We start from the raw sequence: 55671 nt of genomic DNA, 5'->3' as shown, positions 1-55671 counted from the left end.
CTCGGCTGGACCGTCCAGGCATACGCGGGCGCCGGGCCCGGCGGCGCCCCGCTGTTCTCCTCCATCGCCTTCGACCTCGGCGTGCCCGACCTGTACGCGCCGCTGATGACCGGCCGGAGCGTCGACCTGCTCCCGCAGGACTTCGACACCGCCGACCTCGGCGCCCTGCTCGCCGCGGGCGCCCCGTACGCCTTCATCAAGCTCACCCCCGGTCATCTCGACCTGCTCCAGCAGCAGTTGACGGATGATCAGATCAGGGGGCTGGCCGGCCTCGTCATCGCGGCCGGGGACTCCTTCACCGCCCGGCTCGCCGAGCGCTGGACCACATCGGCGGGCCCCGACGGCACCCGTCTCGCCGCCGAGTACGGCCCCACCGAGATCACCGTCGGCAACTCCGCGTACTTCCTGGACGGGCCCGTCACCACCGAACTCGTCCCCATCGGCCGCGCCGTCCCGCACACCACCATGTACGTCCTCGACGAGCACCTGCGCCCGCTGCCCGTCGGCGTGCCCGGCGAGGTGTGGATCGGTGGCATCGGTGTCGCCCGCGGCTACGCGGGCCGCCCCGACCTGACCGCCGAACGCTTCGTGCCCGACCCCTACGGCCCGGCCGGCACCCGGCTCTACCGCACCGGAGACATCGCCCGCGTACTGCCCGACGGCAATCTCGACTTCGTCGCCCGCGCCGACCACCAGGTCAAACTCCGCGGCTACCGCATCGAGCCCGGCGAGATCGAGTCCGCGCTCACCGCGGACCCGGCCGTCGCCGAAGCCGTCGTCCTGGTCCGCGAGGACAGCCCCGGCGCCAAGGAACTCGTCGCCTACGTCGTCCCCGCCGAAGGCGCGGGACCCGACGACCTCACTCCGGCCGCGCTGCGCGCCCGCGTCGGCGAGACCCTCCCCTCGTACATGGTGCCCGCCGCCTACCTCGCTCTCGACGCCCTGCCGCTGACCGCCAACGGCAAGCTCGACCGCCGCGCGCTGCCCGCCCCGGGCCGCGCCGCCACCGCCGTCGGCGACTACGTCGAGGCCCGCGACGCCACCGAGGGCGCCATCGCCGGGATCTGGGCCACCGTCCTGGGCCGCGACACCGTCGGCGTCCACGACAACTTCTTCGAACTCGGCGGCGACTCCATCCGTGCCGTCACCCTCGTCGGCGCGCTGCGCGAGGCCGGCTGGGAGACCAGCGTCCGCGACATCTTCGCCCACCGCACCGTGGCCCGGCTGCGCGCCGCCCTCGGCGACGCCGACGGCGCCGGACCGGGCGGCACCGTCGCCCGGTTCGCCCTCATCGGCGAGGCGGACCGGGCCGCGCTGCCCGCCGACGTCACCGACGCCTACCCCGTCTCGCTCACCCAGGCCGGGATGCTCGTCGAGATGTACGGCGAGAGCACCGAGAACCGCTACCACAACATCACCTCCTTCCGGATCCGTGACGAACTCCCCTTCGACCCGGAGGCGTTCCAGCGGGCCGCCGACCTGATCGTCGAACGCCACGAGGTCATGCGGACCTCCTTCGCCCTGGACGGCTACTCCCGGCCGCTCCAGCTCGTCCACGCCGCCGGACGGATGCCCTGCGTCTTCGACGACCTGCGCCACCTGCCGGCCGCCCGCCGCGAACTGGCCCTCTGGGAGTTCGCCGACCGCGACCGCGAAGAGCTCTTCGACCTCACCAGCGCCCCGCTCATGCGGATGGCCGTCCACCTCCTCGACGACGAGAGCTGGTGGCTGTCCATCACCGAGTGCCACCCCGTCATCGAGGGCTGGAGCTACCACTCCCAGCTGATGGAGATGCTCCGCGCCTACCGCGCGCTGCGCTCCGGCGCCGAGCCCGAGCCCGCACCGCCGGTTCCCGCCGTCCGCTACGCCGACTTCGTCGCCGGTGAACTGCGCTCCCTGGACGACCCGGCCGACCGCGAGCACTGGCGCCACGTCGTCGACACCTACGAGCGGTTCAGCGTCCCCGCCGGATGGCAGGGCGACGACGAGGGCGACGAGCGCTACCGCGTCGACATCCCGCTCGGCGACGTCGAACCGGGCCTGCGCGCGCTGGCCACCGCCGCCGAGGTCCCCTACAAGAGCGTCCTGCACGCCGCGCACAGCAAGGTCCTCTCGCTGCTCACCGGCGCCGAGCGGTTCCGCGGCGGCATGGTCGCCGACGCGCGCCCCGAGGAGGCGGGCGCCGAACGCGTCTCCGGCATGTACCTCAACTCGGTGCCCTTCCCGTACGAGCGCACCGCCGCGACCTGGGGCGAACTCGCCCAGCAGGTCTTCGCCCGCGAGGTCGAGCTGTGGCCGCACCGCCGCTACCCGATGCCCGCCATGCGCAGACCCGGCGGCGAAACCCACCTCATCGACGTCCTCTTCCACTACCTGGACTTCCACCAGGTCGACACCGAGCTCATCGACATCATGGCCAGCCGCGACGACAGCCCCAACGAGTTCCGGCTCGTCGTCGGCACCCCCGTGCGCGGCCACCTGTCCATCGCCTCCCGCACCCGCACCCTCTCCCGGGGCCGGGCCAAGCGCCTCGCCGCGCTCTACACCGCCGTCTTCGCCGACATGGCGCGCACCGGCGCCGACGGCGACGCCCGGGGCGCCTACCCCGACGCGTACGAGCGCGGCGCCCTCGCCGCACCCGCCCTGCCGCACTCCGACACCCCCGCCGACGTGCTCGGCGCGTTCGAGGCCCAGGCCGCCCGCACCCCGGCGGCCCCTGCCCTCTCCTTCGCGTCAGCCACCAGCTCCTCCGCCACCAACTCCTCCGCCACCCTCTCCTACGCCGCGCTCGACGCCCGCGCCGAGGCGGTCGCCCACCGGCTGCGCGCCCTCGGCGCCGGGCCCGAGACCCGGGTCGCCGTGCTCCTGGACCGGGGCCCCGACCTGGTGGCCGCGCTCCTGGGCGTCTGGAAGGCGGGCGCCGCGCAGGTGCCCGTGGACCCCTGCACCCCCGACGCCCGGATCGCCGGCACCGAGTTCACGCTCGCGGTCACCGAACGCCGCCACGCCGCCCGCCTGGACGACGTCCCGCTCGTGGTCGCCGAGGACCTCACCGACGTCCCCGTGCCCGCCCGGCCCGCCACCGCCCACGACCCGGACCGGCTCGCGTACGTCCTGCACACCTCCGGTTCCACCGGCACCCCCAAGGGCGTCGAGATCAGCCACCGCTCCCTCTCCCACTACCTGCACTGGGCGGTCGAGCAGTACGCGGCGGCGGGCACCGGCGGCGCGCCGTGGTTCACCTCCGTCGGCTTCGACCTCGGGATACCCGCGCTGTACGCGCCCCTGATGACCGGGCAGACCGTGCGGCTGCTCCCGCAGTCGTACGGGCCGGGGGAGTTCGGCGCCGAACTCCTCAAGGGCGCGCCCTACTCCTTCGTCGGGCTCACCCCCGGCCATCTGACGCTCCTGGAAGCCCAGTTGACCGACACCGAACTCGGCTCCCTGGCCGCGCTCGCCGTCTGCGCGGGCGACGCCTACCCGGCCGCCCAGGCCGACCGCGTCGCCGCCCGCATCGGGTCCGGCTCGATGGTCCTCGCCGCCGAGTACGGCCCCACCGAGGCCACCGTCGCCGCCACCGCCCTGTGCGTCCTGCCCCGGAACCGGAACCGGCACGGCGGCGCACCGCGCCCCGTCGCCGCAGCGGCCGGTGTCCAAGCCGGGCTCCAGCACGCCGACACCCTGCACGCCCCCGAACGGCCCCGCGACCCGCGCACCCTCGTGGCCCTCGGCTCCCCGCTCCCGGGCGTCACCCTGCGGCTCCTGGACGGCGCGCTGCGGCCGGTCCCCGACGGCATCGCCGGTGAGGTGTACCTCGGCGGCGACGGGCTCGCCCGCGGCTACGCCGGACGCCCCGGCCCGACCGCCGCCGCGTTCCTGCCCGACCCCTACGGACTGCCGGGCGCCCGCCTCTACCGGACCGGGGACCTGGCCCGCCGGCTCCCCGGCGGTGCCCTGGAGTTCCTCGGCCGCGCCGACGACCAGGTCAAGATCCGGGGACACCGCGTCGAACCCGGCGAGGCCGAGGCCGCGCTGGCCGCCGACCCCTCCGTGCGCGAGGCCCTCGTCGCGGCCGTCGACGCCGCCGACGGCGGCAAGCGCCTCGCGGCCTGGGTGGTGCCCGCCGAGGGGCACACCGTCTCCGTGCCCGCCCTGCGCGACCGCCTGCGCGCGGTGCTGCCCGCCGCCGTCATCCCGGCGACCGTCACGGCCCTGCCCGCGCTCCCGCTCGGCGAGAACGGCAAACGCGACCGGTTCGCCCTCGTGGCCCGCGCCGCCACCGCCGCCGACGCCCCCTACGTGGAGCCGCGCACCGACACCGAGCGACGGCTCGCCGCCGTCTGGGCCGAGGTGCTCGGCCTCGAACAGGTCGGTGTGCACGACGACTTCAGGGACCTCGGCGGCGACTCCCTGCTCGTACCGCCCCTGCTGCTCGCCGCCCGCAGGGCCGGGCTCCCCCTCGACCTCGCGACCGCGCTGCGCCACCACACGGTGGAGCGACTGGCCGCCGCACTCGACGTCCGCACGGCCCACGACCCGGCCCAGGAAGGCTGACCCCATGCGTCATCTGATCTCCATCGACGACCTCACCGACGCGGAGCTGCGGCGGATCGTGGACCGCGGCGCCGAGTTCTCCGCCGGTCTCGCCCGGCGGCCCGCACCGCTGGACGGCCAGGTGGTCGGCGTCTACTTCGCCAAGACCTCCACCCGCACCCGTACCGCCTTCTCCTCCGGATCGCTGCGGCTGGGCGGCTCGCTCATCGCCTACGGACCCGGCGACCTCCAGCTCAACACCGGCGAGACCACCGAGGACACCGGCCGGGTGCTGTCCGGGATGCTCGACGTACTCGTCGCCCGGACCGCCGGGCCCGAGGCCGAACTGCGCGGCTGGGCACAGCAGGGGACCATGTCCGTGGTCAACGCCATGACCGCCGAGGAACACCCCACCCAGGCGCTCACCGACCTCACCACCCTGGTACGCCACTTCGGCCACGTCGATGGCCTGCGCATCCTGTACGCGGGCGAGGGCAACAACACGGCGGCGGCGCTCGCGCTCGCCCTCACCCGCTTCCCCGGCGTCCACTTCGAGGTCCGCACCCCGCCCGGCTACGGCCTCGCCGAGCCGATCGCCCACCGGGCCCGCGCCCAGGCCGCCCGCACCGGCGCCACCCTGGTCGAGCGGCACGACATGGACGAACTGACCGGCGGCTACGACGTGATCTACACGACCCGCTGGCAGACCACCGGCACCAGCAAGCCCGACCCCGACTGGCGTAACGTCTTCGCCCCGTTCCGGATCACCCCCGCCCTGTGGGACGCCAGCCCGGACGCCGTGTTCATGCACGACCTGCCCGCCCACCGGGGCGAGGAGGTCGTGGCCGAGGTGCTGGACGGACCGCACAGCATCGCCTTCGCCCAGGCCACCAACAAGATGCACAGCGCGATGGCGGTACTGGAGTTCGTCCGCACCGCCGTGGCGGCCGAGGAGCCCGCGGTGACCCCGGACCGCACCCTGGTGGCCGCGCGATGAGACCCGCGACCGATACCGCGACCGACTCCGTGCCCGATACCGCGACCGACTCCGTGCCCGACACCACGACCGATACCGTGCCCGACTCCGTGACCGACCCGGCGGCCCTGCCGTGGCTGCTGGCCGCGCAAGGGGAGGCCACCGACACCGACGCCGTACCGGAGGAGGACGACCGGACGACCGAGCGGCCCACCCCGGACGGGGAGACCACCGCGCCGCCGCCCGTGCCGCTGCGGCGCAACCGTGACTACCGCCTGCTCTGGGGCGGCGCCGGCCTCTCGCTGCTCGCCGGGCGCGCCACCGCCGTCGCGTACCCGCTCGCCGTCCTGTGGGCGACCAGGTCGCCCAGCGACGCCGGGCTCGTGGGGACCGCGCTGCTGCTTCCGCAGCTCGTGGTGCAGCTGCCCGGCGGCGCCCTCGTCGACCGCTGGGACCGGCGGCGCGTCATGCTGGGGGCCGGACTCGGCCAGGCGGTGGTGGCCGGTGTGATCGCCGCGCTCCTGCTGAGCGGGCACATCTGGCTGTGGGCGCTGCTGGCCGCCGCGTTCGTCGAGGGCACCCTCGGTGTGCTGTTCCAGCTGGCCGAGCGGGCCGCCGTGCCCGCCGTGGTGCCGTCCGAGCAGATCGGCGCCGCGATGACCGGCAACGAGGCCCGTACCCGGGGGGCCGCCATCGCGGGGCAGCCGCTGGGCAGCGGACTGGTCACACTCGGCTCCGCGCTGCCGTTCGTGGCGGCGGCGGCCGGTCAACTCGCCGCCGTGGCCTGCCTGTTCGGGGTACGGGGGAAGCTTCAGCAGGACCGGAAGGACGCGCCCCGGACGGCGCTCGCCGCCGAGGTCCGCGCCGGCCTCGTCTGGATGTGGCGCCAGCACTTCCTGCGGGCCGTGATGGCCGCCGTCGCCGTCTCCAACATCCTCTTCCAGGGCCTGAACCTGGCGGTGATGTCGGGCATCCAGTCGGCGGGCGGCACCGAGTTCCAGGTGGGCGTCGTGCTCTCGCTGAGCGGGGCGGGCGGCCTGGTCGGGGCGCTCAGCGGTGGCCGGTGGACCGAACGCCTGTCGATGCGCGCCCTGGTGATCGGCGGGCTGGCGGTATGGGCGCTGCTGATGGTGCCCGTCGCCGTGCTCCGCGACCCCTACGCGCTGGGCGCGATCTTCGCGCTGAGCGGCTACGTGGGCGGTGTGTTCAACGTGGCGGGCGGCGTCTATCTCGTCCGGATCGCACCGGACAGCATGCGGGGCCGGGCCAACTCCCTGGCCATGCTGGTCGGTGGCGGTGCGATGGCCGCCGGCCCGGTCGCGGCCGGCTTCGCCCTGGAGGGCCTCGGCCCGACCCGGACGGTCCTCGGGCTCAGCCTCGCGATGGCCCTGACGGCCCTCGCCGCGCTGATCTCCCCGGCCCTGCGCCGGGGCCCGTTCGCGACGGCCGACTGACCGGGCGCCCAGGGCGTCCGGCGGACGGAGGAGGGGGTCACCGCAGCCGCGGTGACCCCCTCCGGTGCGTGCGCCGGGAGCATCAGCCCCCGGGTGAGTCACGCCGGTCGCGCGACGCCGTCGCGAGCACCACGGCGACGGCCACCGCGACCGCGCCGACGAGCCAGGCGGCGGTGGTGAGCGTGAGCCGGTCGGGTTCGAGCAGCGGCTGGCCCCGCTCCGCCTGCCACAGCAGCAGGGCGGTGAGCCCGGCATGGCCGGCACCGCCGACGACGATCAGGGCCGTACGCGTACCCTCGCCGCGCAGCAGCGGCAGCCGTCCCGCGAGCAGCCCGAGGCCCAGCGCGGCGAGCGGCAGCAGCTGCAGCGCGTGCAGACCCACGAAGTGGGCCACCCGCAGGTCCCCGCCACCGGTCGCCCAGTCGGTCAGCGGCAGACCGGCACCGCCGTCCAGCACCCCGACGCTGTGCGCGCCGAGCGTGGACGGATGCTTCCCGGCGTCCAGGGCCCGCTGCTGCGCGGCCGTGGGGGTGGTCATCAGATAGCCGATCGACATGCCCGCCAGGGAGACGAACAGTCCGATCGGGATGGCCCAGGCCAGCGGCCGGTCCACCTTGCGCTGCCACAGGAGGAAGACCCCGAGCAGCAGCGTCATGGTCCAGCCGATGTACGCCGCGCCGCCCATCGCCTTGACCAGTACGTCATTGAACGTGGACGACACGTTGAAGTGGCTGCGTTCGCCCCGTACGGCCTGGAACGTGATGATCGATATCTCCGGGACGATGAACAGCGCCACGGTGACGGTGCCGAGTCTGCGCAAGGTGCGCTGCCAGCGCTCCGTCCGGCCGATCATCCACGCGAGGGTGATCGTGTACAGGCCGAAGGAGACCGCGAACTTCAGGGGTTTGAGCCACACCCCCTCACCCAGCACGGTGCGTCCGTCGAGGAACAGGCCGCCCGCGGCTATGACCGCGAGCAGTGCCATGGCCCCCGCGCACCAGGTGAGGGGGCCGTGTAATCGGGGGATGCCCCCGTTGTCGCTGGTGTCCTTCCGTTCGACCCTGGCGCTTGTGATCGTGACCACAGTGACTCCTTCACTGGTGGGGGCAGTGACCGGTACCGGCCGCCTGTATGGCCGAAAAACGATGTAGGGATTCGTACATCCGTTTCCGGAGGAACGTAATCCGTTGTCATATCGTCCCGGCATCGCAGCGGCTTCGAGGCCTCTCGTACCCCCTTTGACCAGGCAATACGCCCTGCAAGCGGCGTTATAGGACGCACATAGTCCGGGCCGCGAGAGTCGTTCCATCACCGAAGTCCCCCGCACCGCCACTGACGAAGGAGATCCACCGATGCCGCAGAACACCATGGACCGCCGGGGCGTCCTCAGGGCCGCCGCCGGTATCGCCGGGGCGGCGGCCGCGGTGACGGTGGCCGGCGCCCTGCCGGCGGCCGCCCACGGCCGGTCCCGCAGCGAGTTCCCCGAGATCCCGGGCATGGTCGGCGACCGTCGCGCCAACGAGTTCTGGTACGAGTACGACGAGCGCTTCTACTTCAACCCGAAGCCCGAACTCGTCGAGGCCGTCGACGTCATCGTCAAGCCGTTCGGCGGCTTCACCAAGGTCGACTCGGCCTGGGCCGCCACCCGCGCCGACGGACGCTACCCGCGCAGCTTCCTGGAGCTCATCCAGCCCAACCGCGACGCCTTCGTACTGCTCTCCGACGCCCAGCGCGACGTCTACCGCGAGTTCTACGGGAACGACCCGGCGGGACTGGTCCGCGCCTTCCAGGACTTCGGCCAGGGCGTCCTGTTCGACCCGCGCCGCTCGGAGGGCAACAAGGTCCACATGATGAACTTCACGCCGCCGGACTTCACCCACGCCTACCACCGCTGGCACCCCTTCCTGGCCGGCTTCCGGCTCCTGGGCATCGACGTGAAGTGGTGGACGCACATCAACCGGCTCGCGGGCGTCTCCTGGGAGCTCCAGTCCATCGGCCAGCCGGCCATCGACGCGAACGACAACAAGCGCCTGGCCCCGCGGACCGTGGACGGTGTCACCCGCAAGTGGCTGTACCGCAGCGCGAACCAGCTCGACACGGCCTTCGACACCTACCCGTACCCGGTCGACCTGGGCAAGTTCTAGAGCCTGCCCGACCCCGACCCACCGGACAGGCCACAGGACCGCAGCTCACCCGCGTACGACTCAGGAGGCACAGCCCATCATGCGAGCCACGACCGGAACTTCACCCCGCATCGGCGTCTGGATGATCGGCGCACGAGGCTCGGTCGCCACGGCCGCGACCGTCGGCGCCACCGCGATCGCCGCGGGCAGCGCCTCCTGTGACGGATGCGTGACGGACCTTCCCCCGTTCCGTGACGCATCGCTCCCGGCCCTCGCCGACCTCGTGTTCGGCGGGCACGACATCGTGTCCGTCCCACTGACGGCGAGGGCCGGGCAACTCGCCCTGGCGGGCGTCCTGCCCGCCAACATCCTGGACGGCGTGCGCGGCGCCCTGGAAGCCACCGACCGCGAGATCCGCGACGGCTCGCAGCGGCCCGGCGAGCCCCAGGCCGCGGCCGCCGCGCGCTTCGCGGCGGACATCGTCTCCTTCCGCGAACGGCACGCCCTGGAACAGGTCGTCGTCGTCAACGTCTCCTCCACCGAGCCGCTGCCCGACCCCGACCCGGCCTTCCTCGACCTCACGGAGCTCGACGAGGTCCTGGCCACCAGCACCGACCTGCTGCCACCCAGCTCCCTCTACGCGTACGCCGCCTTCCGCGCCGGCTGCGCCTACGTCAACTTCACCCCGTCCGCGGGCGCTTCGCTGCCCGCCCTGGAGCAGCTCGCCCGCGCCTGCGGCGTCCCGCACGCCGGGCGCGACGGCAAGACCGGTGAGACCCTCGTCAAGAGCGCGCTCGCCCCGATGTTCACCCAGCGCGCCCTGCGCCTGCGCTCCTGGTCCGGCACCAACCTGCTCGGCGGCGGCGACGGCGCCACCCTCCAGGACCCCGAGGCCGCCCGCAGCAAGACCGAGTCCAAGCAGCGCAGCCTGGAGGAGACCGTCGGCCACCCCGTCCAGGGCCAGGTCCACATCGACAACGTCCCCGAGATGGGGGAGTGGAAGACCGCCTGGGACCACATCTCCTTCGAGGGTTTCCTCGGCGTCCGGATGTCCATGCAGTTCACCTGGCAGGGCTGCGACTCCGCCCTCGCCGCCCCGCTCGTCCTCGACCTCGTACGGCTGGCCGCCCACGGCCGGCGCCGCGGCGAATCCGGGGCGCTCACCGCGCTCGGCTTCTTCTTCAAGGACCCGGCCGGCTCCCGCGAGCACAACCTCACCCTCCAGTACGAGGCCCTGACCGCCTGGGCGAACGCCCCGGTCCCGGCCGCGATCGGCACCCCGCGATGAACACCACCCTGCGCACCTACGCGGAACTGGTCCGGGCCCCGGCCGCGATCACGGTCCCCGGCGACGTCGTCGCCGGGGCACTCGCGGCGGGCCGCCCCGGCGTCCGCCGCACCGCCGGCCTCGCCGCGTCCTCCGTCGCCCTGTACTGGGCGGGCATGGCCCTCAACGACTGGGCGGACCGCGCCGAGGACGCCACCGAACGCCCCGAACGCCCCATCCCGTCCGGCCGCCTCACCCCGCGCGCCGCCCTCGCCACCGCCATCGGCCTCACCGGCGCGGGCCTCGGCCTCGCCGCCGTCGCCGGCGGCCGGCGCACCCTGCTGCGCCGCACCCTGCCGCTGGCCGCCGCCGTCTGGGCGTACGACCTCGGCCTCAAGTCGACCCCGCTCGGCCCGGCCGCCATGGCCGCCGCCCGCGCCCTGGACGTCCTGCACGGCACCGGCCCCCAACGCGCGGCCGCCGCCCTCCCGGCCGCCACCGCGGTCGCCGCGCACACCTTCGCGGTGACCCGCCTCAGCCGCCACGAGGTCGACGGCGCGCCCACGAGCGAGCCGAAGCTGTCCCTGGCGACGACGACCGCGATCGCCGGAGCGGGCGCGGCCCACCTGCTGGCCACCGCCGGCCCGCGCGCCGCAACCGCCGACGCCGCCCAACGGCCCACCCCCGCCCGGCTGTTCTCCGCCGCGGCGGACGGCGCCCACCTCGGCGCTCCCGCCGCGTCCTCCGTCGCCGCACTGCTCGCGGCCGCCGGGACAGCGGACGCCCCCGCCGCCCGCAAGTCCGCCCGCGCCCTGGTCACCGGAGCGGCCCTCGCCACCTACGCGGGTACCTGCGCCCGCGCCCAGACCGCCGTCGTCCGCGACCCCTGCGCCCCGCGCGTCCGCGCCGCCGTCGGCGCGGGCATCCACGCCCTGCTGCCCCTCCAGGCCACCCTGGTGGCCCGCGCCGGAGCACCCCTGCTCGCCCTGCCGCTCGTCGCCGCCCTGCCCCTGGTGGGCCGGCTCGCCCGGAAGGTGTCCTCGACATGAGCCCCCGCCCGGACACCCCGGCCCCCGCACTGCGTTTCGCGTACGGCACGAACGGCTTCGCCGACCACCGGCTGCCCGACGCGCTGCGCGTCCTGGCCGACCTCGGCTACCAGGGCGTCTCCCTCACCCTGGACCACCAGCACCTCGACCCGTACGCCCACGACCTGCCCCGGCGGATCGCCGAGACCCGGCGCGCCCTGGCCGACACCGGCCTCGCCGTCGTCGTCGAGACCGGCGCCCGCTACCTCCTCGACCCCTGGCGCAAGCACCGCCCCACCCTGCTCTCCGCCGAGCCCGAGGGCCGTGAGCTGCGCCTCGGGCTGCTGCGCCGTGCCATCGGCATCGGCGCCGAACTCGGCGCCGGGGCCGTCCACTTCTGGAGCGGCACCCCGGACCCCGGCACCACCCCGGAACAAGGCTGGCAGCGGCTGGTGGACGGCTGCGCCGAGACCGTCGCGCACGCCGACGCCACCGGGATCGACCTCGCCTTCGAACCCGAGCCCGGCATGCTCGTCGCCGACCTCGCCGGCTACCGCAGGCTCCACCGCGAACTCGGCCTCCCCGACCGCTTCCGCCTCACCCTCGACATCGGCCACTGCCGGTGCCTCGAACCCCACAGCGTCCCCCGCTGTGTCGAACTGGCGTCCGACCGCCTCGCCCATGTCCAGATCGAGGACATGCGGCGCGGCGTCCACGAACACCTGCCGTTCGGCGAGGGCGAGATCGACTTCCCGCCGGTACTGCGCGCCCTCGGCGCGGCCGGGTACCGGGGACTGGTCTCCGTGGAACTGCCCCGGCACAGCCACGCCGCAACCGCGACGGCCCGTCACAGCATCGAATTCCTGCGTAGCGCAACCCTGTCGAAGGAGGCCGAACCCGTATGACAGCACCGACCATCACGGCGGCACCGACCACCGTGCACCACACCCTCACCCTGCGCGCCCTCACCGAGGGACTGGGCTCCGCACTCGGCCACGAGCACCGCGCCCGCCTCGCCCAGGACCTGGCGGCCGTCGCCGAACAGGGCCCGGCCGCCCTCGACAGCCGCTTCCCCGCCGCCGGCCGCGTCTACGGCCGGGGCAGGCTGCCCGGCTGGGCGGGCTGGAGCGTCGAGGACGGCGTACGCACCCGGCTCCTCGCCCAACTCAAGGCCGAAGGAGCGGAGTTGGCGCAGGAGGTCACGGAGCGCTACCGCACCGGCGACGCGGCGGAGCGGCGCGGCGTCCTGTGCGCCCTGCCCTTCCTGCCGCTGGGACCGCACGCCGTCCACCTCACCGACGACGCGCTGCGCACCAACGACAACCGGCTCATCGCCGCCGCGCTCGGCCCCTACGCACGGGTCCACCTCGACCAGTACCGCTGGCGCCAGGCCGTCCTCAAGTGCCTCTTCACCGGAATCCCGCTGGCCAAGGTGGCCGGACTGCACGAACGCCGGGACGCCGAACTGGCCCGGATGGCCGTCGGTTTCGCGACCGAGCGCCGTGCGGCCGGCCGCACCGTACCCGCCGACCTGTGGCTGGTCGCCACCCACGACAGCTGAGCACCACCCCCGGCCCGCGACGGAGCCGGGCCACACACCCCGACGGAGATCGGCCATGCGTATATTCGACCCGCACATCCACATGACGTCCCGGACCACCGACGACTACCGGGCCATGTACGACGCAGGTGTACGCGCCCTGGTGGAACCGGCCTTCTGGCTCGGCCAGCCACGTACCCACCCGGCCAGCTTCGCCGACTACTTCGACGCCCTGCTCGGCTGGGAGCCCTACCGCGCCGCCCAGTTCGGCATCCGGCACCACTGCACCATCGGGCTCAACCCGAAGGAGGCCAACGACCCGCGCTGCACCCCGGTGCTCGACCTGCTGCCGCGCTACCTCGCCAAGGACTCCGTCGTAGCGGTCGGGGAGATCGGCTACGACACCATGACCGACGCGGAGGAGCACGCGTTCGCCGCGCAGCTCGGCCTCGCCGTCGAGTTCGGGCTGCCCGCACTGGTCCACACCCCGCACCGCGACAAGGCCGGCGGCACCGCCCGCTCCCTGGCCGTCATCGAGGAGTCCGGCATCGAACCCGGCCACGTCGTCCTCGACCACCTCAACGAGGTCACCGTCACCGAGGTCGTCGACACCGGCTGCTGGATGGGGTTCTCCATCTACCCGGACACCAAGATGACCCCGCGGCGGATGGTCGACATCCTCAAAAAGTACGGAACGGAGCACATGCTGGTGAACTCGGCGGCGGACTGGGGACACAGCGATCCCCTGCTCACCAGGATCACCGCGGAAGCCATGCTCGAAGCCGGTTTCGACGAGGATGATGTCGACCGTGTCATGTGGCGCAACCCGGTCACGTTCTACGGGCAGTCGGGCAGGCTTGACCTGGACGGTTACAACGATGTGCAGGCCGCGGGGCTGTACGCCGGAAATTCGATCGCCCGCGGCGGCAGTTGAGGTCGATACATCATGCGTCTGCACCACTCGGACTCCACCACCATCCACCTCGCCTACTGCACCAACGTGCATCCGGCGGAGACCCTCGACGGGATCACGGCCCAGCTCACCGACCACGCGGAACAGGTACGCCAGCACCTCGGCACCGACCTCGTCGGCCTCGGCCTCTGGCTCCCCGCCGACGTGGCCCACCACCTCGCCGGCCACCCCGCCGACACCGCCGCGCTGCGCCGGGCCCTGACCACTCGGGGCCTGGAGACCGTCACCCTCAACGGCTTCCCCTACCGGGGCTTCCACACCCCCGTCGTCAAACGCGGCGTGTACTTCCCCGACTGGTCCGAGCCGTCCCGCCTGACCTACACCCTCAACCTCGCCAAGGTGCTCGCCGGGCTGCTCCCCGAGGACGCCGCCCGCGGCTCCATATCCACCCTGCCGCTGGCCTGGCGCACCCCCTGGACCGGCGTGCAGCGCTCCACCGCCGCCCGGCACCTCGACGACCTGGCCGCCGGACTCAAGCAGATCGAGGCCGAGACCGGCCGCACCATCCGCGTCGGCCTGGAACCCGAACCCGGCTGCGTCGCCGAGACCACCGCCCAGGCGTCCCGGGCCATCGCCGGTGCCGACCACGACTGGATCGGCCTGTGCCTGGACGCCTGCCACCTCGCCGTCCAGCACGAGGACCCGTCGAGCGCCGTCGCCGCCCTCGTCGCCGAAGGCGTGCCCATCGTCAAGCTCCAGGCGTCCTCCGCCCTCGTCGCCGACACACCCGCCGACGCAGAGTCCCGCGAGGCGCTGCGCCCCTTCGCCGAACCCCGTTTCCTGCACCAGGTCCGCGAACAGCGCCCCGACGGCACCCTGCACGGCTCCGACGACCTCGCCCCCGCCCTCGCGGGCGCCCTGCCCGGCGACGCGCCCTGGCGCATCCACTACCACGTACCCCTGCACGACCAGCCCGAGCCGCCGCTGCGCAACACCAGCGACTCCCTCCAGGAGACCCTGCGGGCGACGTTCGGCGGGGAGCACGCCCTCACCGACCACGTCGAGGTCGAGACATACACCTGGGACGTCCTGCCCGCCGGGCTCCGGCCCACCGGGGCGGCCGGCATCGCCGCCGGGATCGCCACCGAACTCGAATGGACCCACGGCGAGTTGATCCGCCTCGGCCTCACCGAGCACGGAGGAGTCACCCCATGACCGGCCGCCAGGTCGCGGTCCTGTGCACCGTCGGCCTCACCCCCCGCCTCCTCGGCGAGATGCCGCACGTCGCGGCCATCGGCCAGGAGGGCTTCACCGCCCGGCTCGACACCGTCTTCCCCGCGGTCACCGCCACCGTCCAGGCCACCCTCACCACCGGCCTGCTGCCCCGCGACCACGGGGCCGTCGCCAACGGCTGGTACCACCGCGACCACGGCGAGGTCATGATGTGGCGCCAGCACAACGCCCTGGTCCAGGGCGAGAAGGTGTGGCAGGCCGCCCGGAAGCAGGACCCGGACCACAGCACCGCCTACCTGTGCTGGTGGTGGGCCATGGGCGCGGACGTCGACACCGTACTGACGCCGCGACCCGTCTACCACTACGACGGCCGCAAGTCCCCCGACTGCTACACCAAACCCGCCGGGCTGCGCGATGAACTCACCGCCCGCCAGGGCGAGTTCCCCCTCTTCAACTACTGGGGGCCGACCGCCTCCATCGCCTCCACCCGGTGGATCGCCGACGCCGCCCGCCATGTCGTCGACACCCGCCGCCCCGACCTGTCGTTCATCTACGTGCCCCATCTCGACTACGACCTCCAGCGCTACGGCCCCGACAGCCCCCAGGCGGTGCGCGCCGCCCGCGAGGCCGACGCCGCGCTCGCCCCGCTCCTCGGCGACCTGCGCGACCGGGGGACCACCGTCGTCGCCCTCAGCGAGTACGGCATCAGCCCCGTCTCCAGGCCCGTCGACATCAACCGCGCCCTGCGCCGCGAGGGACTCCTCTCCGTCTACAGCCAGCGCGGCATGGAGTACCTGGACCCCTGCACCTCCCGCGCGTTCGCCGTGGCCGACCACCAGGCCGCCCATGTGTACGTCGCCGACCCCGCCGACATCCCGCGCGTCCGCGACGTCCTGAAGCACACCGAGGGCGTCGACGAGATCTGGGACCGCACCGAGCAGGCCACGTACGGCATCGACCACCCCGACGCGGGCGAGCTGGTCGCCGTCGCCGAACCGGACGCCTGGTTCACGTACTACTACTGGCTCGACGACACCCGCGCCCCCGACTTCGCGCGCGGCGTCGAGATCCACCGCAAACCGGGCTACGACCCGGCCGAACTCTTCTTCGACCCCGCCGACAAGGCGGTGAAGGCGAAGGCAGCACTCACCCTGTTGCGCAAGAAGGCCGGGATGCGCGCACCGCTCACCGTGGTGCCGCTCGACCCGGCCCATGTCAAGGGCAGCCACGGACGGCTGCCCCAGGACCACCGGGACGGGCCGCTGCTGCTGTGCTCCGACCCGGGGCAGGAACGGGACCGCTACCACGCCACCGAGGTGAAGGATCTGCTCCTGCGCCTCAATGGACTGGCCTGAGACCGGCCGTATCGAAAGGATCGAGAGGAGGCCAGATGACACCTCGGCGGAATACCGCGATCAGCGAGGTGCGCATACCCCGACCGGCGCTCGAAGCGGTTCGCCGGATGCAGGAGTCGGGCGAGATCCACGTGTGGTGGTGGCCGCTCGGCGCACGGACCGACCCGGCGGACTACGCCGTTCTCGACGAGGTGGAGCGGGGCCGGGCCCAGCGCTTCCACGCCGAGGCGGACGCCGCCGCGTTCACCGCCACCCGGGCCGGTGCCCGGCGGGCCGTGGCAGGGCTGCTCGGCGTCGAACCGGGAGAGGTCGGCTTCGGCCGGCGGATCTGCCCCGGCTGCGGCGACCGGGAGCACGGGCCGCCGGCCGTCACCGACCCGCCGGTCCCGCTCGCGGTCAGCCTGTCCCGCACGGCGGGGGCCGGCGCCCTCGCGGTACGGGCGGGCACCTGGGTGGGCGTCGACGTGGAGGCGCTGCGGCCGGTCGAACCGGCCGGCCTGGCCGAGGTGGTCCTCACCGCCGCGGAGAGCGCGTACGTCCTCGGCCTGCCCCCGGGCCCGGCCAGGGACGCCGCCTTCCACCGGGCCTGGACCCGCAAGGAGGCGGTGGTCAAGGCCGTCGGCCTCGGCCTGCTGGGCATGCCGCTCAACATGCTGGACGTCGCTCCGGCACAGGACGGCCCGGTGCGGGTGGTGCACCGCTACCGCGGTGAGGAAACGCGGTGGCAGGTGACGGACGTCGACATCGGCGACCGCTGGGCGGCCTCCGTGGCCCGCCCGGAGACCAGCCCCCTGGGCCCGGTCCACACCCACGCCCCGGCGTGAGGGCCGGCTGCGCGCCGCAGGATCCCCATCCTGCGGCGCGCAGCCATGCCCGGACCTCGCCACCGCGCACTCCACGCGCCCCCGCACCGGAGCACGACACACGTGCACCGGAATCGCCGGCCGCCGCCCGGCCCGACCACGAATGCCTGGTCAACTGCCCCAAACAGCACCGAAGTAGATCGAATATAGAAGTACGGACCACGCTCGACCCGATGCCATATACGCTCGAAAATCATCCCCTTGAGACCCGGAACCGCACTACGGAGAGGACAGGTCGCAACATGGTGACCGAGACGAGCCGCCCTTCCCTCGACAACGGCTACAACACGGTCAACCGGGGGCACGCCCTTCGTCTGGCCGACGTGACCAAGGTGTACGGCAAGAACGGCCGCGGCGTGCGTGCCCTGGACGGGGTCTCCGTGGGGATCGAGCGAGGCTCCTTCACCGCTGTGATGGGCCCGTCGGGTTCCGGCAAGTCGACGTTCCTGCACTGCGCGGCCGGCCTCGACAAGCCGACCACCGGTCAGTCCTACATCGGTGACACCCAGCTCAACGACATGAACGAGACCCAGCTGACGAAGCTGCGCCGCCAGCGCATCGGCTTCGTCTTCCAGGCGTTCAACCTCATCCCGTCCCTGTCGGTCCGCCAGAACGTCGAGCTGCCCCTGCGCCTCGCGGGCGAGAGCCTCGACAACGGCTGGCTCGACGAGATCCTCGGCCGCGTCGGCCTGGGCGGCCGGGCCGCCCACCGGCCCGCCGAGCTCTCCGGCGGCCAGCAGCAGCGCGTCGCCATCGCCCGCGCCCTCATCACCCGGCCCGACGTCATCTTCGGCGACGAGCCGACCGGCGCCCTCGACACCGTGACCGCCAAGGAGATCCTCTCCCTGCTGCGCGACTGCGTGAACGAGACCGGCCAGACCGTCGTCATGGTCACCCACGACCCGGTCGCCGCCTCGTACGCCGACACCGTCCTCTTCCTGGCCGACGGCAAGATCGCCGGAAAGATGGACTCCCCGACCGCCGACCGCGTCGCCGAGCGCATGACACACCTGGGAGCGTGGGCCTGATGCTGCGCTACGCACTGCAGACGCTCAAGGCCAGGAAGGGCGGCTTCATCGGCGCCTTCCTCGCCCTGTTCTGCGCCGCCGCCCTGGTCACCGCCTGCGGCATCCTGCTGGAGACCGGGCTGCGCGGCACCATCGCCACCGAGCGCTACGCCGCCGCCCCGGTCATCGTCGGCGCCGACCAGAACGTCCACCAGACGACCATCAAGAAGAAGAAGGGCAAGGTCAAGGAGAAGCACAAGGCGAAGCCGCTGGCCGAGCGGGTCTGGCTGCCCGAGGGCACCACCGCGAAGCTCGCCGCCTTACCCGGTGTCCGCAAGGCGGTCCCCGAGACGAACTTCCCGGCGTACGCGGTCGGCCCCCAGGGCCAGATCGTGCCGGGCATCGACGGCAAGCCGTCCTACGGCCACGCCTGGTCCTCCGCCGCGCTGACCCCGTTCGAGCTGACCGACGGAAAGGCACCCGCGGGCGCCGACGAGGTCGTCCTCGACCGGGAACTCGCGGCCCGTACCGGCCTGAAGACCGGCAGCAGCGTCGTCGTCCAGTCGACCGGCGCCCCGACGACGTACAAGGTCAGCGGCATCGCCGCGGCCCAGGGCGGCGACCTGCACCAGCAGACCTCGCTGTTCTTCTCCGACGAGACCGCCCGCGAGCTCTCCGGTCGGGCCGGCCAGGTGGCGACCATCGGCCTGCTGCCCAAGCCCGGCGTCTCGGCGGGCGAACTCGCCGACCAGGCCGAGAAGGCCCTCGACGGCGACGGCCGCAAGTACGCCATCGCCACCGGTGGCGAGCGCGGCCCCATCGAGTTCCTCGACGCGGGCAAGGCCCGGGTCAAGCTCGTCTCCATGGGCGGCGCCATGGGCGGCACGTCGCTGCTCGTCGCGATCCTCGTCGTCGTCGGCACCTTCGCGCTCTCCATCCAGCAGCGCTACCGCGAACTCGCCCTGCTGCGCGCCATCGCCGCGACCCCCAAGCAGGTCCGCCAGCTGATCGGCCGCGAGGCCCTGATCATCGGCGGCCTCGCGGGCGGCCTCGGCTCCGTCGTGGGCCTGCCCATCGCGTACTGGCTGCACAGCAAGTTCATCGACTTCAAGGCCATCCCCGACACCCTCGAACTCACCTTCAGCTTCGTGCCGTTCACCGCCGCCATCGGCGCCGCCCTGCTCGGGGCGTGGGTCGCGGCCCGCATCTCCGCCCGCCGCACCGCCCGCATCCGCCCCGCCGAGGCCCTGTCCGAGGCGTCCATGGAACAGCGCCACTTCGCGTGGGGACGGCTCGGCGTGGGGGTGCTCGTCCTGGCCCTCGGTATCGGTGTGGTCGTCCTGCTGGGCTTCCTGCGCACCGAGCCGGCCTCGCAGCCCGTCACGTTCCTGTCCGTCGTGGTCCTGGCCGTCGCGGTCTCGCTGCTCGGCCCGGTCATCGCCCGCATCGCCGTCGCGATCCTCGGCATCCCGCTGAAGTTCTCGCGCGTCGGCGGCCACCTCGCGACCGCCAACGCCCGCGCCAACGCCAAGCGGATGGCCGCGGCCGTCACCCCGCTGGTCCTGCTCATCGGCATGGCCTGCACCGTCCTGTTCGTGCAGACCACCATGGGCGACGCCGCCTCGGCCCAGGCCAAGGCGGGCAACAAGGCCGACTGGGTGGTCGCCTCGAACGGCCCCGGCGTCCCCGCCGAGGCGACGGACGCGCTGCGCGCCGTACCGGGCGTCACCCAGGTCACCGAGATCGTCCGGACCCAGGTCCGCATCGGCCTCGACAAGTACCCGGCGCAGGGCATCTCCGCGCAGGGCCTCACCACGAACTGGGACCCCGACGTCTCGCAGGGCAGCCTCAAGGGCTTCGGGGACAAGAGCGTCGCGATGAGCGACGTCTCCGCCGACCACCTCGGCAAGAAGCCCGGCGACACCCTCAAGGTGACGCTCGGCGACTCCACCGTGGTACAGCTGAAGGTCGCCGCCGTCTACGAACGGGGCCTCGGCTTCGGCGACCTGACCATGTCGCACGACCTGGTCGCCCAGCACGTCGACAACCCGCTCGCCTCCTCCGTCCTCGTCAAGACGGCCGGCGACGGCAAGGCGGGCCGTGAGCAGCTGACCGGTGCCCTCAAGCACTTCCCGGGCATCGGCATCCTCGACCGCACCCAGGTCGACGACGTCCAGGCCGAGGTCCAGCAGTCCAACGCCGAGGTCAACTACCTCGCGATGGGCCTGATCATCGCGTTCACCGCGATCGCCGTGGTCAACACCCTGGCCATGTCGGTCTCGGACCGCACCCGCGAGTTCGCCCTGCTGCGGCTCGTCGGCACGACCCGCCGCCAGGTGATGTCGATGCTCAGGATCGAGTCCGCGCTGATCGTCCTGGTCGCCGCGGTGCTCGGCACGGCCATCTCGCTCGCGGTGCTCACCGCCTTCAGCGTCGGGATGACGGGCGCCGCCCAGCCGTCCATCGACCTGCCGATGTTCCTCGGGGTCCTCGGCTTCGCCGCGGTGCTCACCGCGCTGGCGACGCTGGTCCCCGGCCGCGTCGCGCTCGGCGGCCGCCCGGCGGACGTCATCAGCGCCCGCCAGTAGGGCCGACGCGTCGCGCCAACACGCCAGGGGTGTACGGGAGTTCAGCTCCTGTACACCCCTGGCGTGTTGCTGTGGAAGGGACACGGCCGAGGGGCCGGCCCCGTGCGGGGGCCGGCCCCTCGGCCTGCCTGGCGGATACGGACGTCGCGTGCCCGGCCCCGCTCAGCCGAGGACCGCGCCGTTGCCCGCCCGGTCCACCCGGCTGCGCCGGTGGTCCAGGTGCGCGTACACCCGGTGCAGCCAGCGGTCCGCACCGTCGTAGGCCGGAGTGAACGAGGTACGGCCGTGCACCGCGAGGCGGTTGTCGACGACGGCCAGGTCGCCGACGCGCAGCGACAGCGCCGACATCGTCTCCATGAACGCGTCCCGCAGCTCGGCCATGGCGTGCCGGGCCTCGTCGTCCAGCGGATGCGTGGCGGAGAAGTCCACCAGCACATTGGGGTCCTCCGGGTCGCCGTTCAGCACCGCGTGGGCGGGCGTCACGCTGCCCAGGGCGCCGAAGGACGGCGGCGGCTCGGTCAGGAACCGCGGCTCGGAGAGTACCGCCCGCGTCTTCTCGGAGAGCATCGGAAGCGCGCGGCGGATGGAGGACGTGCACAGCTTCGCATCGCCCGTCGGGTCCTCCCGCACACACAGCAGGCCCACGAAATCCGGGCGGTTGTCATGGAATGCGTTCTCGATGTGGAGTTCGAGGAGAACGGAACCCGCATTGCTCTGCGAGGACTCGCTCCCTGGAACGGGAACGACATTCTGCACGAGCGCGCCGGTCTTCTCGTTGCGGAATGCTATGACCTCTCCGAGGTGCAGCATCGCGGTGGTGATGACGGAAGCGGCGACCGTGGGAAGACGCTCCACCGACCCCTTCACGGCCGGCGTCGGACGCAGCGGGTCGTCCGCCACCACCGGCAGGTTGCGCAGCAGCAGGACCCCGTCGGGGCCCGCGTCGTGACGGAACGCGCGCAGCGCCTGGAGCAGCCTGCGAGGGAGCTGTACGGAGGTCTCACGCGCGGCGTCCAGCCAGCGGAGATCGTCGATCCTGCCGTCCGCGAACCCCTTCGGGGTCAGTTGCTCGGCGACGGCGGCGAGTGCGTTCTGCTCGGCCTCCGTCAGCTCCACGACGGTGCCTGCCGCCGCTGCCGAAAGCGGCAGGGAAAGCGTATGGGTCTCGGACATGTGGACATCCTCGGTTCGGTCGGAAAATACCGCCCCAGTCTCCGAGGAAGTGCTATCGCGACCCTACGGGGAATTCGGTCCCTGGCGCACCCGGGAACCCGTCCGGACGCATATAGACGGCCCGTAGCCGCCGGGCGGACGATCGCACCGTGGCATTTCTGTCCGCACGGCCGGCCGGTCGGAGGAATCGGAGGCCACGGGAAAACGCGAGAGGTCGACAAGGACCGTGAAGGAACAAGGAATGGGGGCAGTCCATGGCGTTCGTACCCGGAACACCGAAGAGCACCGGGACCCAGCAGCCTTCCCGGGCAGCGCCCGGGACACCGGATCTCGGCGGTGCGGCCCACGTCTGGTGGTGGCGGCCGCCGCAGCGGGTCGCCCCCGACGATCTGGCGCTGCTGGGCACCGACGAATTCCACCGCGCGCTCACCCTGCTGGCCGAGCGGGACGTGGCCGCCTTCGTGCACACCAGGGCCGGGGCGCGCCGCGCCCTGTCCGAACTACTGCTCGTGGCACCGCGGTCCATCGAGCTGGGCCGGCGCCGGTGCCCCGGCTGCGGGGACCTCGGGCACGGCCCGCCGATGATCGAACACCCCGAGGTGCCCTGGGCGATCAGCATGTCCCGTACTGCGGGGTGCGGTGTCTTCGCGCTCGGTGAGGGCCACGCCATCGGCGTCGACGTCGAGGCCGTACGGCCCATGCGCCAGCCCTCGTTGTACGACTCGGTGCTGACCGACAACGAACGCGCCCATCTGCTGTCGCTGCCGCCCGGACCGGCCCGCGACGCGGTGTTCCACCGCGTCTGGACGCGCAAGGAGGCCGTCGTGAAGGCGGTCGGGCTGGGACTGGTGGGCACCGCGCTGAATCAGCTGGAGACCTGGCCGGCCCGTCACGGACCGGTCCGCGTACTGCACACGCACTCCGGCCGCACCACCGTCTGGTCGGTCCAGGACCTGCGGCTCGACGACCGGGTGGCCGCCGCCATCGCCCGTCCGCCCGGTGGTGCCCCGCCCGGTCCCGTTCACATCCACTCCGTACTCGGCCCGCCCGGGGAAACCGACGCGCCCGACACCGAAGGAAGCCGACCGTCATGACGACGCAGCCCCTGGAGACCGCCCCGATGGCCCCGGCCGCTCCGGCCCCCCGGGCCGCCTACGCCGATGAACTCACCGACCGCGGCCCGCACGCCGCCGGCCCCGGGGAGCTCGACGACACCGGACTGACCGGATACTTCGCCGAGCTCGCCGCCGCCGTCGAGCGGGCGGACCCCGGTCCCGCCGCACGCGGCGGCTGGGAGGAGCGCGAACGCGTCCGGGTCTCCGTCTGGGTGCGTACCGCCTACGAACACCCCCTGTCCGCCGCCGTGTTCGGCCACCCCGGCGGCCCGGTCGCCCATGAGGTGCGGGCCACCCAGGCCGCCGAGCTCGGCTTCCGCATCGACGTCGGCCGGGGCCGCGCCGTACCGGCCAAGCCCTCCGCCGAGGTCCGGGCCGTCGCCGCGGTCGCCGCGATGTGGGCGGTCACCGCGACCGCCTTCGCCACCGCCGTCCGGCCGCCCCGCGAACGCGTCGTCGCCGACGCGTGGACCGTGGTCCGCGAGACCATCGCCCCCGCGCTCGTCCCCGAGATCCCGACGTACTCCTGGACCCGCGGGACGTGGTGACACCACGGACGACGGCGACTTCCCGGCCACCGCGGTCACCCGACCGCGGTGGCGCTGTCGTGCGCGGCGGGCGAACGCGGGCCGGGGGAGACCGGGCCGAAGGCCGCCGGGTCCGCCGGGTCCAGCGACGCCGCGTACAGGAGGACCAGCTCATGGCACCGGTACAGCGGCAGCCCCTGCGGATCGAGCCCCGAGAGGTCGAGCAGCGCGGTGTCCACCAGCGACTCCAGCACCCGCTCGGCCTCGTCCTCCGACACCGCGAGCCGCACCGAGGCGTCCCGGGCCGAGAACGGCTCCGTACCGGCACCGGACAGCGCCCTGAGCGCCTGCGGGGCCCCGGCGGCCATCCGCCGCACCGACGGCAGCAGCGCCGCCCGCACATCCAGATCGCCGAAGGACAGCTCGGCGAGCCGCTCCGCCGGATCGGCGAGCCGGTCCGCGAACCGGCGGGCCGGCCACGACGGCCGCGCCGCGAGCCGGGCTCCCACCACGGCCAGCGCCAACGGCAGCCCCCCGCAGTACGCGACCAGGTCGTCGGCGGAGTCCGGGTCGTCCCTCAGCCGTTCCGCACCGGCCGCCGCCGCGAGCACCGCCAGGGACTCGTCGTCGTCCAGCGGCGCGAGCGCCACGGTGTCCGCCCCGGCCACCCGGGCCAGCCGGGCCCGGCTCGTGATCAGTACGGCCGCCTGCGGGCTCGCGGGCAGCAGCGGCGCCACCTGGAGGTCGCCGACCGCGTCGTCGAGGACGACGAGGAGCCGCTTGCCGGAGGTCCGGGCCCGGTAGAGCCGGACCAGCTCGTCGCGGTCGAAGGCGCGCGGGGAGTCCCCGTCGAGACCGGGCTCGCCCAGCGCCCGCAGCAGCCGCACCAGCACCTCGCCGGCCTCCTTGGGCGTGCCGTCCTGATGGCACAGCTCGACGAAGAGCTGGCCGTCGGGGAAATGACCGGCGCTCTCCTCGGCGGCCCGCACGGCGAGCGCCGTCTTGCCCACCCCGGCCATCCCGGTCACCAGCAGGCGCCGGGGCCGGTTCGTCCCGGCCGCCAACCGCGCGGTCAGCAGGGACAGTTCCGCGGACCGGCCGACGAAGCCGTCCTCGGCGGCCGGAAGCATGGTGGGTACATCGGACCGCCCCCGCGCTGCCCCTGCACCTCGCAACCCCAACTCCCCGCCCAGCACCGCCTGGTACGTCGCCCCGAGCACCTCGCCCGGGTCCACCCCCAGCTGATCGACGAGCACCTTGCGCCCCTCGTAGTACGTCTGGAGGGCATCGGCCTGCCGCCCGCACCGGTACAGCGCGGTCATCAGCTGCGCACGCAGCCGCTCCCGTACCGGGTGCTCGGCGACCAGGCCCGTCAGCTCGGCCGTCACCTGCTCGTGCATGCCCAGCGCCAGATCCGCCTCGATACGGTTCTCCAGCGCCAGCATCCGAGCCTCCTCCAGCTGCGGCAGCTCCGCCTCCAGAAGGAACTCGGTCACGTTCGACAGGGCCGGACCACGCCACCACCCGAGCGCCTCGGTCAGCAGCGCCTGGGCGTCGGCGTGACGCCGCTCCCGCAGCGCCTCGCGGCCGAGCCGGTCGAGCCGCTCGAACTCGACGACGTCGATCCGGGCCCCGGGCGCCCGCAGCACGTACCCGGGCTGCCGCCGCACGATCTCGACCTCGTCGCCGAGCAGCTTGCGCAGCCGCGACATGTACGTGTAGATCTGCGCGCTCGCCGTGACGGGTGGGTCCCACCCCCACAGCAGCGCGCCGAGTCTGGAGTCCGAGACGACCCGCCCTTGTGCGAGCAGCATCGCGGCAAGGACCGTGTGCACCTTGGAACCGGACAACGCGATCCAGTCCCCGTCACGCCGGGCCTCCACCGGCCCGAGAATCCGGAAGTCCATGCGGCAAACCCCTTTCAGGTCTGAGCCTCCTGCATGGAACCCGAAGGTAGGCGGCACCCTTATCCATGGGTTATCGCCGTCGGCCGGACACCGATACCGCCCGCCGGAGCCGGGTTTCATCGCGATGTCATCGGTCCCTGCCACTGTCTGTGCCGACCCGGGCCGAACCGCGTACCGCACCGGAACGCGGACACGTCGGCCAACCACATGCGGAGGACGGAATGCGAACACGAAGGATCGCGGCCGCGGCGGCCGGTCTGCTGATGACGGCGGGGCTCTCGGTGGCACAGGGGACCACGGCTCAGGCAGCGGCTCCGTGCGACGGCACCTACACGATCGTGGTCGGGGGCACGGGCAGCTCCTGGAACAACGACGGCTTCTACGGCAACATCCAGCAGCACGTCGGGTACCCCACCACGATCCCCAACGGCGCGAGCGCCCGCGCGGGCGTCAACGAGCTGAACCGGCTGGTCCGCGACCAGCGCGCGGCCTGCCCCGGCCAGCACGTCAAGATGGGCGGGTACTCGCTGGGCGCCGCGGTGGTGCACATCTGGGTCACCGAGAACTGGCAGACCTTCGACAACGTCAACGCCATCCTCATCGCGGACCCCAAGCGCCAGGGCAACCCCGGTGCCAACGGCGGATCCGTGCCGTTCGGCGGAATCGTCGGCGCACCGCTCGCCGGTGCCGACAAGTTCTTCGGCAACATTCCCGTCAAGACCATCTGCCACTGGGACTACGTCTGCGACGAGTCCGCCGGCATCTGGACGTACCCGGCCAACCACGTCAACAACTACCCCGAAGACTTCAACATGGACCACCACAACGACAGCGCCAACGAGCAGTGGTACAACGGCGCCTGGTACCCCGCGTAACCACGGACGCCCTTCACCATCTGCCGGCGGCCGGGAAGACCGGCCGCCGGCAGATGGTGATCTCCGGGTGATCTCCCATCGGAGCCCCGGGCCTATCACGGCGTGATAAGTCCGAGCCCGGTCTCGTCCCCACGCAGGATCATCCGGTACGTCAGCCGCAGCACCCGGCCGGGACGGACCCCCAACTCATCGGCCAGACGCAGGCGGACGCGATCGAACACGGTCAACGCGTCGGCCTGCCGGCCGTCGAGGCAGAGCGCACGCATCAGCATCGCCGCCACCGACTCGTTCAGGGGATGCTCCGCGGCGAAGGCGGACAGCTCGGCGATCGCCTCGGAGTGCCGGCCCAGCCGCAGCTGCCCCTGCGACTTGTGCTGCGCGACGGCGATCCTGCGCTCGGTGAGCCGCAGCCGCTCCAACTCGGCGAACGGGCCGGGCAGACCGGCCAGCGGCTCCCCGCGAAACAGCTCCAGCGCCCGGGAACACAGCCGGACCGCCTCGGCCGCCTCGCCCGCCCGGTCGGCCGCCGCGGCCTCGGCGACCAGCGCCTCCATGCGCGCCACGTCCACCTCGACCCGGCCGGCGGCCAGCCGGTAACCGCACCGGCCGTGCTCGATCACCGGGTCCGGGCCGTCCCCGAGGCGCAGCGTCTTGCGCAAGCGGTAGATGTACACCGGCACCACATTCGTGACCGGCGGCTCCATTCCCCACACCCCGTCGAGCAGTTCCTGCTGACTGACCGCCCGCCGCGCGCAGAGCGCCAGCGCCGCCAGTACGGCCTGCTGGCGCAGATGCCCCGGATCCAGGGCCCGCCCGCCCCGCCGCACCTCCAGCGGCCCGAGCACGGAGATCTCCACCCTCGGTCCGCCCACCGTCCGCGCCATTGGGACCACCGCCTGCGGGCGGGGACCGCAACCGGGCACGACCAGGCCGCAGTCGAAGGCATGGACGATGGCGGCGGCCCGGTCGCGCAGCCCGAGCTTCACGAGGATCCGCGCCACATGCCCGGCCACGGCGTCCTCGGAGACGGCGAGCGCGGCGGCGATCTCGTCGTCCCGCAGCCCGCAGCCGACCGCGTGGAGCACCCTTCGCTCCTGACGCCCGAGCAGTGCGGCGGCCGGCCGGCGGCGGGTCGTGACGGTCGTCGGCATCGCTGCTCCCCGGGCTCCGGACTGGCCGTTCCGGCGATCGCCGTCGAAAAGCCGATCGCCGTGGAAAAGCTAGTGGCGGGAGTGCCGGACGAGGCATCCGGAACGATCCGGAGTGACAGGCGCAAGCCGTCAGGGGCCGCGCGCCGGGCGGGACTTCACGGAACGGCCCCGGCCCGCGGCGTTCAAGGGCCCTGGATCACCGGTCGAGCCGCTGGAACCGCCGTACCGCCAGGGGCAGGAAGACCGCCGTCAGCAGCACCGGCCACACCACGGCCATCAGCAGCGCGTGCTGCTCGATCCAGGAGCCGCCACCGCCGACCGGTGTGCCGAACAGTGCCCGGGTGGCCGCGGACGTGGAGGAGACGGGGTTCCAGGCCGCGACCGGGCCCAGCCAGCCGGGCATGAGCTGCGGGGCGACGAAGATGCTGGAGATCATCGTCAGTGGGTACGCCACCGCGAACAGCCCGCCCGCGGCCTCGGGGTTGGGCACGAGCAGCCCGAGCCACACCCCGATCCAGATCAGCGCGAACCTGAGCCACAGCAGCAGTCCGAACGCGGCCAGGAAGCCCCAGCCCCCGTCCGGCCGCCAGCCCATGGCCGCCGCGGTGAGCATCATGATCCCCAGCTCGGCGCAGGCGACCAGGAGGTCGGTGACGCCCCGTCCGGCCACCACCGCCCAGGAGGTCATCGGCATGGAGCGGAAGCGGTCGATGACGCCCTTGGTGGAGTCGTGCACGATGATGGTCGCGGTGTTGATGAAGCCGAACGCCATCGTCATCGTGAACATGCCGGGCATCAGGAAGTCCTTGTAGTCCCCGCCGCCGGGCACGGTCATCGCACTGCCGAAGACGTACCCGTAGAGGAGGACGGAGAGGATCGGGAAGCCGAGCTGCCAGGCGATGTTGACGGGCTGGCGCCGGTAGTGGGTCAGGCCGCGGCGGACGATGTTGCCGCAGTCGGCGAACAGCCAGTACAGCCGTCCGCGGCCGGGTGTCCCGGTCAGGTCGAGAGCGCTCACGCCGCCGCCTCCTTCTGCTTCTCGGCCCGGTGTCCGGTCAGGCGCAGGAACACGTCGTCGAGGCTCGGCCTGCGCAGTCCGATGTCCTCCACCCGTACGCCCTCGTCCTGGAGGGCCCGTGCCACCTCGGTCAGGGCGGTCACCCGGTCGGTGACCGGGGCGTACACCCGCAACCCGACCTCGTCGGTGCCGGGTTCGCCCTCGCAGACGCGGGCGACCGTCTTCACCACCCGGGGAATCTCGGCCCGCTCGGCCACCACGACCTCGACACGGTCGCCGCCGACCAGGTCCTTCAGCCCGTCGGGGGTGTCGTCGGCGATGGCCCGGCCCTCGTCGATGACCGTGATGCGGGAGGCCAGTCTGTCGGCCTCCTCCAGGTACTGCGTGGTCAGCAGCACGGTCGTGCCGCTCGCCACCAGGGCCCGGACGGACTCCCACACCTCGCCCCGGCTGCGGGGATCGAGACCGGTCGTCGGCTCGTCCAGGAAGAGCACGGACGGAGCGAGGACCATCGAGGCGGCGAGGTCGAGGCGGCGCCGCATGCCGCCGCTGTACTTGGCGACGCCCAGGCCGGCGGCGTCGGTGAGGTCGAACTGCGCCAGCAGTTCCATGGCCCGCGACCGGGCCCGCCGGCCGCCCAGGTGGAACAGCCGGCCGAACATCTCCAGGTTCTGCCGGCCGGTGAGCACCTCGTCCACGGCCGCGTACTGCCCGGTGAGCCCGATCCGTCCGCGCACCGCGTGCGCCTGCCGGGCGACGTCCAGGCCGGCCACCTCCGCCCGGCCGCCGTCCAGCCGCAGCAGCGTGGCCAGGATGCGCACGGCGGTGGTCTTGCCCGCGCCGTTCGGCCCGAGCAGGCCGTGCACGGTGCCTGCACGGACCGTCAGGTCGAAGCCGTCCAGGGCGCGTTTCTCCCCGTACCGCTTTTCGAGCCCCTCGGCCCGTACCGCGTAACCGCCGCTTCCGTCACTCATGGATGCCCCTCCCGCTCTCCAATTGAGTACACCGTACCCGATTACGCGTACATCGTACTCGGTTTTTCGCGCGGATCTAAACTGCTGCCATGACGAGCAGTACGCAGACCAGTGGCAGCGGCGACATCAACCGGACCCTCGAACTGCTGTGGGACACCGGTCGACGGCCCAGCCGGGGCCCCAAGCCGGGCCTGACCCTGGACCGGATCGTGGCGGCCGCCGTCGACGTCGCCGACCGCGAGGGGCTCGGTGCGGTCTCGATGCGCAGGATCGCCGCGGAGCTCGGCACCGGCGCGATGTCGCTGTACCGCTACGTCCCCGGCAAGGGGGAGTTGCTCGACCTGATGCTGGACCGCGTCCAGCGCGTGTCCGAGGATCCGGCCGACTTCGGCGACGGCGGCTGGCGCTCGACCCTCCAGGTCCTGGGCCACGCCACTCTCGCCCTCTACCGCCGCCACCCCTGGCTGCTGGAGGTCAACCAGTCCCGCCCCGTCCTCGGTCCGAACGCGCTCGACGGCATGGAGAAGGTGCTCGGCCGGATCAGGTCGATGGGTCTGTCCGACCCCGAACTGGTCTCGGTGATCATCCTGATCGACGGGTACGTGGTCGGGGCCGCCCGCACGCAGGTGTACGAGGAGGAGGCCGAGCGCACGTCCGGTCTGACGGACGCGAAGTTCTGGGAGGCCCAGCGGCCCGTCCTGGAAAAGGCCATGGCCGGCGGGCGCTATCCCGTCATGGCCTCCTTGTCCGAGGACTCCTTCGGCACCGGCTTCGACCACTTCGAGTTCGGCCTCCAGCGCATCCTGGACGGGCTGGAGGTGCTGGTGGCGGGGCGCGCCGAGCGCCTCGCAGACAGCTCCGTCACCGGATCGGCGGCGCCGGAACAGCCCTCGTAGCTCCCGTGGTTCTCATGGCTCCCGCGGCTCCTGTGGCTTGAGCGGCTTGAGCGGCGCGGCACGCGCGACGAGCGCTCACCGGCCCGACGGGCGGTGGGGTGTCGTGGTGCCGTCGAGTTTGGTGACGACCGTCTCGTCCGGGGTGAGGACCCGTCCGTCCTGTGCGCGGACCTCCAGCGGGAGCAGGGGGAGGCCCTGGCGGCGATCGGTCAGTTCCGAGTGGGGCTCGCCGGGTTCGAAGAACCGCGCCTCGCCCCACTGACGCAGTGCGACGATGACGGGGAAGAGCTCCCGGCCCTTGTCCGTCAGCTCGTACTCGTGGTGGGCGCCGCCGCCGGGTGCCGGTACCGAGTCCAGGATCCCGCCCGCGACCAGGGTGCGCAGCCGGGCGCTCAGGATGTTCTTGGCCACCCCGAGGCTTCGCTGGAACTCGCCGAAGCGCCGGCTCCCGTCGAAGGCGTCGCGCACGATCAGCAGCGACCACCAGTCGCCGATCGCGTCGACCGACCGCGCGACCGGGCAGTCGCTGTCGTCGAACCGGGTCCGTTTCACCATGTCGTCCTCCTTCGCGGCCGACCGGCCACCCCCTGACAGTTGCAACATGCTACCAGTCACCCCTACGGTCACGGGTAGCAACTTGCAACCGAACTGCTGGGAGGGCCACCATGAACCAGGCGACATCCGCCGCCGTACTGCCCCGCGGCGCCACCGTGCTGTTCGCGGTCGCCTGCGGAACCGCGGTCGCCAACGTCTACTTCGCCCAGCCGCTCCTGGTGGCCCTCGGCAACGAGTTCGCGATCTCCCCGGCGGCGCTCGGCGCCATCGTCACCCTCACGCAGACCGGCTACGGCCTCGGCCTCTTCCTCATCGTTCCGCTCGGCGACCTGCTCGCCCCCCGACGCCTGATCACGACGCAGCTGCTCCTCCTGGCCGCCGCGCTCCTCTTCGTCGCGACCGCGACCACCGCCACGACGCTCCTCGTCGGGATGGCCGCCCTGGGGCTGCTCGCCGTCGTCACACAGTCCCTCGTCGCCTGCGCCGCCTCCTTCGCCGAGCCCGCCCGCCGCGGACGTGTCGTCGGCATCGTCACCAGCGGCGTCGTCACCGGCATCCTGCTCGCCCGTACCGTCTCCGGGCTGCTCGGCGACCTCGCGGGCTGGCGCTCGGTCTACCTCGCCTCGGCAGCGCTGACCTGTGCGTCGGCCCTCGCACTCCACCGCGTCATTCCCCCGCGCGGCACACCGGCGCCCACGCTGGGATACGGGCGCCTGCTCACCTCCACCGTCCGCCTGTTCACGCGCGAACCCCTGCCGCGCCTGCGCGCACTGTTCGCGCTCCTCGTCTTCGCCGCCTTCAGCACCCTCTGGAGCAGCGTCACCCTGGTCCTCAGCGATCCCCCCATGTCCCTGTCGTCGGCCGCGATCGGCGCGTTCGGGCTGCTCGGCGCCGCCGGAGCCCTCGCCGCCAACGTCGCGGGCCGCCTCAACGACCGCGGCCACGCGAACCGGACCACCGGCATCGGCCTGGCCCTGCTGACCCTCTCGTGGCTGCCCCTGGCGCTCACCCGGCAGTCGCTGTGGGCCCTGGCGGCCGGAGTGATCCTGCTCGACCTCGCCGTACAGGCCGTACACGTCACCAACCAGAGCCTGATCCACGCGCTGCACCCCGACGCGGGAAGCCGGCTCATCGGCGGGTACATGGTCTTCTACTCGATCGGAAGCGCCGTCGGAGCCCTCGCCGCGACAAGTCTGTACGCCGCGGCGGGCTGGAGCGCGGTGTGCGTGCTCGGCGCCGGATTCAGCGGCCTCGCCCTCGTCCTCTGGGCATTCACCAGGAACGGCGCCACCCGGCCGGTGGAGAGGCGGGAACGATGCACCGCCTGAAGCGACACGGCTCGCATGCTCGAATATGAGTACGACGACTCAGGCCCCGACCGCCACCCGGTCCCGACGATGAGGGCCAACACCGCCGAGACCGGGAGACCTTTCATGCTCAGCCGCGCCGCCGACGTCCTGGTGCCCGCGTTCGGCCGCCTGACGGTGACCACCGACCCCGGCGCCGAACTCGCGCCCGGCAGCATCATCGCCGCCAACCACACGTCCTTGGCGGACCCCGCGATCGTGGCCGCCGCCCTGCACCGCCTCGGGGCCGAGCCGGTCATCATGGCAGCCGCGGGGCTGTGGCGCGTCCCGCTGCTCGGCCGTGCGCTGGCCCGCGAAGGACACATCCCGGTCATCCGCGGAGACCGGCGCGCCGCGGCCGCGCTGGACGCCGCGGCACAGGCCCTGGAACAGGGGCGGCTGGTCCTCATCTACGCCGAAGGGGGCCTGCCCCGCCGCAGGGACGCCGGGGAAGCGGCACCCGGCGCCTTCCGCAGCGGCCTGGCCCGGCTCGCCGAACGCACCGGCGCCCCCGTCGTACCCGTGGGCCAGGCCGGAGCCCGCCGGATCACCTCGGGCAGCACCGCCAAGCAGCTCGCCGGCCTGGTCACCGCCCCGCTGCGCCGGCCGGACCTTCATGTGCACGTGGGCGCGCCCCTGGAGTTGACCGGCGACCGCGCCACCCGGACGGCACGGGCCCGGACCGCGGTGACCACCGCGTGGCGCACGGCCGTTGCCCACCTGCGCTGACCCGCCGCTCTCGCCCCACGCGCCGGCCACGCCCGGACGGGGCCTCAGACGCCGGCCTCCGGCGAGGACTCGGCGAAGGCGAAGGCGCCGGCGGCTGCGGCGAGGGCGGCGGTCCGGGCCGCCCGGCCCGGCATTCGCGGGTCGGACGGAGTGCGGAGCAGCACCAGCTGGTGGTAGAGCGGCGCGGTGGCGGCGATGAGCAGTTGCCGGGCGTCGGTGCGCGGCGGGAGTTCGCCGCGCCGGACGGCCCGGCCGACGACGATCTCGCAGCGGGCGTACCGGTCCTCCCACAGCCGCTGCTGGGCCTCGGCGGCCTTCTCGGAGCGGAACGAGGCGGCGATCAGGGCCGCCATGACCGGTGGCTGTGCGCTCATGCCCGCCTGGATCTCCTCGTTCAGCGCTGTCAGGTCGCCTTCCAGCGAGCCGGTGTCCGGCGGCTGCCAGTCGTCGTCGCTCGCGGCGTCGAGCACGTCGGCGAGCAGTCCGCCGACGTCCCCCCAGCGCCGGTAGACGGTGGTGCGGTGCACCCCGGCGCGGGCGGCGACGGCGTCCGTGGTGAGCCCGTCGTAGCCGTGTTCGGCCAGCTCCGCGAGGGCTGCGTCGAGTACCTGGGCGCGGATACGGGCGGTGCGGCCCCCGGGTCGGCGTCGCGGCGCCGATGGTGGCCGGGTGCCGTCCGCGTCCGCTCCCGCGTCCGGTTCCGGTGTCGTTTCCGGTGCCGGTTTTGGGGCTGTGGGAGGCGTCATGGGCGAATCCGATTGCTCGGGGGGACGAAGATATGGCAACATCTTAAAGCATCAACCGTCGCACTAGTGGAGTGATCGATGCTCTTCCTCAGCATTCGCCCTGCCGTACGGCCCCTCCCGGCCGCCTCGTTCCCGAATGCTCTGGAGACCTCGTATGCCCACTCAGATCACCACGCTCGCCGTCAGTAAGTCCTTCAACGGCAGGCCCGTCCTTGATGCCGTGACCTGCTCGCTCGCCGCCGGCGAGCGCACCGGGATCATCGGCGAGAACGGATCCGGCAAGTCCACCCTGCTGCGCCTGCTCGCCGGACGCGAACAGCCCGACGAGGGTGCGGTCGTGGTCCAGGCCACCGGTGGCGTCGGCTATCTCGCCCAGGACGAGCGGACGGACCCGCGGGCCACCGTCCAGCACATCATCGACCGCGCCCTGAGCGACCTGCGCGCCGTCGAGCGGCGCATGCGGCACCTTGAGACCGGGATGGCCGACGGCGACGCGTCGGGCCTGGCCGAGTACGGCGAACTGATGACGGTCTTCGAACTGCGCGGCGGCTACGACGCCGAAGCCCGGGTGGAACGTGCCCTGCACGGCCTCGGCCTGGGGCTGGTGGGCCGTGACCGCGTCGTGGGCAGCCTGTCCGGCGGAGAGCGGGTCAGGCTGCGGCTGGCGGCCCTGCTGGCCGCCGCGCCGGAGGTGCTGCTGCTGGACGAGCCGACCAACCACCTCGACGACGGCGCCCTGACCTGGCTGGAGGAACACCTCCGCGCCCGCCGGGGCACCACGGTGGCGGTCTCCCACGACCGGGTCTTCCTCGAACGTGTCGCGACCAGCCTGCTGGAGGTGGACGCCGACCGGCACCGCGTCGTCCGGTACGGCAACGGCTACCCCGGCTACCTCGCCGAGAAGGCCGCCGCCCGCCGGCGCTGGGCCCAGGCGTACGACCAGTGGCGGGCCGACACCGACAAGCTCCGCGAGGCCGCCGCGACCACCGCCCGCCAGGTGGCTCCGGGCCGTCCGATGAAGGACGGCAACAAGATGGCCTACGACCGGGCGGGCGGCCGGGTCCAGCAGTCCCTGGCCGGCCGGGTGCGCAACGCCGAGGAACGGCTGCGCCGCCTGCTCGCCGACCCGGTACCGCCGCCACCGGAGCCGCTGCACTTCACCCCGGTACTGCGGACCCGCCGCCTGGAGGGAACCGTCCTCGACGCCGCCGACGTCGCCGTCACGGACCGGCTCGACCGTACGAGCCTCACCGTCGCGGCGGGCGAACGCCTGCTGATCACAGGGCCGAACGGAGCGGGCAAGAGCACGCTGCTCCGCGTCCTGGCCGGGGACATCGCTCCCCACGGCGGGAGCGTCACCCGGCGCGGCAGGATCGGCCACCTCCCCCAGGAGCCGCAGCCCGGGAAACCGGACGAGACGGTGCTGGCCGCCTTCGCCCGCGGCCGGGCCGGGGACCCCGCCGAGCACGCCGAACAGCTAATGTCCCTGGGCCTGTTCGGCCGCGACCAGCTCACGGTGACCGTCGGCCGGCTGTCCACCGGGCAGGCGCAGCGGCTCGCGCTGGCGCGACTGCTCAGCGAGCCGTCCGAGGTCCTGCTGCTCGACGAACCCACCAACCACCTGTCGCCCGCTCTCGTCGAGGAGCTGGAGACCGCCCTGGCCGACTACGACGGAGCCCTCGTCGTCGTCAGCCACGATCGCCGGCTGCGCCGGCGCTGGCGGGGCGCCCGACTGGCCATGCGGGCGACCGAGACGTCCGCCGTCGCCGGACACACCCGGAGCTGAGGATCCCGGCCGCCACCGACCGCCTTGCCGTGGGTGCCGCGCCGGTCGGGTGAACGACCGGCGAGTGGTGCGCCCCGTCGACGGCGGCAGGGCGAACATCGAGTCAATCGCCGTACCCGATGAATCGCCGTATCCGAAGGGAAAGGGCTCTTCCCATGCGCCGTGCACTGATCGTCGTGGATGTGCAGAAGGACTTCTGCGAGGGCGGCAGCGTTCCGGTGAAGGGCGGTGCGGACCGGGCCGCCGCCATCGCCGAACTGCTCGGGCGCTCGGACGGGCAGTACGCCTTCGTCGTCGCCACCCGTGACCACCACATCGACCCCGGCACCCACTTCTCCGAGAACCCCGACTTCCAGGAATCCTTTCCCGTGCATTGCGTCGTCGGCAGTGAAGGAGGCGAGTTCCACCCGGACTTCGCGCCCGCCGTGGACTCCGGGCACGTCGACGAGGTCGTCTTCAAGGGCGCGCACTCCGCCTCGAAGAGCGGCTTCGAGGGCTTCACCCAGGACGGTACGACGCTGTCCGACTGGCTGAAGGCCCGCGATGTCACCGATCTCGACATCGTGGGGATCGCCACCGATCACTGCGTGAAGGCCACCGCGCTGGACGGAGCACGAGCGGGCTTCACGGTGCGAGTCCTGCTCGACTACACCGCGGGCGTCGCCCCCGACACCACGCGCACCGCACTCGACGAGCTGCGCCGGGCAGGCGTCGCGCTGAGCGGCGAGCCCGTCGTCCTTGCCTGATCGGGCCCGCCCCAGGGCGGGCGAGGGGGGTATTCGCGTGATCTTGGAACATGCCCACCCCATAGAATTCGGACAACATCCCACGCGAAGTGGGCTTCGCGTGGGAGATGTCCGTCCGAGGGGGCTACGAGGTGACCGCTGCCAGAGCGAGCGCGACGGGGACGCGCCCCGACGACCCGGCACTCGCGCTCTACCAGGAACTGCGGCTCCGTGGCGCGGCCAGCTTCGACGAGGCCGTCGCCGAACTGGACCTCGGCCCGAGCGAGCGTGAACGCTGCCGCCGCGATCTTCTGAACCTGGGCCTGATCGTGCCCACGGGCACCGAGCACGACAACGGCCTTGCGCTCGCCTCCGGCAGCGCACCCGAAGCGGAGTCCGACACCGTGGCCGTGGTCAGCCCCGAAATGGCACTGATCAAGCTCCTGGAGAGCGAACGCGGCCGCCTCGCCGAGGACCTGCGCCACGCCGAGGAGGTCAACGGCCGGCTGGAGTCGCTGGCCACCCGCTTCCTGCGCGCCGAGGTCCTCGCACCGTCCGCCGAGGTCGAGGTCGAAGTCATCACCGACTACCGGCGCATCCAGCAGGTCCTGGAAGACATCACCGAGACCGTGGAGCACGACCTCTGCGCGCTGCAGACCCAGCTCAGCCACAGCCGCGAGATCCCCGAGCGGACCCTGTCCCGCGACCGCCGCCAGATAGCCCGCGGGACGCGGGTGCGCTACATCGTCTCCAGCACGAGCTCCGGTACTCCGCAGGGCATGGAGCACCTCACGGCGAAGGTGGCCGCGGGAGCCGAGGTACGGGTGGCCGCGGACCTCCCGATGAACATGATCATCGCCGACGGGCGGTTCGCCCTGGTACCGATGGACCCCGACCATCACGACGCGGGCGCGATCCTGGCCCGGGGCCCGTCCCTCGTCCGCTCGTACCGCGCCTGGTTCGAACAGTGCTGGCGCAGCGCGGTCCCCTTCGAGCAGCGGCGCGGTGACCAGCAGGACGCCGCCAGCCTCACCGACCAGCAGCGCGCCATCCTGCGGATGCTCGCCACCGGGATGAAGGACGAGCAGATCGCCCGCAACCTCGGCGTCTCGCTGCGCACCGTCAGCCGTATGCTCTCCGAACTCATGCAGGAGCTGGGGGCTTCGAGCCGCTTCGAGGCCGGGGTACGGGCGATGCGGCTCGGCTGGGTCGACTGAACGCCCGCGAACGGCCCGTGACTCCGTGTCGAGGTGTCAGAATCCGAAGACCGGCTCCCTGGGCGCCACCACCGGCGTCCCGTGCGGCGGCGGCTCAAGTGCTTCGATACCGACCGGACGGCCGACAGGGACCCGGAGTACCGCGGCGAGCCGGTCCGCACCCTCCGGCATGACCGGCCGGGCCCAGGAAGTGAGCGCGGACGCCACACTCAACTGGGCCGAGATCAGGGCGAGATGCCGCTCAGCACGGCCAGGTCTGTGACGTTCGTACGAACCGGCCTCGGCGAAACCGGTGACCGACCGGACGACCTCGTCGAGCAGCGCCACCGCCCGGCGGGGATCGAACCCCTCGACACCGTACGCCTGCCGCAGATCGGCGACCGCGGCCGTCAGCCGCCGCAGCTCCGTGTGCCAGCCGGGCCCACCCGGCGCGACATCCGGCGCACGGCCACCGCACTCGGCCCGGACATCCGCGAACAGGGTGCTCAGCCAGGCGTTCCACGTACCGTCGAGCACCTGCCGCGTACGCTCCAGCCGCTCCGGACGGAACCCGGACCGGCGCTCCGCGCCGGAAATCTCCAGGACATGCCGCCTGACCGTGTCCGAACCGAACTCATTGAGCAGGTCCAGCGCCCACAGACCCGTTCCACCGTCCGGCGCCAGCCGGTAGGACTCTCTGGTCACATACGTCTGGTCGGGCTCGACCCCCCGCTCCATCAGCAACGCGGGCAGCAGCACGGCATCGTAGAAGGCATGCCCGAGACCGTGGAAGCGGACCGCACGGCCGGGCAACGGCTCATCACCGGCACCGTGCCCGCACAGCTGCAACGCGACCGCCTCGAACTCCGCGTCGACCACCTGGTCCTCGAAACCCTCCACCCGCACCGGCACACCCCAACGCCCCGGATGCGAGACGGCCACGTCCGGCAGCCCCTCCTCGGCCAGCCCCTCGCACAGCGCGGCGACCCGGGACGGCAGCCCGCCCCTGCCCCAGTGGGCGGCGAGGTCCGCACGGAACGGCTCCAGGAGCAGGTACAGCCGGCGCACCCGCCGCAGGCCGGCGCCCGCCCCGCACCGCGAACACCGTGGATCCCTCAGGTCACCCCCCTCGCCGGGGCGCCCACAGGCACGGCACGCGCCCGCATGAGTGGGAGTGCCGCAGTGCGGGCACCCGCCGGCGACCTGAACGCCGTGGAGCCAGCGCCCGCACGGCTCGCAATACGGCAGGGGACGCACCCGCGGCACGACTATCCCCTCGGCGTGCAGCCGGCCGACGACGTTCTGCACCCAGTGGCTGCAACCCCCCGGATGCCGCGGCCGGGCGATGTGGTCGAACTCGACACGGGCCCGCACCAGATCGGCCTCTATGGCCACCCCGTGCCCGTAGGCCACATCGGTCGGCGTCCTGCCCGTGGACAGCGCCCGCAGCTCCACGGAACCGGCATGGTCCGCGATGCCGGTGGTGAACAGCACGCTCTCGCCGTCGGCACGCAGGAACCGGGCCAGGACGTCCGCCGCGACGTAGGGACCCGCCAGATGCCCGAGATGCAGTTCGCCCCGGGGAACGATCGGAGTCGCGGTGATCCACAAAGAGGCGGCCCCGGCCACACCGCCGCACCGCCGCACCTCTGTCCCGCAGCCCGGCGAGGCAACGCCGGGGGAGCTCGTTTCCTGGCCGCGCAAGAAGCCGTTCCGCATGGATATCCGTCCTGGAGATCAGTCAGTACACACACCGGCACCGGTGGTCCCACCCGTGCCGCGAGAACCCGTCCTCCACCAGCCTGGCAAAACAAACACGGCTCGGGCGGGGCCCGGACGTGCGTGTTCACGCCGTGACGTGGATACGCCACGGGGTCCGGGGGGCGACGTCGCGAAGACGCCGACCCGGCCCCCGGCCCGCCTCGGCGCAGGGGCTACGGTCGTGGGCGTGACCGAACACGATGCCTTCAGTGCCACCCGCGAGGCCTACGACGCCGCTGCCCCCCTGTACACGCAACTGTTCCGCGACGTGTTGCGTGACAGCCCCTTGGACCGCGCGTTCCTGAGTGTCTTCGCCGAGGCCGTGGGCGCGGGTGGGGACGGGGACGGAGGCGGTCAGGTCGCGGATCTGGGGTGCGGACCTGGTCATGTCACCGCTCACCTGGATGAACTGGGGCTGGCGGTGTTCGGCGTCGACGCCTCTCCCGCGATGATCGAGACGGCTCGGCAGGCCTACCCGGGCCTGCGGTTCGACGTGGGCTCGATGGCCGCGCTGGACATCGCCGACGGCGCGCTGCGAGGCGTGCTTTCACGTTGGTCCATCATCCACACTCCGCCGCGCGAACTCCCCGCCATCCTGGGGGAGTTCCACCGTGTGCTGGCACCCGGCGGCCACATCCTGGTCGGCTTCTGGGCCACCGACGACCCGTCACACCCGGCGCAGGTCTTCGACCACGCGGTCGCTCCCGCCTATCGGTGGTCGCCGGATCACCTCGCCGCGCTGCTGCGCACGGCCGGTCTGGCCGAGGTGGCCCGGATGGTTCGCGAGCCCCAGCCCACCGACCGGCGGCAGTTCAAGGAGATCCACCTGCTCGCCCGCAAGCCCGAAGCAGGGCCGGCCCGGCCGACCGCATGACCGGCACCGGGAAGCAGCAGGCGACAGGTGCTCGCGCGGGGGGTCCTGTTTGACCTTGACACGGTGGCAGGGTCTTCACTGCTGGCCGAGGAGGTGGTCTCGATGACGTTCACGGGACAGGACACGGACGGGACACGAATGCTCCGGGGGCTGGCGGACAGCAGTTCGTCCGTGCGGCTGCGGGCCGCCCTGGCGGTCGGTACGGCGCCCGACCCGCGTTATGTCGACACGCTCGTCGAGCGATGCGCGATCGAGCCCGAGTTCTTCGTCCGCGACATGCTGACCTGGGCGCTCACCCGCCACCCGGTGTCCCTGACGCTCCCCGGGCTGGTCCGCGAACTCCGCTCGGAGCGTGCCCAGGCACGGAGCCAGGCGCTGCACACACTGTCCAAGATCGGGGACCGGCAGGCGTGGCCGGCGATCACCCGGACGCTCCTGTCCGACCCCGACGACGAGGTGGCGCGGAGCGCCTGGCGGGCCGCGGTCGTACTCGTACCGGAAGGCGAGGAGCCCGCCCTGGCCGTGGTGCTGGCGACGCAGCTCGGGCGCGGTGGGCGTCAGACGCAGCTGAGTCTCAGCCGGGCGATGGTCGCGCTGGGCGAAGTGGTCCTGCCGGCTCTGCACGCCGCGACAGCGGCCCCTGATCCGCGGGCAGACGCACACCCGCAGGCGGATGCGGACGCACACGCACGCCCGCAGGAACTCGTGCACGCGCACGCGCTTGCCACGCAACGGCTGCTGCGCGACCCGGACGCCGGGTTCGAGTTCGCGATCGAGGAGGCGAAGCGCGTCGTGGCCCTCGGCGGGTCCGGGCAGGAGGGACGATAGGGCGTGCTGATCGGTGAGGTGGCGCGACGGTCCGGGGTCAGTGCCCGCATGCTCCGGCACTACGAGTCGCTCGGCCTGGTGCGGCCCTCGGGCCGTACGGGCTCCGGATACCGGGAGTACTCCGGGGAGGACATCCGGCGGATCTTCCACATCGAGAGCCTGCGGTCACTGGGGCTGTCCCTGCGCGAGATCGGGCGCGCGCTCGACGATCCCGGCTTCACGCCCACGGCGCTCGTCGGCGACCTCATCCGCCGGACGCGCGAACGCATCGCGGCCGAGACGGAGTTGCTCACGCGGCTGCGCCGGATCGATGACGCGGACCCCGCCGACTGGGAGCACGCCCTCCAGGTCGTCTCGCTCCTCCAGGCGCTGGGGTCCAAGAGCGCCGACGCGCGTCAGCGCGCGGCCCTCTCCTCGGTCGACGAGGTTCCGGTGCCGGTGGAGGCCCTGGTCGACGCGGCACTGAGCGAGACGGAGCCGAACGTCGCCGGAGCCATTCGATGGGCGCTGGCACGATCGGGCGACGATGGTTCGGCACTGCTGGCGCGGGGCCTCGGCTCGCCGGTGGCGGCGGTGCGGGAACGCGCCGTTCAGTCCCTCGCCGAGATGCCCGGGGACGAGGCCGCCGCCCACCTGCAGGACGCCCTCGCGAACCCCGACGCCGTGGTCCGCGGGTACGCGGCTCTGGCGCTGGGGACACGTGGAGCGGCCGATGCGGTACCGACGCTCATCGACATGATCGTGGCGGGCAGGAACGACACCGATGCGGCCGACGTACTGAGCGTGCTGGCGGACGACACCGCGACGGCGGACCGGATCGCGACCGGGCTCGTCGACCGGCTCGCCGGGGCAACGACCGGAGCGCCCGCACGCGGACGGCTGACCCAGGCACTGGCGGGCATCCCGGGGGCGACGGCCTCACGGGCCCTCGCGGAGCTGTCGCACGACGAGGACCGTGCCGTCGCGCTGACCGCGACGTACCTTCTGCGGCTGCGCGAGGGGTGAGCCCGCGGGTCCGTCCTCATCCGCGGGGCGAGCAGTGCCGCGACGGAGCTCCTCAGGTCTCGTACGGCGGCGAAGGCCGGCTCCACACCGCGTCCGACCGGCTGATGATCCGCCGGAGTTCGCGGGCGCTGCGGGGAGGAACGGCCCGCAGCACGGTGTCCAGGAGAGCCCGCGCTTCGAGAGGGTTGCCGCAGCAGTACCAGTGCGCGTCGCCCCACTCGTAGTCGTGCCACAGCGCGCGCTCGGGACGGTGGACGTAGTCCTTCCACAGGCGCACGGCCGCGGTGACGTCCCCTGGCCGCAGATAGTTGCGGGTCCGCTCCAGGCGGGCGATGTCGGCGAGTGCGTGCGAGGACAGGCCGTCGATGCCGCCGATGACCGGCCTCGCGTCCGGTGTCCGGCGACGGTGGACGCCGCCCCGGACACGCCCCGGCCGTCTACGCGGCATGGCCCTTTCGGTTCGTCGTCATGCCGGACATGGTGCCACGGTCCCGAACGACGCCGGACGAAATCGGACGACGCATCGAACTCGCGGGCGGGGCCGGGGCGGTGGCCGGTGTGCGGGGCTTGGTGTGGTTGCGGATCAGGAGGCAGGCGAGCAGACCGGCCGTCAGGACCGCGACGGGCAGGGCCGCCGTGCTGTGCAGGGTGGAGAGGAACGCGGCGGAGTAGCTCCGACCGGCCGAGACCCCGGCGGAGAGCTGCCCCTGCACGAGGGCGCCGACAGCCGCGGCACCGATGACCGATCCGATCTGGCGGACGGTGTTGTTGACGCCGGAGGCGGCACCGGCGAGCCGGGGCGGCACGTTGCGCATGGCCTCGGTGGTCATCGGGGCGACGATGCATCCGACGCCGAGCCCGGTGAGCAGGGTGGCGGGGACGAACGCGTACCAGGAGGTGGCGGGCCCCGCGATCAGGGCGATGGCGAGGATTCCGGACGCGTACAGGGCCAGCCCGGTGATCAGCAGGTACTTGCCGCCGATCCGGTCGGACATGCGTCCGGCGAACGGGCCGAGGGCCATCGACACCAGGGAGGAGGGGGCCAGCACCAGCCCGGCCTTCATCGCGCTCATGTGCAGGACGGACTGGAGGTAGAGGTTGAACGGCAGCACCAGCCCCAGCATGGCGATCGAGACGAGTCCGACCAGCACGGTCATCACGGTGAAGTTGCGGTCCTTGAAGAGCGCGAAGGGCACGAGCGGCTCACGGTCCTGCCGGCCGCGCTGGTGCAGCAGGAACCCGACGGCCAGGACCGCGCCCGCGGCGAGCAGTGCCCGGATGCCCGGACCCCACTGGTAGCGCTCGCCCTCCTGGAGACCGAACGCCAGGCAGAACAGGGTGGCGGTGGCGAGGAGAACGCCCGTCAGGTCGAAGCGGTGGGCACGGGAGGGGCGGATGTCGGGGACGACCAGGAACGTGAGGGCGAGCGCGACGATCCCGATCGGTACGTTCACCAGGAAGATCCAGCGCCAGCCCACGGCCGAGACCAGTACGCCCCCCAGGGTCGGCCCGGACAGGGTGGCCAGGCCCGCGACCGTGCCCCAGACGCCGAGCGCGGAACCGCGCCGCGAGGCCGGGAAGACGGACACGATCAGGGTCATCGTCTGCGGTACGAGGAGGGCGGCACCCAACCCCTGCACGGCTCGGGCGGCGATCAGGGCCGCCGCGTCCGGGGCGAATCCGCAGGCGACGCTCGCCAGGGTGAAGACGACCAGGCCCGCGGCGAACAGGTTGCGCGGGCCGCGCATGTCGCCGAGCCGGCTCGCGGTGATCAACAGGACGGAGAGCGCCAGCGCGTAGGCACTGACCACCCACAGGGTCTGGTCGAGCGAGGCTCCCAGGCCGTTGATCATGTTGGGGATCGCGATGTTCACGATCGTCAGGTCCAGCAAAGTCATGAAGAACCCGAGCGAGAGCGTCGCCAGGACTGCCCAGGGGTTCCCGCGCCACTTGAGCACGACCGTCTCCTTCAACCGTCGATGGCCGGATGTCCCGGCGCCTGCTTCCGAAGCTAACGCATCTTCATAGATGCATCAAGATAGATGTATTGATTTGGATGCATCTCTCGAAGATGTATCGACCCCGATGTAATGTGGTGGCATGGATGGAGTCGAGCTGTTCTTGCTGGGACGAACTCTCATGAAGATCGGGGAAGGCGCGATGCCCGAGCCGGAGGGCGGCGCGGCCCGTTACGGCGGTGGGGTGCGCTCCGTCCTCATCGTGGTGAGCGACCTGACCGCCCACCCCGACAGCGCGGTCGGCGAGATCGCGGCCCGCACCGGCCTTCCGCAGAGCCAGGTCTCCACGGCGGTGGCCCGGCTGAAGGAGGCCGGCGCCGTGGTCACCGGCCCCGACCCCGCAGACCGCCGCCGCCTCCTGGTCCGGCAGTCCTCCCGCCCCTCCGACCGGATGGCCCGGATCAGGGCCACTTCCATCGAGGGCGCGCTGGCCGACGCACTCGGTGACGATCCCGAGGGGCTCAAGGAAGTCACCGAGGCCCTGGACGTGCTGGCCCGCCATCTGTCCCCGCAGGTCCGGTCCCGCAAGCGGAGCTGACGGCCGGCCCGGCTGCTCCGACCCGTACACCGAACGGTGCAGCGGGCCCGGACGACGACACCGTCCGGTGTACGACCGGATGTCCGCATCGGGAGGACGCGGCCGCCTCCACCCCCTCCGTAGGTTCTGGATCACCGGAAACGACACCGAGGAGGACGGCATGACGGCGACGAACACGGCACCGGCAGCGGGGGTACGGGCCCCGCTCACCCTGATCGGCATCGGGGCCCTGGCGATGGCTGCGGTGGAGACGCTCAACCCGGAGTACGACCTGGTGAGCGAAACCCTCAGCCGGTACGTGCACGGCACGGCCGGCTGGCTGCTCCCGGCGGCGCTGCTGGCCGCCGGCGCCGCCTCCGCCGTACTCGCGGTACGACTCGGCGCCGGGACCCGGCGAACGGAACGGGCGGGCCGGGCGGCGCTGGTGGTGTGGACGGCCGGCATCCTGGTCGCGGCCCTCTTCCCGGCGGACCCGCCCGGCCACTGGACCCGCCCCTCCCTCTCCGAACTCGTCCACGGCAGCGCCGCGTTCCTCGCCTTCGCCGCCCTGCCGGCCGCCGCCGTGCTGCTCCGCGGGACGCTCACGACCCTCAGGCCCGGCCTGCGCACGGCCCTGAACACCCTCACCGCGGCCTCGGTCACGGCGACGGCGGCGCTCGCGGTCCTCCTGGCCGACGTGATGGACGGCGGTCCGTCGCTGGGGCTGGGCGGTGTCCCGACGTTCGTCGGTCTCGTCGAACGCCTGGTACTCGCCGCCGACTTCGGGTGGATCGCGCTCGCCGCAGCAGCGGCGGGCGCCCGCATCGAGCGGGGGCGGGACCGTCGTGCATGATCGGCGCATGGACCGACTCGCCGTCCCCGCCCCCGCCAACCCCCGCGCGGCCCGGCTCGTCGACCGGTCCCTCGCGGCCGGCACCGCCGTCGCCGTCCTGGCCGGCACCGCCCGGCTCGGCGGCCGGCTGGACGCCGCGGGAGCCCTGCCGCTCGCCCTGTGGCTGGGCCTGCTCCTGCTGGCGCGCCGCCGGTGGCCGATCGCCGTGCTGCTGCTGAGCGTGCAGGCCGTCGTCGTGTTCCGCACCTCCGGGCTCACCGACGCCGGCTGGGTGTGGCCGGTCTCCGCCGCGTACGCCACCCTGGCCGCCGACGACCGGCCCGGCCGCCCCGGCCTCCCGTGGGCGGCCGGGATCGGCCTGGCGGAACTGGCCTTCGCCGCGACCTGGGAGACGTACAACGGCGGTGCCACCCCGCGCGAGGTCCTCGGTTCCCTCGGCGCCGAGGCCCTGTGGCTGGCGGTGCTCCTCGCCGCCGCGACCGCCTACCGCAACCGCCTCCGCTGGCGCGCCGAACTCGACGAAGGGCTGCTGCGGGCCGTACGGGAACGGGACCAGGAGACCGGCCGGCGGATCGCGGAGGCCCGCCTGGAGATCGCCCGCGAACTGCACGACGTCGTCGGGCACACCCTCACCGTCGTCGGAATCCAGCTCCGGGTCGCGGCGGAGGCCCTGGACGACTCACCGGAGGAGGCGCGGGCCGCGCTCACCACGGCCCAGCAGATCCGTACCGAGGCCGTACGGGACCTGCGCGCGCTCGTCCACGTGCTGCGCGCGCCGGGGGAGGCCCCGGAAGATCCCGCGGCCGGAGTCCCCGAGGTCGCGGCGCTCGTCGACCGGATGCGGTCGGCCCAACTGGACATCCGGCTGGAGACGTCCGGTGACCTCGCCGCCGTTCCCGCACCGGTCTCCCTCGCCGTCCACCGGATCGTGCAGGAAGCCCTCACCAACACGGTCCGCCACGCAGGGGCGTCACGGGCCGACGTGGCCGTCCGGTGCGGCCTCGGGCGGGTGGAGGTGAGCGTCACCGACGACGGCCGGACCCCGGCGGAGACATCGCGGGCGGCAGGGCACGGGGTGCGCGGGATGGGTGAGCGGGTCCGGGCGCTCGGCGGCGACTTCCGCGCCGGACCGCGCGGCGACGGCGACGGCTGGCTCGTGCGGGCCGCCATCCCTGTGCCAGGCTTCCGCCCATGACGATCAAGGTGCTCCTCGCCGACGACCAGTCCCTGGTACGGGCCGGATTCAGCAGCCTCCTCGCCCGCGCCGAGGACATCGAGGTCGTCGGCGAGGCGGGCACGGGCGACGAGGCCGTCCGCACGGCCCGCGCCGTCCGCCCCGACGTCGTCCTCATGGACATCCGCATGCCCGGCACGGACGGCCTCACCGCCACCCGGACGATCGTCGGGGACCCCGGACTGACGGACTGCCGGGTCATCGTCCTCACCACCTTCGAGACCGACGAGTACGTCTTCGCGGCCCTGCGCGCCGGCGCGAGCGGCTTCCTCACCAAGGAGACCGAACCGGACGACCTGCGCCAGGCCGTCCGGTCGGTGGCGGCCGGCGACGCGCTGCTCTCCCCGGGCGCGACCCGACGGGTGATCGGGCAGTTCGCGCAACGCCCGGCGGCCCCCACCGACACCGCCGAACGGCTCGCCGTACTCACCGCCCGGGAACGCGAGGTGACCCGCCTGATCGCGACGGGCCTGTCCAACGACCAGATCGCCGCAGAACTCTTCATCAGCCCGCTCACCGCCAAGACCCACGTCACCCGCGCCATCGCCAAGCTGGGCGTCCGCGACCGCGCCCAACTGGTGATCCTCGCGTACGAGACGGGCCTGGTCCGCGCCGGCGGCCAGGCCGAGTCCGCATAACGTCCCCGCCTGCCCTGCACGATGAGGAGGAAAAGGGGCTGAGGGACGACCCTGCCCCGTGCTTGCATGGGTGCCATGGTGTCTGCTGAGCGTTTGCTCGCCTTCGCGGCTATGTCGTTCCTGCTGATCGTGATCCCCGGGCCCAGCGTGCTGTTCGTGATCGGGCGGGCACTGGCGCAGGGGCGCCGGGCCGCGCTGACCACGGTGGTGGGGAACACGTTGGGCGCTTACGTGCTCATCGTGGCCGTGGCACTCGGGGTCGGGTCGATCGTGGAACGGTCCGTCCTGGTCTTCACGGCGCTGAAGCTGGCCGGTTCCGCCTACCTGGTGTATCTGGGCGTCAAGGCGTGGCGGCAACGTGGCGCGCTTCAGGGCGCGTTCACCGGCGGCAAGGCCGCGCAGGGTGGCTTGCGCACGTTGTGGGAGGGGTTCGCGGTCGGGGTGGCCAACCCCAAGACCATCGTGTTCTTCGCCGCTGTGCTGCCGCAGTTCGTCGACCGCGCCCAAGGGCACATCGTGGTTCAGATGCTGCTCCTCGGGCTGGTCTTCAACGCCATCGCGGTGACCTGCGACAGCGCGTGGGGACTGGTCGCGGCCACCGGACGGGACTGGTTCGCCCGCTCACCCCGGCGACTCTCTCTGGTCGGGGGAGTGGGCGGGCTCACGATGATCGGTCTTGGTCTCACCGTCGCCGTGACAGGACGCAAGGACTGAGCCCGTACAGCGAGACCGGGGCGATATCGGCGAATCCTGGCGAATCGTAACCCGGAGTGTACGATCGTACGCTCCACCCTCTACGCTCTCCCCATGCAGACGGACCACTTCGCACAGGACCCCCGCACCAACCTCGAACGCATGCTGGCGGGCGACCTCTACATCGCCGACGACCCCGAGATCGCCGACCGCCAGCAGCAAGCCGTACGCCTGGCCGCCCGCTACCAGGCCGCCTACACCGAAGACGCGGGCGCGGCCCGGCCCCTCCTCGCCGAACTCCTCGGGTCGGTGGGGGACGAGGTCCACGTCAGGCCGCCGCTGTACGTGGACTACGGGAGCAACATCACGATCGGGGCGCGTACCTTCGTCAACTACAACCTGACCGCCCTGGACGTCGCGGCCATCACCATCGGCGAGGACTGCCAGATCGGCCCCAACGTCCAGCTGCTCACCCCGACGCACCCCCTGGAGCCGCAACCCCGCCGCGACAAGCTGGAAGCGGCCCAGCCGATCACCATCGGCGACAACGTATGGATCGGCGGAGGCGCGATCGTCCTCCCCGGCGTGACCATCGGGGACAACTCCGTCATCGGCGCCGGCGCCGTCGTCACCAAGGACATCCCCGCGGACGTCGTCGCCGTCGGCAACCCCGCCCGCCCCGTCCGCACCCTCTGAGGCCGCGACGACCATGGCCACCGGACACACCGATCCGCAGCGTCGCGAACGCATCCTCACCGCCACGCTCGACCTCATCGCCGAGGAAGGCACCGCCGGTGTCTCCCACCGGAAGATCGCCGCGCGCGCAGAAGTTCCCCTGGGCTCGATGACCTACCACTTCAGCGGGATCGACGAGGTGCTCCGGGAGGCGTTCCGCCACTTCACCGAGCACGTGGTCGCGCTGTTCGACACGCACCTCGCCGCTCCGGCCGACCGGGACCAGGCCGGAGAAGCGGTGGCCGACCTCATCCACGCACTGTCCGACGGAAGCCGGCGCGACCTCGTCCTCACCCAGGAGCTCTACACCCTCGCCGCCCGGCGGCCCTCCTATCGGGAACTCACCCACGAATGGATGACCCGCAGCCGAGGCCACCTGGAGAAACACTTCGACCCGGACACGTCCCGCCAACTCGACGCCCTCATCGAGGGGTTGACCCTCCACCGGGCCCTGGCCACGGAACCCCACGACCGCACGCTCACCCTCGACGCCGTCAAGCGCATCACCGGGCCCTCCGGGACGACCACCTGAGGCCGCTCCCGAGGATCACCGGCATCCGGATCGAGCGGGGTGAATCCTTCTGTGCCCGCCGCGCCTCTCATAGGCGTGCGGACGACCGCGTCCGCCCCGTGCTCACCAGGAGGACCACATGACCACCGTCATCATCGCCGCCGCGGCCGGCGCGCTGCTGCTGTGCGCGTGCACCGTCACGCTGCTGCGCCGCCGGAGGCGTCAGCGTGGCTGACCACACCTGGCCCGGCGCGACTTTGGTCGCCGCGGCGCAACGCGGCGACGTCGAGGCGCTCACCTCGTTGGTGTACGGCTCCTACCCGCACGTGCACCGGTTCGCGCACACGCTGTGCGCCACACCCCAGGACGCCGAGGACGCCGCCCAGGAAGCGCTGATCATCCTCTACCGCAAGATCGGCATGCTGCGCGCCTCCGGGGCGCTGGCATCGTGGATGTTCCGGATCGTCCGCAACGAGTGCCTGCGCCGCACCCGAGCCCTGCTCCACCGCGTACCGGCCGACGAACACGACCGGCTCGGCACGCCGGACCGGTTCGACGCGTTCGGGGGCACCGCGCGGTCCGCCGAGGAGGACGTCCTGCTGCGCCTGGAAGCCGAACGCGTCGCGGCCGCCGTCGCGACCCTGCCCATGGACCAGCGGCGGGTGCTGGTCATGCGGGACATCCAGGGCCTGCCCGGCCGCACCGTCGCCGACCGGCTCGGACTGAGCACCGCCGCGATGAAGTCCCGCCTGCACCGGGCCCGTTCGGCAGTACGCGAGGCACTGAGCGAGGAACCGGCCGTGACGAGGGGAACCGACAACGATGACGTCTGACTCGACCACGGCGCCAGCGCGCGGCGGTTTCGCCAGCGACAGCGTCCCGCGCCATCTGGCCCGCGGCGCCGTCGGGTTCGGTGCGCTCGTAGGGTCCCTGGCCCTGTTGCCGGCCGTCGGCCCGGCGAGTCTGCTGCTCGCGCCCGTCGGCCTGGTCGCACTGCGCGGCTGCCCGATGTGCTGGGCGATCGGCCTCGTGGAGACCGTCTCGGCCGGGCGGCTGCGTCGGTCCTGCGTGGACGGGAGGTGCGAACTGACCCACGCCAAGTCCCAGGGGCCGGCGTCGAAGCGATCCCGGGTCGCGGATCACGGCGAGTGATGCGACCGGCCGGGCACGGAAGGGGCGGGAACCCGGGTACCCGCCCCTCCCCGCCCCTCCCCGTCCTTCCCAGCCCTTCCCCGCCTCTCCGCCCGAGCGTCCGAGCCCCGCGGTGCCGTCGGCGCTGCCGATGGGCGGTGCGGGTAATCCGAAAGAGCGAGAGGGCTCTTGAAACCCTGCCTCTACCTGCCATCCTGAACCTGGCCCCGCCGCACCCCCGTCGGCCGGACCACCCCGGGGAGGTCTCCGATGACATGCGGAAACTGTGGCGCGGCAGCCACCCAGGGCCCTGACGGGTCCTGGACCTGCAGCAACCAATGCGGCTGGTCGTCCAACTCTCCCGGACCCGCCATGACCCCGGAGATCACCACCACGCGCTGTCGAGGCTGCGGCGCCGAGGTGCACGGCCTCAACGGCCGGTACGCGTGCGGACTGTGCAGCTGGTCCAACCACTGGGACGAAGGCCACCAGCCGCTCCCCGCCGCGGGCAACATCCCCAGGGACACGAACAACCTGCAGTGAGTCGAAGTCCTCGACGCGTTCGCCATGGCAACGCCTTGGTTCACCATGCTCACGACCGGACAGCTGGTCGAGTACACCATTTCCCACAAGACGCCGACGAAGTGGACGCGTAAGGACGTCCGCCCCACCGGTTGGGGCAACCTCACCGCGATCACCGTCGGATCGTGCGCGAAGAACGGAACGACGGGCCCGAACTCCGCGTGGACGGTACGTGGAGAAGAGCCGCTCAGGACCCGCGCGCAGCGTGACCGACCTCCGCCATCCGCACCCCGGCCGGGCAGGCGAGGCCCCCGACTGCCGCCGATATCCTGCGTGACATGGTCAACTCATATGCGGGTGCGAGCCTTGACGATGCCGGGGTCGCGATCGCCGCGGCACATGCCGGCGCGGACGTCGTGCGGAGCATGTACGGCCGGCGGCTCACCCGCATCGACAAGGGCGCCGGGGATTTCGCCACCGCCGCCGATGTGGAGGCCGAGAAGGCGATTCTCGGTGTCATCCGGGCCGCCCGGCCCGATGACGCCGTGCTCGGCGAAGAGGGCGGACACCAGGGTGCCGCCCGGGCCGCGCGCCAGTGGTTGGTCGACCCCTTGTGCGGCACGCTGAACTACGCGGTCGGCAACATGCTGGTGGCCGTCAACGTGGCGCTGCGCGACGGTGCGGCAGCGGTGGCCGACCCGTTCTCTGGCGAGGTCTTCTTCACCGACGGGGAGACCGCCTGGGTGCGGCACGACGGCGCCGATGCGCAACTGACGCCCACACCCGCCACCCGACTCGTGGATGTCAATCTGGACCCGCCGTTCCCCGGCGCGCCCGGCTTCCGGGCTGTGGAACTGCTGGCCCGGCCCGGGTTCGTGGAACATTTCCGGCCCCGAGTCGTATCCACGACGCTGGCGTTGGCCTGGGTCGCCGCCGGCAAGCGCGCCGCGTACGTCACCGACGGCGGAGACCTGTCCGGCAGCGTCCATTTCGCCGCCGGCATCGCTCTGTGCCGGGCCGCCGGCTGCGCGGTCACCGGGATCGACGGCTCCCCGGTCGGACCGGCGGGCCGCGGCCTGGTCGCGGCCGCCGACGGCGAAACCCACCAACTGCTGATGTCGATGATCCGCAGCGGAAGCCGGCACCGCGCCTGACGGAGAGGCCAACCGCTCGCGCCTACTTGCTCCGCACTTTCCCGAGCGCGTCGGGGTCTTCCTCCAGCGCGGTGGCCGCGGCCTTCCAGCCGGTGTCCTCGGGGTAGAGAGCGCTGCGCAGGAAGGCCGTGGTGAGCCGCTGGACCAGGGCGACCCGGGCGGGGCTCTCGTCCGTCGTCTCGGCGACCTCGTATCCGGGGATGCCGCCGAGCGAGTGCTCGGCTCCGAACAGCGTGAGCAGGCTCTTGTTTCCCGGGCTGCAGGTGTAGGGGTCGGTGAACCAGTCCGGTCCGCGCGTGGACAGGTGGGACTGGTCGCTGTCACCGGCGACTATGAGGGCCGGTGCGGTCATGGTGTCGAAGGGCGGCCGCATGAAGGGGAAGTGCTCGGCGGCGAACGGGGTCAGGTCGTCGCCGAGACCGGCCATGGCGAGCAGCACACCCGCTTTGACGCGGGGGTCGGACATGTCCTCGCCGGGTACGGCGTCGGAGTCCAGGACGCGTGCGCCCAGCAGCGTGCTCGCCGTCTGGGCTCCCCAGGAGTGCCCTGCCACGGCGATGCGGTCGCGGTCGAGGCGCCCGGCGAGACCCGGCACGGAGGCTTCCAGAAGGCCGAGTCCGTCCAGCACGCGCTTGAGGTCGTCGATACGCAGACGCCAGATCAGCGGCGTACGGGGATCCTCCGCGGGGAGCCCGAGCGTCCTGGGGTCGAGATGGGTGGGCGGCAGGGCCGCGACGCAGGGGGCACCGGTTTCGAGGCGCCTCCCTCGCGCGCGACGACGCCGCGGCGGACGTCGTCCACCTCGCCCGCGGAATCGAGGTGCTGCCGGCCGGCCGGCGAGACCAGCACGTCTCCGGTCTGATCCTCGCCTTCACCATCACCGGCATCGAGGCCGAGGAGAAGCGGCTGCGCGCCGAGGGTGTCGAGATCACCATGCCGCTGCGCGAGGAGCCCTGGGGCGAACGCCTCTTCCAGATCACCGACCCCAACGGCGTGATCGTCCAGTTCGTCGAGTGGGTCACCCCGTCCGGACCCGAGTACGCCTGACAACCGCACCGCATCCCCGGCGAGGCGGCCGAGGTGCGGGCGTACCCGGCCTCACCGGCCGCTCCGTGCGGTTCACCTCGGTGCTCGCGAGGGACGGGCGCGTGCGACGATCGGGGTGGAGCGGCTGGGTGGAGGCCGAACCTTCCCAGGAGTGGAGTCGGATGAAGGACGACGAGATACGCGCGGGTTTCGACGGCCGTGCCCGCGTCAGGGTGAATCCTGACCGCGACACCGCCTCGAATCGGCGCCGGATCGAGGAGATCGCCCACGCGCTCGGCTACCGACTGCTCGCGACCGAGAAGGCCGGCGAGTTCGGTATCCGCTTCGTCTACGAACGTGACGACGCCCCGATCGCCCGCCGCCGCGCCGAGTTGACCATCGGCCGGCTGCGTGTGGGTGGTCCGCTGCTGCCGGCGGTGGAGCCGCCGCCGCCTCCGCCACCGGGTCCGCCGCCACCGGCCCCGTCGCAGGCCCGGCCCCGGCAGCCCAGCCGTCCTCGGTGGGGGGAGCCGCCTCCGCCACCCCCGCCCGCCACCGAGGCTCCGGCCCGACCACGCTTCCCACCCCCGCCACCGGGCCCCCCGCCTCCGCCACCCCCACCACCCGTCGCCCCAGCCCCTTGACGGCGTTCACCGGCGCCGGAGCCGCTGGGCGACTCCATGAACCGGGCGTGTCAGGCCACCGTCCCGGCGACTCCGGTGCGGCCCTCCGGGACGCCGACGATCGTGACAATGACCTGCTCGCGCACGGCCTCGCCGAGTACGTCCGCCATCGCGTCGGTGGTGGCGGCGACCAGGCGGGCGGGAGCGTCAGGGATCTCGGGTACGTGATAGGCGGCTTCGCGCATGCTGAGGGTGACGAGAGGCGCGTCGCCCTCGGCCGGGTTGCCGCCGATGCCCCGACGGTGCTGCGGGATGCCGATCAGATCCACTCCGACGAGGCGGCGGAACTCCGCGCCGTAGACGGAGCCGACCGCGTCGGTCAGGGCGCTGATCAGCTTCGGTTCCACCGTCCCGTCCAGGGATTCTTCGCGGATGTGCACGCTGAAGTGCGGCATGGTGGCAACTCCGTTCAGGTCGTTTGTACGATGAGGGGAGCTTGCTTTGCATGCAAAGTAAAACACCTTTGATGGCAAAGGTAAATAGGGAGAGGTGCGCAATGTCAGGGCCCAGGGCGTACGACGCCGCAGAAGGCGGCGAGCGCGAGGTCGATGATGCCGTCCGGGCCCTGCTGCTGCTCATGCCTCGGATGGTGGGCAGAGTCAAGAAGATCCCTGTGCCGGAGGCGCTGCAGTCCTTCGCACTGGCGCCACGCCACCTCTCCCTGCTCTCCTACCTGCTCTTCGACGGGCCGATGACCGTGAACGAACTGGCGGCCCGGCTGCAGGTCGCGCCGACGACGGTGAGCCTGCTGGTCGGCGACCTGAGCAGGAAGGGAATCCTGGACCGGCGTGAGGACGAGGCGGACCGACGCCGTCGGATCATCGGCATCGCGGCCGACCAGCAACCCGCGATCACTGCCTGGCTGGCCCCGGGTGCGACTGCGTGGCGCAAGGCGTTGGCCCCGCTGACACCGGATCAGCGGCAGCTGTTCGTCGACACACTGCTCGCTTACGAAGCCGCGGTCGGCGGTGCGGAACAAGGCTGAGCCGAGCCCGTGGAGGATGCCTCGCAGGCGGAGCCGGTCTGCCACCGGCCGCGGTCCGCACGCCCGTGATCCGTGATCTGCCGGCAGGGAGAGAGAGTTTCAGCGTGAGGACTGAAGAAGACACGCCGCTCGCTGAACGGGTGCTTCTGGTTGAGAGCCGTGCCAACAAGGAAGCCCTGGCGGCTTTTGGTCACGGTTTCACCCGACGGTCTGCGAACGAGGAGGCGCTCTTCCTCTCGTTCAACTACGCGGACGTACCCGTGGGCAGAACATTCGATTGCTGTTTTCGGCGCGTGGACGAGAGCGACGTCGTCCGGGTGAAGGTCACCGTCATATCCGTCACCCAGCAGTTCGGGGTCGGATGGGACGAGATCCCGCACGGTTGGAAGACGCTCACCCTTCTGAGGTTCGAGCCGGAGGTTCCCTCGCTGATCAGAGACCTGCCAGAGGCTTCCAGCTGGTATGAGCACCCCATCTCCGTCTTCATCTCGGACAGTGCCGCGCGGGAAGCGCGAATCGCCAACGGCTCACGATCGATGTGAAGGCCGGGCCACCATCCAGTACGTGACTGAGTGATGGGCTTGGTGGGGTCGCCCCGCGGGCGGGCTCCGCGGGGCGCCGAGGCGGTACAGGCGATGCGCGCAGGCGACCGCGGCGGCAGGCGACCAGGGCAGCAGGCGACCGGGGCAGCAGGCGGCATGTGCCTCAGATCCGGAGTGCTCCGGGGAACGCGCCGTGCCCGACGCCCGGTGCGGTGAGGGCCAGCCAGCCGTGGCCGCGCACCTCGGTGTCCGGGGCGACGTCGTCGGGGTCGACCGAGAGGTACCCGCAGGCGGAGCGGGCGCCCGCGGTCCCCGCGTTGGACGGGGCCTCGTCGTACTCGGGGTCGAACTCCGGGTCGTCG

General features: G+C 72.6%; 53 protein-coding genes and 2 pseudogenes (2 of these 55 only partly in view). 41 read left to right on the top strand and 14 right to left on the bottom strand.

What is annotated here, in order from left to right:
- The 3 genes in view from ACFYY1_RS29530 to ACFYY1_RS29520 are tightly spaced (at most 4 nt apart) and all read left to right on the top strand, a layout consistent with a single transcriptional unit that may run on beyond the window.
- Window positions 1–4554: the 3' portion of an amino acid adenylation domain-containing protein gene (locus ACFYY1_RS29530; RefSeq protein WP_388591003.1), read on the top strand. The gene continues 2064 nt to the left of window position 1, outside the view; the window shows 4554 of its 6618 coding nt (coding positions 2065–6618); its start codon lies beyond the left edge, outside the window; its stop codon occupies window positions 4552–4554.
- 4 nt (window positions 4555–4558) lie between these two features.
- Entirely contained in the window at window positions 4559–5530 is a 972-nt protein-coding gene (locus ACFYY1_RS29525) for an ornithine carbamoyltransferase (RefSeq protein WP_388591001.1), read from the top strand.
- Window positions 5527–6963: an MFS transporter gene (locus ACFYY1_RS29520; RefSeq protein ID WP_388591000.1), complete on the top strand. Its 1437-nt coding sequence runs from the start codon at window positions 5527–5529 to the stop codon at window positions 6961–6963. Before ACFYY1_RS29525 ends, ACFYY1_RS29520 begins: the two co-directional genes overlap by 4 nt.
- Before the next feature lie 82 nt (window positions 6964–7045).
- Here ACFYY1_RS29520 and ACFYY1_RS29515 read toward each other — a convergent pair whose 3' ends face one another.
- The gene (locus ACFYY1_RS29515) at window positions 7046–8047 is read right to left on the bottom strand and encodes a hypothetical protein (protein WP_388590998.1); all 1002 of its coding nucleotides are present in this window, start codon (window positions 8045–8047) and stop codon (window positions 7046–7048) included.
- Window positions 8048–8315: 268 nt separating this feature from the next.
- Here ACFYY1_RS29515 and ACFYY1_RS29510 point away from each other — a divergent pair, with 268 nt between their 5' ends.
- The 11 genes from ACFYY1_RS29510 to ACFYY1_RS29460 all read left to right on the top strand — a co-directional run bounded on the left by ACFYY1_RS29510 (window position 8316) and on the right by ACFYY1_RS29460 (window position 20880).
- Window positions 8316–9107: a Tat pathway signal sequence domain protein gene (locus ACFYY1_RS29510; protein WP_388590997.1), complete on the top strand. Its 792-nt coding sequence runs from the start codon at window positions 8316–8318 to the stop codon at window positions 9105–9107.
- A 79-nt stretch (window positions 9108–9186) separates the two neighbouring features.
- Window positions 9187–10374 carry an inositol-3-phosphate synthase gene (locus ACFYY1_RS29505; protein WP_388590995.1) on the top strand — a complete coding sequence of 396 codons (1188 nt, stop codon included), beginning with the start codon at window positions 9187–9189 and terminating at the stop codon, window positions 10372–10374.
- Window positions 10371–11402, top strand: coding sequence for an SCO3242 family prenyltransferase (locus ACFYY1_RS29500; RefSeq protein ID WP_388590993.1), 1032 nt, complete (start codon window positions 10371–10373; stop codon window positions 11400–11402). Before ACFYY1_RS29505 ends, ACFYY1_RS29500 begins: the two co-directional genes overlap by 4 nt.
- Entirely contained in the window at window positions 11399–12286 is an 888-nt protein-coding gene (locus ACFYY1_RS29495) for a sugar phosphate isomerase/epimerase family protein (protein WP_388590991.1), read from the top strand. The genes ACFYY1_RS29500 and ACFYY1_RS29495 overlap by 4 nt, the downstream gene beginning before the upstream one ends.
- Window positions 12283–12942 carry an EboA domain-containing protein gene (locus tag ACFYY1_RS29490; RefSeq protein WP_388590989.1) on the top strand — a complete coding sequence of 220 codons (660 nt, stop codon included), beginning with the start codon at window positions 12283–12285 and terminating at the stop codon, window positions 12940–12942. Before ACFYY1_RS29495 ends, ACFYY1_RS29490 begins: the two co-directional genes overlap by 4 nt.
- A gap of 55 nt (window positions 12943–12997) precedes the next feature.
- Window positions 12998–13855 carry a TatD family hydrolase gene (locus tag ACFYY1_RS29485; RefSeq protein WP_388590987.1) on the top strand — a complete coding sequence of 286 codons (858 nt, stop codon included), beginning with the start codon at window positions 12998–13000 and terminating at the stop codon, window positions 13853–13855.
- A 12-nt stretch (window positions 13856–13867) separates the two neighbouring features.
- Window positions 13868–15049 carry a metabolite traffic protein EboE gene (gene eboE / locus ACFYY1_RS29480; RefSeq protein WP_388590985.1) on the top strand — a complete coding sequence of 394 codons (1182 nt, stop codon included), beginning with the start codon at window positions 13868–13870 and terminating at the stop codon, window positions 15047–15049.
- Window positions 15046–16422: an alkaline phosphatase family protein gene (locus ACFYY1_RS29475; RefSeq protein WP_388590983.1), complete on the top strand. Its 1377-nt coding sequence runs from the start codon at window positions 15046–15048 to the stop codon at window positions 16420–16422. The genes eboE and ACFYY1_RS29475 overlap by 4 nt, the downstream gene beginning before the upstream one ends.
- A 35-nt stretch (window positions 16423–16457) precedes the next feature.
- Entirely contained in the window at window positions 16458–17246 is a 789-nt protein-coding gene (locus ACFYY1_RS29470) for a 4'-phosphopantetheinyl transferase family protein (protein ID WP_388590981.1), read from the top strand.
- A 281-nt stretch (window positions 17247–17527) separates the two neighbouring features.
- On the top strand, window positions 17528–18313 hold the full coding sequence (locus ACFYY1_RS29465; RefSeq protein WP_388590979.1) for an ABC transporter ATP-binding protein: 786 nt from the start codon (window positions 17528–17530) through the stop codon (window positions 18311–18313).
- Window positions 18313–20880, top strand: a complete 2568-nt coding sequence (locus tag ACFYY1_RS29460) for an FtsX-like permease family protein (RefSeq protein WP_388590977.1) — start codon at window positions 18313–18315, stop codon at window positions 20878–20880. The genes ACFYY1_RS29465 and ACFYY1_RS29460 overlap by 1 nt, the downstream gene beginning before the upstream one ends.
- A gap of 162 nt (window positions 20881–21042) precedes the next feature.
- On the opposite strand, the gene ACFYY1_RS29455 is transcribed toward ACFYY1_RS29460, so the two are convergent.
- Window positions 21043–22053 (bottom strand): TauD/TfdA family dioxygenase, encoded by a 1011-nt coding sequence (locus tag ACFYY1_RS29455; protein WP_388590975.1) that lies wholly within the window; start codon window positions 22051–22053, stop codon window positions 21043–21045.
- 254 nt (window positions 22054–22307) lie between these two features.
- On the opposite strand from ACFYY1_RS29455, the gene ACFYY1_RS29450 reads away from it, so the two are divergent.
- Together ACFYY1_RS29450 and ACFYY1_RS29445 are read left to right on the top strand one after the other, a co-directional pair.
- Complete coding sequence (locus tag ACFYY1_RS29450; RefSeq protein WP_388590973.1) at window positions 22308–23147, top strand: 4'-phosphopantetheinyl transferase family protein; 840 nt, start codon at window positions 22308–22310, stop codon at window positions 23145–23147.
- Window positions 23144–23716: a hypothetical protein gene (locus ACFYY1_RS29445; RefSeq protein WP_388590971.1), complete on the top strand. Its 573-nt coding sequence runs from the start codon at window positions 23144–23146 to the stop codon at window positions 23714–23716. The genes ACFYY1_RS29450 and ACFYY1_RS29445 overlap by 4 nt, the downstream gene beginning before the upstream one ends.
- Before the next feature lie 35 nt (window positions 23717–23751).
- Here ACFYY1_RS29445 and ACFYY1_RS29440 read toward each other — a convergent pair whose 3' ends face one another.
- Complete coding sequence (locus ACFYY1_RS29440; RefSeq protein WP_388590969.1) at window positions 23752–25602, bottom strand: BTAD domain-containing putative transcriptional regulator; 1851 nt, start codon at window positions 25600–25602, stop codon at window positions 23752–23754.
- A 221-nt stretch (window positions 25603–25823) separates the two neighbouring features.
- Here ACFYY1_RS29440 and ACFYY1_RS29435 point away from each other — a divergent pair, with 221 nt between their 5' ends.
- Window positions 25824–26477, top strand: coding sequence for a cutinase family protein (locus ACFYY1_RS29435; RefSeq protein ID WP_388590967.1), 654 nt, complete (start codon window positions 25824–25826; stop codon window positions 26475–26477).
- A 95-nt stretch (window positions 26478–26572) separates the two neighbouring features.
- Here ACFYY1_RS29435 and ACFYY1_RS29430 read toward each other — a convergent pair whose 3' ends face one another.
- The 3 genes from ACFYY1_RS29430 to ACFYY1_RS29420 all read right to left on the bottom strand — a co-directional run bounded on the left by ACFYY1_RS29430 (window position 26573) and on the right by ACFYY1_RS29420 (window position 29620).
- The gene (locus tag ACFYY1_RS29430) at window positions 26573–27628 is read right to left on the bottom strand and encodes a BTAD domain-containing putative transcriptional regulator (protein ID WP_388590965.1); all 1056 of its coding nucleotides are present in this window, start codon (window positions 27626–27628) and stop codon (window positions 26573–26575) included.
- 196 nt (window positions 27629–27824) lie between these two features.
- On the bottom strand, window positions 27825–28646 hold the full coding sequence (locus ACFYY1_RS29425) for an ABC transporter permease (protein ID WP_388590963.1): 822 nt from the start codon (window positions 28644–28646) through the stop codon (window positions 27825–27827).
- The gene (locus ACFYY1_RS29420; RefSeq protein ID WP_388590961.1) at window positions 28643–29620 is read right to left on the bottom strand and encodes an ATP-binding cassette domain-containing protein; all 978 of its coding nucleotides are present in this window, start codon (window positions 29618–29620) and stop codon (window positions 28643–28645) included. The genes ACFYY1_RS29425 and ACFYY1_RS29420 overlap by 4 nt, the downstream gene beginning before the upstream one ends.
- A gap of 89 nt (window positions 29621–29709) precedes the next feature.
- Here ACFYY1_RS29420 and ACFYY1_RS29415 point away from each other — a divergent pair, with 89 nt between their 5' ends.
- Window positions 29710–30516 carry a TetR/AcrR family transcriptional regulator gene (locus ACFYY1_RS29415; RefSeq protein ID WP_388590959.1) on the top strand — a complete coding sequence of 269 codons (807 nt, stop codon included), beginning with the start codon at window positions 29710–29712 and terminating at the stop codon, window positions 30514–30516.
- Between the two features lie 75 nt (window positions 30517–30591).
- Here ACFYY1_RS29415 and ACFYY1_RS29410 read toward each other — a convergent pair whose 3' ends face one another.
- The gene (locus ACFYY1_RS29410) at window positions 30592–31071 is read right to left on the bottom strand and encodes a winged helix-turn-helix transcriptional regulator (RefSeq protein ID WP_388590957.1); all 480 of its coding nucleotides are present in this window, start codon (window positions 31069–31071) and stop codon (window positions 30592–30594) included.
- Between the two features lie 110 nt (window positions 31072–31181).
- Here ACFYY1_RS29410 and ACFYY1_RS29405 point away from each other — a divergent pair, with 110 nt between their 5' ends.
- Window positions 31182–32399, top strand: coding sequence for an MFS transporter (locus ACFYY1_RS29405; RefSeq protein ID WP_388590955.1), 1218 nt, complete (start codon window positions 31182–31184; stop codon window positions 32397–32399).
- A gap of 105 nt (window positions 32400–32504) precedes the next feature.
- Window positions 32505–33146, top strand: a complete 642-nt coding sequence (locus ACFYY1_RS29400) for a lysophospholipid acyltransferase family protein (protein WP_388591074.1) — start codon at window positions 32505–32507, stop codon at window positions 33144–33146.
- A gap of 44 nt (window positions 33147–33190) precedes the next feature.
- Here ACFYY1_RS29400 and ACFYY1_RS29395 read toward each other — a convergent pair whose 3' ends face one another.
- Window positions 33191–33892 (bottom strand): TetR/AcrR family transcriptional regulator, encoded by a 702-nt coding sequence (locus tag ACFYY1_RS29395; RefSeq protein WP_388590953.1) that lies wholly within the window; start codon window positions 33890–33892, stop codon window positions 33191–33193.
- 154 nt (window positions 33893–34046) lie between these two features.
- Here ACFYY1_RS29395 and abc-f point away from each other — a divergent pair, with 154 nt between their 5' ends.
- The 3 genes from abc-f to ACFYY1_RS29380 all read left to right on the top strand — a co-directional run bounded on the left by abc-f (window position 34047) and on the right by ACFYY1_RS29380 (window position 37620).
- Window positions 34047–35678, top strand: a complete 1632-nt coding sequence (abc-f, locus tag ACFYY1_RS29390; RefSeq protein ID WP_388590951.1) for a ribosomal protection-like ABC-F family protein — start codon at window positions 34047–34049, stop codon at window positions 35676–35678.
- A gap of 155 nt (window positions 35679–35833) precedes the next feature.
- Entirely contained in the window at window positions 35834–36424 is a 591-nt protein-coding gene (locus ACFYY1_RS29385; protein WP_388590949.1) for an isochorismatase family protein, read from the top strand.
- A gap of 131 nt (window positions 36425–36555) precedes the next feature.
- Entirely contained in the window at window positions 36556–37620 is a 1065-nt protein-coding gene (locus ACFYY1_RS29380) for a DUF6879 family protein (RefSeq protein ID WP_388590947.1), read from the top strand.
- Window positions 37621–37656: 36 nt separating this feature from the next.
- On the opposite strand, the gene ACFYY1_RS29375 is transcribed toward ACFYY1_RS29380, so the two are convergent.
- Window positions 37657–39318 (bottom strand): class I tRNA ligase family protein, encoded by a 1662-nt coding sequence (locus ACFYY1_RS29375; protein WP_388590945.1) that lies wholly within the window; start codon window positions 39316–39318, stop codon window positions 37657–37659.
- A gap of 229 nt (window positions 39319–39547) precedes the next feature.
- On the opposite strand from ACFYY1_RS29375, the gene ACFYY1_RS29370 reads away from it, so the two are divergent.
- From ACFYY1_RS29370 to ACFYY1_RS29360, 3 genes are all read left to right on the top strand, one after another.
- The gene (locus tag ACFYY1_RS29370; protein WP_388590943.1) at window positions 39548–40234 is read left to right on the top strand and encodes a class I SAM-dependent methyltransferase; all 687 of its coding nucleotides are present in this window, start codon (window positions 39548–39550) and stop codon (window positions 40232–40234) included.
- A 102-nt stretch (window positions 40235–40336) separates the two neighbouring features.
- Window positions 40337–41062 (top strand): HEAT repeat domain-containing protein, encoded by a 726-nt coding sequence (locus ACFYY1_RS29365; protein WP_388591072.1) that lies wholly within the window; start codon window positions 40337–40339, stop codon window positions 41060–41062.
- Window positions 41063–41065: 3 nt separating this feature from the next.
- The gene (locus ACFYY1_RS29360) at window positions 41066–42067 is read left to right on the top strand and encodes a MerR family transcriptional regulator (protein ID WP_388590941.1); all 1002 of its coding nucleotides are present in this window, start codon (window positions 41066–41068) and stop codon (window positions 42065–42067) included.
- Window positions 42068–42119: 52 nt separating this feature from the next.
- On the opposite strand, the gene ACFYY1_RS29355 is transcribed toward ACFYY1_RS29360, so the two are convergent.
- On the bottom strand, window positions 42120–42515 hold the full coding sequence (locus ACFYY1_RS29355) for a hypothetical protein (RefSeq protein WP_388590939.1): 396 nt from the start codon (window positions 42513–42515) through the stop codon (window positions 42120–42122).
- Entirely contained in the window at window positions 42505–44025 is a 1521-nt protein-coding gene (locus ACFYY1_RS29350) for a DHA2 family efflux MFS transporter permease subunit (protein WP_388590937.1), read from the bottom strand. The genes ACFYY1_RS29355 and ACFYY1_RS29350 overlap by 11 nt, the downstream gene beginning before the upstream one ends.
- Window positions 44026–44206: 181 nt before the next feature.
- Between ACFYY1_RS29350 and ACFYY1_RS29345 the strand changes: the two genes are divergently transcribed.
- From ACFYY1_RS29345 to ACFYY1_RS29290, 12 genes are all read left to right on the top strand, one after another.
- Entirely contained in the window at window positions 44207–44623 is a 417-nt protein-coding gene (locus tag ACFYY1_RS29345; RefSeq protein ID WP_388590936.1) for a MarR family transcriptional regulator, read from the top strand.
- A 160-nt stretch (window positions 44624–44783) separates the two neighbouring features.
- The gene (locus ACFYY1_RS29340; RefSeq protein ID WP_388590935.1) at window positions 44784–45455 is read left to right on the top strand and encodes a DUF998 domain-containing protein; all 672 of its coding nucleotides are present in this window, start codon (window positions 44784–44786) and stop codon (window positions 45453–45455) included.
- Window positions 45456–45462: 7 nt separating this feature from the next.
- On the top strand, window positions 45463–46650 hold the full coding sequence (locus ACFYY1_RS29335; RefSeq protein WP_388590934.1) for a sensor histidine kinase: 1188 nt from the start codon (window positions 45463–45465) through the stop codon (window positions 46648–46650).
- Entirely contained in the window at window positions 46647–47327 is a 681-nt protein-coding gene (locus ACFYY1_RS29330; protein ID WP_388590932.1) for a response regulator, read from the top strand. The genes ACFYY1_RS29335 and ACFYY1_RS29330 overlap by 4 nt, the downstream gene beginning before the upstream one ends.
- A 75-nt stretch (window positions 47328–47402) precedes the next feature.
- The gene (locus tag ACFYY1_RS29325; RefSeq protein WP_388590931.1) at window positions 47403–48041 is read left to right on the top strand and encodes a LysE family translocator; all 639 of its coding nucleotides are present in this window, start codon (window positions 47403–47405) and stop codon (window positions 48039–48041) included.
- Window positions 48042–48134: 93 nt separating this feature from the next.
- Window positions 48135–48716 carry a sugar O-acetyltransferase gene (locus ACFYY1_RS29320; protein WP_388590929.1) on the top strand — a complete coding sequence of 194 codons (582 nt, stop codon included), beginning with the start codon at window positions 48135–48137 and terminating at the stop codon, window positions 48714–48716.
- Between the two features lie 13 nt (window positions 48717–48729).
- The gene (locus ACFYY1_RS29315) at window positions 48730–49287 is read left to right on the top strand and encodes a TetR/AcrR family transcriptional regulator (RefSeq protein ID WP_388590927.1); all 558 of its coding nucleotides are present in this window, start codon (window positions 48730–48732) and stop codon (window positions 49285–49287) included.
- Window positions 49288–49405: 118 nt separating this feature from the next.
- Window positions 49406–49501: an LPXTG cell wall anchor domain-containing protein gene (locus tag ACFYY1_RS29310; RefSeq protein WP_351253291.1), complete on the top strand. Its 96-nt coding sequence runs from the start codon at window positions 49406–49408 to the stop codon at window positions 49499–49501.
- On the top strand, window positions 49494–50099 hold the full coding sequence (locus ACFYY1_RS29305; protein ID WP_388590925.1) for an RNA polymerase sigma factor: 606 nt from the start codon (window positions 49494–49496) through the stop codon (window positions 50097–50099). Before ACFYY1_RS29310 ends, ACFYY1_RS29305 begins: the two co-directional genes overlap by 8 nt.
- Complete coding sequence (locus tag ACFYY1_RS29300) at window positions 50089–50418, top strand: hypothetical protein (protein ID WP_388590924.1); 330 nt, start codon at window positions 50089–50091, stop codon at window positions 50416–50418. Before ACFYY1_RS29305 ends, ACFYY1_RS29300 begins: the two co-directional genes overlap by 11 nt.
- Before the next feature lie 351 nt (window positions 50419–50769).
- On the top strand, window positions 50770–50940 hold the full coding sequence (locus ACFYY1_RS29295) for a hypothetical protein (protein WP_388590922.1): 171 nt from the start codon (window positions 50770–50772) through the stop codon (window positions 50938–50940).
- 317 nt (window positions 50941–51257) lie between these two features.
- A complete protein-coding gene (locus ACFYY1_RS29290; protein ID WP_388590920.1) occupies window positions 51258–52073 on the top strand; it encodes an inositol monophosphatase family protein in 816 nt (271 codons plus the stop codon).
- A 22-nt stretch (window positions 52074–52095) separates the two neighbouring features.
- On the opposite strand, the pseudogene ACFYY1_RS29285 reads toward ACFYY1_RS29290, so the two are convergent.
- A pseudogene (locus tag ACFYY1_RS29285) lies at window positions 52096–52794 on the bottom strand (alpha/beta hydrolase family protein); the annotation flags it as partial.
- Window positions 52795–52832: 38 nt separating this feature from the next.
- On the opposite strand from ACFYY1_RS29285, the pseudogene ACFYY1_RS29280 reads away from it, so the two are divergent.
- Window positions 52833–53120: pseudogene (locus tag ACFYY1_RS29280) on the top strand (VOC family protein); the annotation flags it as partial.
- Window positions 53121–53793: 673 nt separating this feature from the next.
- Here ACFYY1_RS29280 and ACFYY1_RS29275 read toward each other — a convergent pair.
- Window positions 53794–54177 carry a hypothetical protein gene (locus ACFYY1_RS29275; protein ID WP_388590918.1) on the bottom strand — a complete coding sequence of 128 codons (384 nt, stop codon included), beginning with the start codon at window positions 54175–54177 and terminating at the stop codon, window positions 53794–53796.
- A 101-nt stretch (window positions 54178–54278) separates the two neighbouring features.
- On the opposite strand from ACFYY1_RS29275, the gene ACFYY1_RS29270 reads away from it, so the two are divergent.
- Together ACFYY1_RS29270 and ACFYY1_RS29265 are read left to right on the top strand one after the other, a co-directional pair.
- Window positions 54279–54767, top strand: a complete 489-nt coding sequence (locus ACFYY1_RS29270) for a MarR family transcriptional regulator (protein ID WP_388590916.1) — start codon at window positions 54279–54281, stop codon at window positions 54765–54767.
- A gap of 104 nt (window positions 54768–54871) precedes the next feature.
- Entirely contained in the window at window positions 54872–55309 is a 438-nt protein-coding gene (locus ACFYY1_RS29265) for a hypothetical protein (protein WP_388590915.1), read from the top strand.
- 163 nt (window positions 55310–55472) lie between these two features.
- Here ACFYY1_RS29265 and ACFYY1_RS29260 read toward each other — a convergent pair whose 3' ends face one another.
- Window positions 55473–55671: the end of a hypothetical protein gene (locus ACFYY1_RS29260; RefSeq protein ID WP_388590914.1), read on the bottom strand. It continues 1079 nt past the right edge of the window; 199 of the gene's 1278 nt are visible here — the last part of the coding sequence; its start codon lies beyond the right edge, outside the window — the gene reads right to left on this strand; the stop codon is at window positions 55473–55475.

This window comes from Streptomyces sp. NPDC001890, assembly GCF_042891445.1.
GTDB lineage: Bacteria > Actinomycetota > Actinomycetes > Streptomycetales > Streptomycetaceae > Streptomyces.
This window is presented reverse-complemented; position numbering and strand designations above follow the sequence as displayed.

Coding starts and splice junctions, on each gene's coding strand:
- ACFYY1_RS29525 (WP_388591001.1), top strand. CDS start 4,559: ATGCGTCATCTGATCTCCATCGACGACCTCACCGACGCGGAGCTGCGG.
- ACFYY1_RS29520 (WP_388591000.1), top strand. CDS start 5,527: ATGAGACCCGCGACCGATACCGCGACCGACTCCGTGCCCGATACCGCG.
- ACFYY1_RS29510 (WP_388590997.1), top strand. CDS start 8,316: ATGCCGCAGAACACCATGGACCGCCGGGGCGTCCTCAGGGCCGCCGCC.
- ACFYY1_RS29505 (WP_388590995.1), top strand. CDS start 9,187: ATGCGAGCCACGACCGGAACTTCACCCCGCATCGGCGTCTGGATGATC.
- ACFYY1_RS29500 (WP_388590993.1), top strand. CDS start 10,371: ATGAACACCACCCTGCGCACCTACGCGGAACTGGTCCGGGCCCCGGCC.
- ACFYY1_RS29495 (WP_388590991.1), top strand. CDS start 11,399: ATGAGCCCCCGCCCGGACACCCCGGCCCCCGCACTGCGTTTCGCGTAC.
- ACFYY1_RS29490 (WP_388590989.1), top strand. CDS start 12,283: ATGACAGCACCGACCATCACGGCGGCACCGACCACCGTGCACCACACC.
- ACFYY1_RS29485 (WP_388590987.1), top strand. CDS start 12,998: ATGCGTATATTCGACCCGCACATCCACATGACGTCCCGGACCACCGAC.
- eboE (WP_388590985.1), top strand. CDS start 13,868: ATGCGTCTGCACCACTCGGACTCCACCACCATCCACCTCGCCTACTGC.
- ACFYY1_RS29475 (WP_388590983.1), top strand. CDS start 15,046: ATGACCGGCCGCCAGGTCGCGGTCCTGTGCACCGTCGGCCTCACCCCC.
- ACFYY1_RS29470 (WP_388590981.1), top strand. CDS start 16,458: ATGACACCTCGGCGGAATACCGCGATCAGCGAGGTGCGCATACCCCGA.
- ACFYY1_RS29465 (WP_388590979.1), top strand. CDS start 17,528: ATGGTGACCGAGACGAGCCGCCCTTCCCTCGACAACGGCTACAACACG.
- ACFYY1_RS29460 (WP_388590977.1), top strand. CDS start 18,313: ATGCTGCGCTACGCACTGCAGACGCTCAAGGCCAGGAAGGGCGGCTTC.
- ACFYY1_RS29455 (WP_388590975.1), bottom strand. CDS start 22,053: ATGTCCGAGACCCATACGCTTTCCCTGCCGCTTTCGGCAGCGGCGGCA.
- ACFYY1_RS29450 (WP_388590973.1), top strand. CDS start 22,308: ATGGCGTTCGTACCCGGAACACCGAAGAGCACCGGGACCCAGCAGCCT.
- ACFYY1_RS29445 (WP_388590971.1), top strand. CDS start 23,144: ATGACGACGCAGCCCCTGGAGACCGCCCCGATGGCCCCGGCCGCTCCG.
- ACFYY1_RS29440 (WP_388590969.1), bottom strand. CDS start 25,602: ATGGACTTCCGGATTCTCGGGCCGGTGGAGGCCCGGCGTGACGGGGAC.
- ACFYY1_RS29435 (WP_388590967.1), top strand. CDS start 25,824: ATGCGAACACGAAGGATCGCGGCCGCGGCGGCCGGTCTGCTGATGACG.
- ACFYY1_RS29430 (WP_388590965.1), bottom strand. CDS start 27,628: ATGCCGACGACCGTCACGACCCGCCGCCGGCCGGCCGCCGCACTGCTC.
- ACFYY1_RS29420 (WP_388590961.1), bottom strand. CDS start 29,620: ATGAGTGACGGAAGCGGCGGTTACGCGGTACGGGCCGAGGGGCTCGAA.
- ACFYY1_RS29415 (WP_388590959.1), top strand. CDS start 29,710: ATGACGAGCAGTACGCAGACCAGTGGCAGCGGCGACATCAACCGGACC.
- ACFYY1_RS29410 (WP_388590957.1), bottom strand. CDS start 31,071: ATGGTGAAACGGACCCGGTTCGACGACAGCGACTGCCCGGTCGCGCGG.
- ACFYY1_RS29405 (WP_388590955.1), top strand. CDS start 31,182: ATGAACCAGGCGACATCCGCCGCCGTACTGCCCCGCGGCGCCACCGTG.
- ACFYY1_RS29400 (WP_388591074.1), top strand. CDS start 32,505: ATGCTCAGCCGCGCCGCCGACGTCCTGGTGCCCGCGTTCGGCCGCCTG.
- ACFYY1_RS29395 (WP_388590953.1), bottom strand. CDS start 33,892: ATGACGCCTCCCACAGCCCCAAAACCGGCACCGGAAACGACACCGGAA.
- abc-f (WP_388590951.1), top strand. CDS start 34,047: ATGCCCACTCAGATCACCACGCTCGCCGTCAGTAAGTCCTTCAACGGC.
- ACFYY1_RS29385 (WP_388590949.1), top strand. CDS start 35,834: ATGCGCCGTGCACTGATCGTCGTGGATGTGCAGAAGGACTTCTGCGAG.
- ACFYY1_RS29375 (WP_388590945.1), bottom strand. CDS start 39,318: ATGCGGAACGGCTTCTTGCGCGGCCAGGAAACGAGCTCCCCCGGCGTT.
- ACFYY1_RS29365 (WP_388591072.1), top strand. CDS start 40,337: ATGACGTTCACGGGACAGGACACGGACGGGACACGAATGCTCCGGGGG.
- ACFYY1_RS29355 (WP_388590939.1), bottom strand. CDS start 42,515: ATGCCGCGTAGACGGCCGGGGCGTGTCCGGGGCGGCGTCCACCGTCGC.
- ACFYY1_RS29345 (WP_388590936.1), top strand. CDS start 44,207: ATGAAGATCGGGGAAGGCGCGATGCCCGAGCCGGAGGGCGGCGCGGCC.
- ACFYY1_RS29340 (WP_388590935.1), top strand. CDS start 44,784: ATGACGGCGACGAACACGGCACCGGCAGCGGGGGTACGGGCCCCGCTC.
- ACFYY1_RS29335 (WP_388590934.1), top strand. CDS start 45,463: ATGGACCGACTCGCCGTCCCCGCCCCCGCCAACCCCCGCGCGGCCCGG.
- ACFYY1_RS29330 (WP_388590932.1), top strand. CDS start 46,647: ATGACGATCAAGGTGCTCCTCGCCGACGACCAGTCCCTGGTACGGGCC.
- ACFYY1_RS29325 (WP_388590931.1), top strand. CDS start 47,403: ATGGTGTCTGCTGAGCGTTTGCTCGCCTTCGCGGCTATGTCGTTCCTG.
- ACFYY1_RS29320 (WP_388590929.1), top strand. CDS start 48,135: ATGCAGACGGACCACTTCGCACAGGACCCCCGCACCAACCTCGAACGC.
- ACFYY1_RS29315 (WP_388590927.1), top strand. CDS start 48,730: ATGGCCACCGGACACACCGATCCGCAGCGTCGCGAACGCATCCTCACC.
- ACFYY1_RS29310 (WP_351253291.1), top strand. CDS start 49,406: ATGACCACCGTCATCATCGCCGCCGCGGCCGGCGCGCTGCTGCTGTGC.
- ACFYY1_RS29300 (WP_388590924.1), top strand. CDS start 50,089: ATGACGTCTGACTCGACCACGGCGCCAGCGCGCGGCGGTTTCGCCAGC.
- ACFYY1_RS29295 (WP_388590922.1), top strand. CDS start 50,770: ATGACCCCGGAGATCACCACCACGCGCTGTCGAGGCTGCGGCGCCGAG.
- ACFYY1_RS29290 (WP_388590920.1), top strand. CDS start 51,258: ATGGTCAACTCATATGCGGGTGCGAGCCTTGACGATGCCGGGGTCGCG.
- ACFYY1_RS29275 (WP_388590918.1), bottom strand. CDS start 54,177: ATGCCGCACTTCAGCGTGCACATCCGCGAAGAATCCCTGGACGGGACG.
- ACFYY1_RS29270 (WP_388590916.1), top strand. CDS start 54,279: ATGTCAGGGCCCAGGGCGTACGACGCCGCAGAAGGCGGCGAGCGCGAG.